We start from the raw sequence: 42,166 nt of genomic DNA on the forward strand, positions 1-42,166 counted from the left end.
GGCCCCCCCGGCACCCCCCCCCCCCCCCGCGGCTGGCCCCCCCCCGCCGGCCCCGGGGGGCCGCGCCCGCCGTGCGGGGGGCCGCCCTCTCCCCCCCCCCCCCCCCTTCCGTTTCCCGCTGTGGCGCGGAGCGGCGTCCGTTCCGCGCGCGGTCCCGACTACAGGGACGTGAGATGGCCCGGGCTCGGCCGCTGTGGCAGCAGGGACGGTTCGTAGGTGGCCGATCCGGGTTCCAGGGCCAGTACCGCCGCGACGGGATGGTCGTCGTCGGGTTCCGTCGCCATGACGGCTGGTTCCGTGGGGAAGGCCGGTTCGGCCGTGATGGTTGTTTGCGGGGTGGAGCGGGACAGGGTGACGACGCCCCAGCCGGCGACGGACGCCCCGGCGAGTGCGAGCAGGATGCCGGCGGCTCCGCCCTGGAGGCGTTCGCCGAGCAGGGAGAGGCCGATCGCGGCGGCGGCCAGGGGGTTGGCGAGGGTCACGACGGCGAGTGGTGCGCCGAGTCCGCCCTGGTAGGCGGTCTGTGACAGCAGGAGTCCGCCCGCCGCGAAGGCCGCGACGAGCAGGGCGATCACGATCACCTGGGGGCTGAGGAGCGAGTCCGTTCGGTCGGTCGCGGCCACGGTGACGGTCTGGGTGAGGGCGGAGGCGACTCCTGAGGCGAACCCGGAGGCGGTGGCGTGTCGCAGTCCGGGGCGTGCGCGGCGGGAGAGGGCGCCGATGAGCATGGCGGTGGTGGCGGCCACGGCCAGTGCCTGGGGCAGGCTGAGGACGTCGGCGGGGGCGGGGCCGGATGCCGTGACGAGCAGGGCGGCGAGGCCGGTCAGGGTGAGTGCGGTGCCGCGCCACTCGACCGGGCTGACCTTGCGGCCGGCGACCCGTGCGCCGAGGGGGACGGCCGCGACCAGGGTGAGTGCGCCGAGTGGCTGCACCAGGGTGAGGGTTCCGTATTTGAGGGCGGCGACGTGCAGCAGTGCGGCGGCGGCGTTCAGTACCACCGACCACCACCAGGCGCCGTCGCTCAGCAGGCGCAGTGTGCCCGAGCCGCCCGAGCGGGCGGCGAGCCGCTCCTGGGAGACGGCCGCGGCGGCGTAGGCGACGGCGGAGAACAGGGACAGGACGATGGCGGCCAGGGTCGGGTTCATCGTCCCGCTCCGACCAGTTCGGGCCGGTCCTGCGCCGGGATCCCGGCGCGTGCGTGCTCCTGGCCCCGCAGGGCGGTGGTCGCGGTGCGGTGCGGTGCGTGGATGACGGCGAGGGCCAGGCAGAGCAGTGCGGCCGCGACCACCGAGTCCAGCCAGTAGTGGTTGGCGGTGCCCACGATCACCAGCAGCGTCAGCAGCGGATGCAGCAACCACAGCCAGCGCCAGCGCGACCGGGTCGCCGCGATCAGTCCGATCGCGACCATGAGCGCCCAGCCGAAGTGCAGCGAGGGCATCGCGGCGAACTGGTTCGCCATCGCGTCGGTCGCCGGGTGCGCCCCGTAGACGGACGGCCCGAAAAGCTGCCCGGTGTCCAGGAGCCCGGACTCCGCCAGCAGCCGCGGCGGGGCGAGCGGGAAGGTGAGGTGACCGGCCAGGGCGGCGGCGGTCACCAGAGCCAGCACCCGGCGCGCCCACACGTAATGGGTGGGACGGCGCAGGTAGAGCCAGACCAGGAAGGCCGCGGTGGCCGGGAAGTGCACGGTCGCGTAATAGGTGTTCGCGACGTGCACGAGGGTGTCGCTGTGCAGCAGGGCGCTCTGAACGGCGCCCTCGCCCGGCAGGTGCAGGAAACGCTCCGCGTCCCACACCCGGTGCGCGTTGGCGAACGCCTGCCCGGTGTGCCCGGTGGCCAGCTGACGGCCCACCTTGTACACGGCGAACAGGCCGACGACGAGCAGCAGCTCCCGCACCAGCGGCGGCCGCGCCGCCCCCTCGCGCGCGTCCGGCCCGGGGTGTGCGCAGGCGTGCGCCCACGCCGGGGCGCGGCGCGGCGCCCTCGCGGGTACGGCCGTGTCGGGTGGCTCCGGTTCCGGTGCGGACTCGGATGCGGAAACTGCAGGCTCGGTTCGGGAATCCATCCCCCGGCCCCCTTGCTGACGATCGTGCGTGGGGTGGTGCGTGGTGAGCCCAGGACAGGATCCACTCGGCGTCCGGTCCGGAGGAGTGGATCCTGTCCAAGGCTCATCGATACGACAGTGTACCGATACGCCAGTGTACCGATACGGAGCAGTACCGGTACAGTGGCGTATCGATTAGAGTGTGTGCAGCACGACACCCGCACGAGTCGGATGCAGCGAGGAGAAGCGCCATGACGTCGCAGGCCGCGGACGGACCGGAGACGGTCGTCGCCTCGCGCCGCTCCAAGATCACGCCCGAGCGTGAGCAGGAGTTCTTCGACGCCGTGCTCGAACAGATCCGTGAATGCGGCTATGAGGCGCTCACCATGGAGGGCGTCGCCGCCAGCACCCGCTGCAGCAAGTCCACGCTCTACCGCCAGTGGCGGACGAAGCCCCAGTTCGTGGCCGCCGCGCTGCGCAACAACCGCTGTCCGCGCTTCACGGGGATCGACACCGGCACGCTCGCCGGTGACCTGCGGGAGGCGGCCCGGGCCGCGGGCGAGTGGGCGGGCCGGGACAGCACCCAGCTGCTCCAGGGACTCGGCAACGCGGTGATGCAGGACAAGGAGCTCCAGCAGGCGCTCCGCGACGCGCTCGTCGAACCCGAGGTCGTCCAGCTCCGGCAGATGATCGCCCGTGGCGTCGAGCGCGGTGAGATCGCCGCCGACCATCCGGCGCTGGAGTTCGTGCCGGCCCAGATGCTCGGCGTCCTGCGGGTACGCCCGCTCCTGGAGGGCCAGTACGCGGACGCGGCGTATCTCACACAGTTCGTGGAGGCGGTCGTGCTGCCGGCCCTTGGCCTGACCTGAGACTCAGGCCGCCGTCCGCGGGATGACCGGACGACGGCCTGTCACGCGCCGCACCGTGGGGACGGGGGCGGCGCGCACCCCCCGGCCGGGTGGGGTTCCCCTTGAGCGGAGGGGCGCTCCACCCGGCCGAACCATGTCCGGGGCTCCGCGCCGCACGCGGCCACGAGGATGCCGGGACGCGATCACCGGCGCGGGACGACGGTGGCGGGAACCCGCCCCCGCGGGTCCGGCGCTGGCGGGACGCCGCCCCCCTCGCGGGTACGGCGGTGGGACGCGCCGCGGGTCCGTGCCGTACGCCACGGACCCGCGCCGCTCCGAAGGGCTCGCTGACGCCCTAGACGTTCTGCCCGTCGCCGCCGGTCCCCGAGGCCACCTTGATGCCCTTGGTGATGGTGTCGATCGTCGACAGCTGGGGCGCCTTGGAACTGACGTCGACGCCGAAGCGGACGACGACGAGCGCGGAACGGTCGGCCGGGGAGGGGAAGACGAGCGACTCGACGTACCCGTCGTCGCCCTTGCTCGTCGCGACCTTCCAGCGGACCAGATAGCCCTTCTGCCCGGCCACGGTGACCGCCTTGGAGGCCAGCTCCTTGTGCGAGGTGATCGAGCCGTAGCCCTTGCCGTAGGACTCCGTGGCGTTCTTGGAGATGTCCTCCTTGGCCGCCGCCTCCGGGGTCTTCCCCTTCAGGCCCTGGAGCTTGGCGGGGGCCGAATAGGCGCCGCCGCGCTGGCACTTCTGCGAGGTGTCACCGGGGCACTTGTACGTGTCCTTTGTGGAGACCGTCGCGCTGCCCGTGCCGTCCTGGCCGGTCCAGCCGTCCGGCACCGGGATGCTGATGCCGTTGTAGGAGTCCGTGGCGAAACCGGCCTCGGTCTGCGGCTGTCCCGACTCGCCGGGCGCCGGGCTCTGTCCGCCGAAGCCGCCGGATCCCCCGGAGTCCCCGGGAGCACCGCCCGGGCCGCCGGACCCGCCTTGCCCGTTCGGGCCACCACTCGGGCCGCCCTGGCCGCGGGGGCTCCGGGAAGCGGAACTGCCGCCGTCGTCCTTGGTCAGGGCGTACACGCCACCGCCGATTCCCGCGAGGACGGCTATGGCCGCGAGGACCGCTATCCCCGTGCGCAGTCCGCGCCTGCGGGGACCCGGTGGTGCCGGATAGGGACCTGCCGGCGGATAGGCCGGGGGACCCCATGGAGCGGCCGACCCGACGGGGCGGACCTGGTCCGTCCATGTCTTACCGTCCCACCAGCGCTCGGCGGCGGGAGCGTCACTTGTCTGCCCGGGGTCGGGATACCAGCCGGGGGGAGTCACCTGCGTCATGGACCCACCGTATGAGCCCCGGGTGAAAGGCGGATGAGAGGGTTCCCCTCCCGGGCCGCCGGGGTCACTTCGGGACGAGCCGCCGAGCGCCGCGATGAACGACTGGCACGAGCCGTACGGGCCACGGCGGTCCGGCGGCGCGCCATCCGTCATCGCCGACACCACGGTCGCTGCCGGCCGCCGGCCACCGGCGAGACGGCGTCGGAAAGTTGGCGTCATTTCCCGGGTCCTCGACTGTCGGTAACTTTCACCACGGCCGTCGGAGGCCCTGGGGCGTCGCCTCCAATACATCGCCGTCACTCCTCTCGGCAACTGGTGACGGGTCCCGCCTCCACCAAGGCGTCCGGACGGCTAGGCTCGTTCCCTGTACGTCGTTTGGGCGACCTTTGGGGAGGGAGCGGGATGACGGAGGTGCGGCCCGGAGCGGTCGCCTCGGCCTCCCTGTGGGAGCGCGACGAGGAGGTCTCCACACTCGAAGCGGCGATCACCGCGCTGCGCGCGGACTCCGCGACCTCGGGCAGTCTGCTCGTGCTCAGCGGCGACGCGGGTCTCGGCAAGACGGCCCTCCTCGCCGAGGCGCGCCGTATCGCGGAGCGCAACGGCTGTTCGGTGTGGTCGGCGCGCGGCGGCGAGACCGTCACGTCCGTCCCCTTCAACGTCGTACGGCATCTGCTGCAGCCCGCCCTCGTTTCGCTGCTTCCGGAGGAGGCGCGCGAGTACCTCGGCGACTGGTACGACATCGCGGGCCCCGCCCTCGGCATAGCCGAACCGGGCGACCGGCAGCCCGACCCGCAGGGCGTCTGCGACGGACTGGTCGCCGCGGTGCGCCGGCTCGCCAAGCGCGACTGGCCGCTCGTCCTGCTCATCGACGACGCGCACTGGGCGGACCAGGAGACCCTGCGCTGGCTCGCCGCGTTCGCGGAGCGCCTCGACGACCTGTCCGTCCTCGTCGTGGTCGCCCGCAGGCCCGGCGGGGTCAGCGGTGAGAGCGCCCGGCTGCTCGACGCCGTCGCCGCCGCGGCCCTCCCGATCTCCACCCTGAGCGCGCTCACCCCGGTCGCGACCGAGGGCCTCACCCGCGCCACGCTCGGAGAGCACGCGGACGCGCCCTTCTGCCGCGAGGTCTGGGCGGTCACCGGCGGCAACCCCTACGAGACCGTCGAACTGCTGGCCAAGGTCCAGGACAGCGACCTCGAACCGGGCGAGGGCTCCGCCGCCGAACTGCGCGACCTGAACCGCTCGGCGCGCGGTCGCGGACTCGTCGCCCGCCTCGAGGGACTCGGCATCGACGCCACCCGGTTCGCCTGGGCGGCCGCCATCCTTGGCACCGGCATCTCCCTCGACCTCGCCGGCCAACTCGCCGGAATGCCCGAAGACGAGGCCCAGCGCTGCGCCGAACTCCTGGGCGCGGCACGCATCCTGACGACCACTCAGTCCGCGAACGGCCACGGTCCCGAGGGCGACCTGGAGTTCGTGCACCCGCTGATCGCGACCGCCGTCTACCGCTCGATCCCGGATGCCCTGCGCACCGCGATGCACGGGCAGGCGGCCTGGGCGGTCACCGAATCGGGCCGCGGCGCCGCGGCGGCCTCCCGCCACCTCCTCGAAGTGCACCCGGACGACGACCCCGAACTCGTCGAGCAGATGCGCGAGGCCGCCCGCGAACACCTCGCGGTCGGTGCTCCGGACGCCGCCCGGCGCTGTCTGGAGCGCGCCCTGCAGGAGCCGCCGCTGCCCGAGGTGCACGCGCTGCTGCTCTACGAACTGGGCTGCGCCACCCTCCTGACCGCGCCGTCCACGACCATCGCCCACCTGCGCGCCGCGCTCGAACGGCCCGGCCTGGAGGACACCGTCCGCGTGGACGCCGTCTTCCGTCTCTCCCAGGCACTGCTGCACAACAACCAGCTCGACGAGGCCGTCCGCACGGTCGACGCCGAAGTGGACCGGCTCACGCCGGGACCCGCCCGGATGCGGCTGCAGGCCGTGCACTACATGTGGGAGGGCATCCACGCCGGCGAGGAGCGCTCCGGACACTCCAGCGGCCTCGCCGAACTCGCCGCGACGTGTTCCGGCCGCGACAACTCCGAGCGCGCCGTGCTGATACTGCGCGGCTTCGACGCGATGACCCGCGGCGAGAACGCCGAGGAGGTCGTGGAACTCTGCGACCGTGCCCTCGTCAACGGCCGCCTCGCGCCCGGACTCGGCTGGACCGACACCGAGTGGGGTGTCGAACTCCTGCTGATGCTGGGCAGCGCGTACGCCTACGCCGACCGGCTCGACCGCGCCGAGAGCCTGTTCAGCGAAGCCCTGCGCGCCTATGTGAAGGCCGGCTGGAGCGGCGGCCACCTGTCCCTGGCCAACGCCTACCTCGGGCTCGCCCACCGCCGCAGGGGCCGGCTCGCCGACGCCGAGCACTACCAGCGCGAGTCCCTGCGGCTCGCGGAGCGCGTCGGACGCGGACTGCCGCTGTACTGGTCGGCGACCTGCGGTCTCATCGACACCCTGCTGGCCCGCGGTCACGTCCAGCAGGCCGCCGAGATCGCCGAACGCTACGGCTTCGCACCGCCGTACCCCTCCACGATCGTCCTCCCCGACACCCGTTCCGTCCGCGGCCGGCTGCTGATCGCCCTCGGCCGCACCAAGGAGGGCGTCAACGAACTGGAGGCGGCGGAGAAGGCGGCCACCGCGCGCGGTCACCACAACACCGTGCTCGCGCCCTGGGCCGTCGACCTCGCCAGAGCGCTCGCCGCGGAGGACCCGTCCCGTGCGGCGGCTCTCGCGTCCGAGGCCCGTCGCCAGGCCGAGCGGTTCGGCACCGACACGGCGATCGGCGAGGCACTGCGCTGCGCCGCCGCTCTGGAGACCGGCCAGCGAGCCGTCCGGCTCGCCGCGCAGGCGGTCACGTTCCTGGAGGCCTCGCCCTGCCAGTACGAGCACGCGGCGGCCCGCATCGAGTACGGCATCGCCTCCCGCTCGGTGACCGAACTGAACAAGGGCCTGACGCTCGCCCGCACCTGCGGCGCCGACGGCCTGGTGCGGCAGGCGGAGCGGGCCTTGACGGGCCTGTAGGCAGGGTCGGCTCCTCCGGCGTTCGAGGAGCGCGTCCGGAGCGTCGCGCCGGGAGCGAGAAGGGGCGGAGCGCACGACCACCGGCATGCCCGCCGCCTCCCTCCCCGTGGGTCACTCCGCGGGCGGGCCGTCGTCCTCCGCCAGCACCCGCTGGGCCACGGCGAACGCCGAGTTGGCCGCGGGGACACCGCAGTAGACGGCCGACTGCAACAGCACCGCGCCGATCTCCTCGGGCGTGAGCCCGTTGCGCCGGGCCGCGCGCACGTGCATCGCCAGCTCATCGAGATGGCCGTGCGCCACCAGCGCGGTCAGCGTGACCAGACTGCGCTCCCGGCGCGTCAGCGTCGGATCGGTCCAGATCTCGCCCCAGGCATAGCGCGAGATGAAGTCCTGGAACCGTGCCGTGAACGGTGTCTGGCGGGCCTGCGCGCGGTCCACGTGTTCGTCACCGAGGACCTGGCGGCGGACCTCCATGCCCCGTCGCGCGTCTCCCGACAGATGCGTCCGCAGCGCCGACAGGACGGCGTCCGGGCGCTCCGCGGGCGCCAGGTGCGAGGCGCCCGGGATCTCCACGAGCGTCGCGCTCGGCACCGCGTCCGCGATCTCCCGAAGATGAGCGGGCGGTGTGGCGGGATCCTCGCGCCCGGCGACAAGCAGCGTGGGCACGGTGATCGACGCGAGCCGGTCCCGGATGTCGAAGGCGGCGAGGGCGTCGCAACAGGCCGCGTACGCGGCGGGGTCGGCGGTGCGGTGGTCCTCGACCAGGGCCGGCACGGTGAAGCCGGGGGTGAACCAGCGGCTCTCGGCGCTCGCGGCCACCGGGGCGAGGCCCTCGCGGCGCACCAGGTCGGCCCGCTCCTCCCACGGCTTCGACCCGTTGAAGTGGGCGGAGGAACAGATCACGGCGAGGGAGGTGAGCCGCTCGGGGTGGTGGACCGCCAGGTGCAGGCCCACGGCGCCGCCCAGCGAGACACCCGCGTACGCGAACCGCTCGATGCCGAGCACGTCGGCGAGCTTCAGCACGAGCCCCGCCAGGTCGGAGACCGTCGCTCCGGGGCCGATCAGATGACCCGGCGAACCCCCGTGCCCGGGAAGATCCCAGCGCACGACGCCGTGGGTGACGGACAGTTCGGGTGCGAGGCCGTCCCACAGCGCGGTCGACGTCCCGAGTGAGGGCCCGAGGAGCAGCGGGGGAGCGGTGAGGGGGCCTTCGGTGAGGTGGTTGAGGATCTTCCCGGTCAACGTCGCTCCAGAGCACGGTCGGTGAGGGCCCCGGCGGAGCCCGTGTAGCGGGTGGGGTCGGTCAGGTCCGCGAGGTCGGACGCGGCGAGGTCCTCGAGGCCGGGCTCCTCGCCGAGCACGTCCGCCAGAGGCCGCCCCTCGGCGACGGCGCGCCCGGCGGCCCGGGTCAGGAGCTCCTTGGCGCGGGCCCGGCCGAGCAGCGGAGCGAGTTCGGCGGCCAGCCGTTCGGAGACGATCAACCCGTGCGTGAGATCCAGGTGTTCGCGCATGGCGGCGGCGTCCACCCGCAGCCCTTCGGCGAGTTCGGCCGCCTCCGCCGCCGCTCCGCCGGCCAGCCGGAGAAGGTCGCGCAGCGGTTCCCACTCGGCGTGCCAGGCCCCGGCCGGACGCTCGTCCTCGGCGGCCAGCGCGCCGTACAGCGTGGCCGCGAGCAGCGGTGCCCGGCGGGCCGCGGCGGCGATGAGCGTGGCGCGCACCGGGTTCGCCTTGTGCGGCATCGCGGACGAGCCGCCGCCCGAGCCCTCGGCCAGTTCGGCGATCTCCGTACGGGACAGGGTGAGGACGTCGGCGGCCGTCTTGCCCAGCGCTCCGGCCGTGAACGCCAGCGCTCCGGCCAGGTCGGCGACCGGGGTCCGCAGGGTATGCCACGGCAACACCGGCTCGGCGAGCCCGAGTTCGCGGGCGTACGCGGCTGTCAGGTCCCGTGGGTCGTCCGCCCCGAACGCGGTGAACGCGGCCAGGGTGCCCGCGGCACCGCCGAGTTGGGCGGGCAGCGACGTCCGTACGGTCCGTAGACGGTCCCTGGCGTCGAGCACCAGCGAACGCCAGCCCGCCGCCTTCAGCCCGAAGGTGGTGGGCACCGCGTGCTGAGTGAGGGTACGGCCCGGGAGGACGGTGCCCCGGTGTTCCGCCGCCAGCCGGGCCAGCGCCCGCGCCGTGCGGTCCAGGTCGCCGAGGAGCACGTCCAGGGTGCGGGCGGCGACCAGCATGGTGGCCGAGTCCAGGATGTCCTGGCTGGTCGCGCCCCGGTGCACGTAGGGGCCGTGCTCCTGGGCGACGGCGGCGGTCAGGTCCGCGACCAGCGGGATGACCGGGTTGCCGCCGGACCGGGCGCGCAGCGCGATCGACGCGACGTCGAAGCCCGCCCCGACGGCCGCCGCGGACACCGCCGCGGCGGCCTCGGCGGGGGCCAGCCCGAGCGACGCCTGGGCGCGGGTCAGCGCGGCCTCGGCGTCGAGCAGGGCCCGCAGATACGCGGAGTCGCTCGTCAGGGCCGACGCGGGGGAGCCGGCCCACCCGGGGGCGAGCAGCCCGGTGTCGGACGCGACGGGGTCGTCAGGTGTCACGGGAACTCCAGGAAGACCGTTTCGCCTTCGCCCTGAAGACGGATGTCGAAACGGTACGTCCGACGGGCGTCCTCGGCCGCGATCAGCGTGGCGCGCCGACCGGCGGGCAGGGCGTCGAGCAGCGGGTCCGTCCCGTCGGCCAGATAGGCGCGGGTGAACAGGTGGTGGGTCAGCCCGCGCGCGAACACACAGACACTGATGTACGGCAGCCCGGAGTTCCCCGGCGGCAGCGTGCGCACCGCGTAGTGGCCGTCGGCGTCGGTGCCGACGCGGCCGAAGCCCGTGAAGTCGACGCCGTTGCGGCCGAGGAAACCGCCCGTCGACGGATCGCGGCGCAGCGAGCCCGGGGCGCCGGCCAGGGAGCCGTCGGGCGCCGCCTGCCAGAAGTCCAGCAGGGCGTCGGGTACCGGCACCCCCGCGCCGTCGAGGACGTGTCCGTGCAGGGTGATGGTGTCGGGGTGGCCCTCGGGCGCCATGGCGCCGCCGCCCGGGAAGGGCAGCGCGTGGCCGTAGAAGGGGCCGATGGTGTGGGACGGGGTGGGGAGCAACCGCTCGGTCATGCTCAACGGCCTTCCTCGATCCAGGTGGCGGAGGGACCGTCGAGGACGATGTCCCAGCTGTAGCCCATGGAGAACTCGGGCCGGGAGAGACCGTGGTCGTAGGCGGCGATCAGCCGGCCGCGTGCCGCCTCGTCCGTCACCGACCGCAGGATCGGGTCGTAGCCGAACAGTGGGTCGCCCGGGAAGTACATCTGCGTGATCAGCCGCTGGGTGAACGCCGTGCCGAACACCGAGAAGTGGATGTGGGCGGGCCGCCAGGCGTTGGTGTGGTTGCCCCACGGGTACGGTCCCGGCTTGATGGTCGTGAAGACGTACCGCCCCTGATTATCCGTCAGCGTGCGCCCCACGCCGGTGAAGTTGGGGTCGAGCGGTGCCGGGTGCTGCTCCCGCAGATGGGCGTACCGGCCGGCCGCGTTGGCCTGCCAGATCTCGACGAGCTGGCCGCGTACGGGACGGCCCGTGCGGTCGAGGAGGCGGCCCGAGACGGTGATCCGCTCCCCGATCGGCTCGCCCCGGTGCTGAAGGGTGAGGTCGTTGTCGATCTCCGTTATGTCGGTGACGCCGAAGACGGGGCCCGACAGTTCGACGGTCTCCGGGTCGCCGTTCACGGCGACCAGCGGCTGATGGGGATGCCGGAGCCGGGAGCTTCGGTAGGGCGGGTAGTCGCGTGCGGGGTGGTGCCGTACGGGCGCGCCGCCGGCGACCGCCTTGTCGTAGGCGTCCTGGAGATCCGTGATCTCGGCGTCGATGTCCGACTGAGTGAGAGCCATCTCGACTTCCTAGCGTTCGAGGACGAGGGCGAGGCCCTGGCCCACGCCGATGCAGAGGGTGGCGACACCTACCCCACCGCCCGCGCGGGCGAGTTGGTGGGCGACGGTGCCGGCGAGGCGGGCGCCGGAGGCGCCGAGGGGGTGACCGAGGGCGATCGCGCCGCCCTGCGGGTTGAGGATCGCGGGGTCGAACTCGGGCCATTCCGCGAGGCATCCGAGCACCTGCGCGGCGAACGCCTCGTTCAGCTCCAGAGTCGACAGGTCGTCGAATCCCCTGCCGGCCTTGGCGAGCGCACGGCGCACGGCTTCGACGGGAGCGAGTCCGAAGTACTGCGGGTCGATCGCCGAGACACCCGTGGAACGGACCCGGGCGAGGGGTTCGCGGCCGGTGGCCGCGAGCCCTTCCTCATCGACCAGCAGCAGGATGGCGGCGCCGTCGTTGAGGGGCGAGGCGTTCGCCGCGGTGACCGTGCCGTGCTCCGTACGGAAGGACGGCCCGAGGCGGGCCATGGCGTCGAGCGAGGCGTCCGCGCGCACGCACTCGTCGGCGCTGAACACGACCGGGTCGCCCTTGCGCGCGGGGAGGGTCAGCGGGGCGATCTCCGCGTCGAACAGGCCCTCCCGCCGGGCCCGTTCCGCCTTCCGGTGGCTGGCGAGGGCGAACTCGTCCTGCCGCTCGCGCGTGATGTCGTGCTTGTCCGCGATGAGTTCGGCGGACTCCCCGAGAGGAACGGTCCACTGTGGGTCCATCCGCGGATTGACCATGCGCCAGCCGAGCGTGGTGGAGTACATCTCGGTGTGCCCGGCGGGGAACGCGCGGTCGCTCTTGGGTAGGACGTAGGGCGCACGGGTCATCGACTCGACGCCGCCGGCCAGGACGACCGAGGCGTCACCGACGGCGATGGCGCGGGCGGCCTGTACGACCGCTTCCAGGCCGGAGGCGCAGAGCCGGTTGACCGTCACCCCCGGTACGGAGGTGGGCAGTCCGGCGAGGAGGGCGGCCATCCGGCCGACGTTGCGGTTCTCCTCGCCCGCTCCGTTGGCGTTGCCGACGTACACGTCCTCGATCCGCGCGGGATCCAGGCCGGGTGTGCGGGCGAGGAGTTCGCGGATGGCGTGGGCCGCCAGGTCGTCCGGCCGCACACCGGCCAGCGAACCGCCGTACCGGCCGATCGGTGTCCGTACGGCGTCGACGATGTAGACGTCCTTCACGACGGGATCTCCTCTGCGACACGGATGTCCGCGGCGGTCTTCGCGGCGATCTCCTCGACCGTGACACCGGGGGCGGTCTCCACCAGCACCAGGCCCTCCCCGGTGACGTCGAGGACGCCGAGGTCGGTGATGATCCGGTCGACGCACGCTTTTCCGGTGAGCGGCAGCTCGCACTCCCGCAGGATCTTCGGTGAACCGTCCTTCGCGGTGTGGGTCATCACCACGATGACCGTGCGGGCGCCGTGGACCAGGTCCATCGCTCCGCCGATGCCGGTGATCAGCTTTCCGGGGACGGCCCAGTTGGCGAGGTCACCGCCGGCCGAGACCTGCATCGCGCCGAGCACGGCCACGTCGATGTGACCGCCGCGGATCATGCCGAAGGACAGCGCGGAGTCGAAGTACGCGGCGCCGGGCAGAACCGTGACGGTCTCCTTGCCGGCGTTGATCAGGTCGGGGTCGACCTGGTCCTCGGCGGGGTAGGGGCCGGTGCCCAGGATGCCGTTCTCCGACTCCAGGATCACCTCGACGCCCGGGGGGAGGTGGTTGGGGATCAGCGTCGGCAGGCCGATGCCGAGGTTCACGTACTGGCCGTCGGCGGGTTCGCGCGCGGCGCGGGCCGCCATCTCTTCCCTGCTCCAGGCCATCAGCCGCTCACCCTTCCGTCGGCGGCGGGCGCCGAGACCGTCCGCTTCTCGATCATCTTGGCGTTCGCCTGCGCGGGCGAGAGCGCCACGACCCGCTGCACGAAGATGCCGGGCAGATGTACCGCGTCCGGGTCGATGGCACCCGGCTCGACCAGCTCCTCGACCTCGGCGATCGTCACCCGGCCGGCCATCGCCGCGAGCGGGTTGAAGTTGCGCGCGGACTTGTTGAAGACGAGGTTGCCGTGCCGGTCACCCTTCGCGGCGCGGACCAGCGCGAAGTCGGTGCGGATGCCGCGCTCCAGTACGTACGGGGTGCCGTCGAAGTCGCGTACCTCCTTCGGCGGGGAGGCCAGCGTGACGCCCCCCGCGCCGTCGTACCGCCAGGGCAGGCCGCCCTCGGCGACCTGGGTGCCGACCCCGGCGGGCGTGTAGAAGGCGGGGATCCCGGCGCCGCCCGCGCGCAGCCGCTCGGCGAGCGTGCCCTGCGGGATCATCTCGACCTCCAGCTCGCCGGCCAGGTACTGCCGCGCGAACTCCTTGTTGGCCCCGATGTAGGAGCCCGTGACGCGGGCGATCCGTCCCGCGGCCAGCAGGACCGCGAGCCCGGACTCCATGGCTCCGCAGTTGTTGGAGACCACGCCGAGTTCCCGGACCCCGCGCTCGTGGAGCGCCTCGATCAGTACGTTCGGCACACCACTGAGGCCGAAGCCGCCGACCGCCAGTGTCGCGCCGTCCGGCACATCGGCCACCGCCTCCAGCGCCGTGGCGACCACTTTGTCCATCCGCGAAGCCCCATCTCTCCCGAGCGCCCGGTCTCTCAATTACTCAGGGCACTGACTATTTCTTCGAGGTTGCCCACACGCTGCCACCGTGGCTCCAGAACGTCAATACCCCGTGTGAAGCGGCGATTGTGGTGCGGCAGCGGGGTGGGACAGTCGACCGGCGGGCGGGTATTGTTCAGTACACAGACGATTTCCCCTACCTGGTGGCGCGTGGCCGCAAGCGCGTCAGGGAACCCGAGGAGCGCACATGGCCGCGGTGGACCTCTCCACCCACCCCGGGCACCTGGCCCGGCGACTCCAGCAGGCCCACTACCTGCTGTGGAACACGATGGTCTCCGAGGAGATCACCTCGCCCCAGTTCGCGGTCCTGAACGCGCTGGTCGCCGAGCCGGGCCTCGATCAGCGCACGGTGGGGGAGCGGGTCGGGCTCGACCGGTCCACCATCGCCGAGGTCATCAGCCGGCTGGGGCGCCGCGAACTGCTCGACAAGGTGCGCGACCCGCAGGACGGCCGGCGTTTCCTGCTCCGGCTCACCGACGAGGGGCTGCGCACCCACCGCAAGGTGGCCGTGCGCACCGCGCGGATGAACCAGGTCTTCCTCGGCCCGCTCTCGGCCGGGGAGCAGACCCTCTTCCTCGATCTCATCCAGCGGGTCTCGGACGCCGCCGAGGGGCTCCGCAACCCCGCGGAACCCCTGGGCGTCCAGCCGTAGCGGCCGGCCCGCCGTCCGCGCTCACGCCTTGGCGAGGACGACCCAGACCTGTCCGCGGGCGAAGTTCATCGGGGAGCCGTCCGGCGTCGTGAACTCCGTCCCGCCCGACGCGTCGGACCGCTTCCAGGCGGCGTCGTAGGAGCGGCCGTCGCGCAGCACGGTCGCGGTGCCCGAACCGACCGACTCGGTGTACGGCGTGTTGTTGCCGAGGACGTCGTGGTACTTGGACGTGCGCACCGTGACGTGCTGGATGACCACCGTGGCCGGCGCGACCGACGTGCCCTCCGTGGTGACGGTCGGCGTGCCGTCCATGGCCACCGTCCAGCGCTTGCGCTCGGCGGACCAGGTGAAAGTGAACTTGGCCGACGGGAACCGCACCGTACGGGAGGCCTCGGGGGTCCCTCCGTCGGGTGCCGGGCCGAAGCGGAAGCCCGTGCTCAGCGCGGCGTCGCCCGGCGCGTCCCCGACCAGCCGTTGCGGGCGCAGATAGAGGTTGTGCGGCGCGGCCTTGTCGTTGCCCCGGTACCAGGCGTCCGGCACCTTCCCCGGGAGCTGCGGGTGCAGCGGCGCCTTGTCGATCAGCGGCAGCAGTTTGTGCTGGGCCCCCGAGAACGCGAGCGTCGGCTCGTCGAACTGTCTCAGCAGCTCCAGATCCGACTCACGGGCGCTGCGTACCGGGCCGACGGCCTTGGGGAAGGTGCTCGCGAACACCGCCATCAGCCGGCTCAGACCGCCCTCGACCTGCTCCGCGTACACCACGTCCGCCGCGTCGAGACCGGCCTGCGGACGGGCCGCGGCCACGTTGTCGATCTTCACCGCGAGCACCGAGCCGGTGCTCGCGGAGGAGCTCGCGCTGTCGCTCGGGCTGGGGCTCGGCACCCGGGCCCTGCCGTCGTCGGTCGGGCCGCCACCCCTGCCGTCCCCCGCGGTGCAGCCCGTCATCAGGGAGCCCGTCACCGTGACCGCCAGTAGCGCCGCCGTCCACGCGCCGCGCCGCGTCCGCACCATCTTCCGCATGCCCACCGTGCCACCCGTCTCGTGCCATCGATTGTGCGTTCATCAGTTCATCGGTTGCCATACCCGATCGTTTCTGATTGCGCGCGTCGACTGGGCCGATCGGCTCAGCGAGATGATCGGAGGAGAGTGGAACGGCATCGCGGAGGCCGCCGTTCCACGCCCCCGCGGTCAGCCCCGCGGCCCGAAGATCTCCGCCAGGTCGTAGCCCACCGGCTCCTCCAGTTGTCCGTACGTGCAGCTCTCCGCGGTCCGGTCCGGGCGCCATCGGCGGAACCGTGCGGTGTGCCGGAACCGGGCGCCGTTCTCCATGTGGTCGTACGCCACCTCCGCCACGCGCTCGGGCCTGATCGGCACCCACGACAGGTCCTTCTTCGCCGACCACCTGCTCGGCGCGCCCGGCAGTCGCGCCGACTCGTGCGCCGACTCCTGTGCCCAGGCCGCCCACGGATGCTCCGAGGCGTCCTCCAGGCGCAGCGGCTCCAGCTCCTCCACCAGCTCCGCGCGCCGCTTCATCGTGAACGCGGCGCTCACCCCGACGTGCTGGAGCGTGCCCCGGTCGTCGTGGAGGCCCAGCAGCAGCGACCCGATGACCGGCCCGCTCTTGTGGAAGCGGTACCCGGCGACCACGACATCGGCCGTCCGCTCGTGCTTGATCTTGAACATGGCCCGCTCGTCGCGCAGGTACGGCAGCGTCAGCGGTTTGGCGACCACCCCGTCGAGACCCGCGCCCTCGTACTGCTCGAACCACCGCTGCGCCACCTCGCGGTCCGTGGTCGCCGGCGCCAGGTGCACCGGCGCCGTCACCCCGGCCAGGGCCGTCACCAGCAGCGCGCGCCGGTCGCCCAGCGGGACGTCCAGGAGCGACTCGTCGGCCAGCGCCAGCAGGTCGAACGCCACGAAGGAGGCGGGGGCCCGCTCGGCGAGAGTCCGGACCCGCGAGTCCGCCGGGTGGATCCGCTCCGTCAGCGCGTCGAAGTCGAGCCGGCCGTCCCGGGCGATCACGATCTCGCCGTCCATCACGCAGCGCTCCGGCAGCCGATCGAGCAGCGCCTCGACCAGTTCCGGGAAATACCTGGTCAGCGGCTTGCCGGTGCGGCTCCCGATCTCCAGCTCCGCACCGTCCCGGTACACGATGGCCCGGAACCCGTCCCACTTGGCCTCGTAGTGCATGTCCGGCGGGATCTTCGCCACGGACTTGGCGAGCATCGGCTTCACGGGCGGCATCACCGGCAGGTCCATGCTCCGATTCTCCGCGCAACCGCGGGCATCCGCCCGGTGTGCGGGGGTACCGCGCTGCGCCTACCGTGGCTCGCATGGGCGATGCGGTGGAACTCGAGGCAGCCGGCAGGACCGTACGTCTGTCCAGTCCCGGCAAGATCTTCTTCCCGGAGCGCGGCTTCACGAAGCTGGACCTCGCCCGGTACTACCTGGCCGTCGGCGACGGCATCCTGCGCGCCCTGCGCAACCGCCCCACCACCCTGGAGCGCTACCCCGACGGTGTGGCGGGCGAGTCCTTCTTCCAGAAGCGGGCGCCCAAGAACATGCCCGACTGGATCCCCACCGCCCACATCACCTTCCCCAGCGGGCGCAGCGCCGACGAGATGTGCCCCACCGAGCCGGCCGCCGTGCTGTGGGCCGCGCAGTTCGGCACGCTCACCTTCCACCCGTGGCCGGTGCGCCGCGACGACGTCGACCGGCCCGACGAACTCCGTATCGACCTCGACCCGCAGCCCGGCACCGACTACGCGGACGCGGTCCGCGCCGCCCACGAGCTGCGTCAGGTGCTCCACGACTACGGCGACCTGCGCGGCTGGCCCAAGACGTCCGGGGGCCGCGGCCTCCACGTCTTCGTACCGATCCAGCCGCGCTGGACCTTCACGCAGGTACGCCGGGCCGCCATCGCCGTCGGACGCGAACTCGAACGCCGGATGCCCGACCACGTCACCACCGCCTGGTGGAAGGAGGAGCGGGGCGAGAAGATCTTCGTGGACTACAACCAGACCGCGAGGGACCGCACCATCGCCTCCGCCTACTCCGTACGCCCGCGCCCGCACGCGCCCGTCTCCGCGCCGCTGCGCTGGGACGAGGTGGAGGACGCGCGGCCGAGGGACTTCGACCTGGCGACCATGCCGGCCCGCTTCGCCGAACTCGGCGACGTGCACGCCGACATGGACGACCACGCCTTCTCGCTGGAGGCACTGCTGGAGCTTGCCAGCCGAGACGAACACGACCACGGACTCGGCGATCTCCCGTATCCGCCCGAGTATCCGAAGATGCCGGGCGAGCCCAAGCGGGTCCAGCCGAGCCGGGCGCGACACGAGGACGCGGAACCGCCGGACGCCTGAGCGACCGCCCCCTCGACGCGATCGGCGCGACGGCCAGGGAGCCCGCCTCGGGGTGACCGGCCCCCGGCGCGGCGGGAGTCAGCCTTCGCGGACGCCTGGGCACGCCCACCCCCGCGGCCGCAGTGCCGTCCTCGGCGGCGGCGCGGAACGGCCGCCCCGAACACGGGGGTTCGCACTGATCCGCACGACACCCCCCTGCCAGGGCGCGGCTATCCTGATCCGCATCCGCCGAGGAGGTGCCCTGCATGACCGAGACCGTGTCGCGCCCCACGCTGGAGGCCGTGGCCGCGCGGGCCGGGGTCTCCCGTGCCACCGTGTCCCGGGTGGTGAACGGCGGCGACGGGGTGCGCGAGCCGCTCGCGGAGCGGGTGCGCCGAGCCGTCGAGGAACTCGGCTACGTGCCGAACCAGGCCGCGCGCAGCCTGGTCACCCGCCGCCACGACGCCGTCGCCGTCGTGATCGCCGAACCGGAGACCCGGGTCTTCGCCGACCCCTTCTTCGCCCACCAGCTCCGCGGCATCAGCAAGGAACTGACGGCGCACGACTCGCAACTCGTGCTGCTGCTCACGGAGGGCCGCGACGACCACGCGCGTGTCGCCCGCTATCTCGCCGGCGGCCACGTCGACGGAGCGCTCGTCTTCTCGCTGCACCTCGACGACCCGCTGCCCGGCCTGATCCACGGCGCGGGCGTGCCCACCGTGTTCGGCGGGCGGCCCGACTGGGGCGAGAGCGACCGCGAGTCGGTCTACGTCGACTGCGACAACCGGGGCGGTGCCCGCGAGGCCGTGCGCCACCTCATCGGCCTCGGACGCACCCGCATCGCCCACATCACCGGTGCCCTCGACCAGACCTCCGCGGTCGACCGCCTCGACGGCTTCCGGGACGTCGTGGGCGATGTGGACCCGGCGCTCGTGGCGCAGGGCGACTTCACGCCCTCCGGCGGCGAACGCGCGATGCGGGAGCTCCTGGAGCGCCGCCCGGACGTGGACGCCGTGTTCGTGGCGAACGACCTGTCGGCGCTCGGCGTGCTGCGCGTCCTGCGCGAGGCCGGGCGGCGGGTCCCCGAGGACGTCGCCGTGATCGGCTTCGACGACATGCTGCCGATCGCCGAGCAGACGGACCCGCCGCTCACGACGATCCGTCAGGACATAGAGGAGATGGGCCGGTTGATGGCCCGACTGCTGATCCGCGGCCTGGAAGGCGGGACGGGGGCGGACGCAGGACCCGAACGCTCCGGTGTGGTCCTGCCGACGACCGTGGTGGTCCGCGGCTCGGCGTAGCCGTCGGGCGCGGCCTTCGGGCGTCGGTAGCCGGGGTCCGGGGTCCGGACGGGAGCATCCAGCGCTGGAAGCGGGTGAGTTGGCTCCCGTCGCACGCTTCACGGGGACGCTGCCCGGGTCCGCGCGGTGGCGTCGCCCGTGGCCCTTCGCAAGGGTGAGCCCGACCGGACGGGCCCGACAGGATCCGACGGACCGGGCCCCGGATCCTGGAAGGGTCCGCACGCGGAAGGGCCGGTGCCCACCGGCGCGGCCCCTTCCGCGGCACCGCGACCGGGGGTGTCCGGCCCCTCCGGTTGGAGGGATCAGCTCTGCTGCGCGCTCTTGATCACCGCGAAGCGCGCCCCGTACGGATCGGTGAGCTTGGCGGCGCGGCCGACGCCCTCCATGTCCGTCGCGGGCATCCGTACCGTGCCGCCGAGTTCCTGGGCCTTCGCGACCACGGCGTCCGTGTCGGCTACCTCGATGTACGGCAGCCAATACGCCCCGGAAGCGGACTCGACCGGGTCGTCGGCGAGCGGGACCATGCCGCCGAACATGTCCTCCGCCTCCGTCCCGGCGGGATTGATGCAGGTGTAGACGCCGCCGGGGAACGGGACCGCCGAAGTCTCCCAGCCGAACACGGCGTTGTAGAACGCGGCGGCCGACGCGATGTCCGGGGTGTACAACTCGACCCAGCACAGCGATCCCGGGTCCGTGGCGAGACCCAGGCCCTTCGTCCGGCCCGGCTGCCAGATACCGAAGGGCACGCCCGCCTTGTCTGCCAGCACCGCCATGTGCCCCTCGCCCATCACGTCCATGGGCGGCATCAGCACGGCGCCCTTGGCCTGCTCCACCGCCTTGGCCGTGGACTCGGCGTCCGCGCTCTGGAAGTACACGTTCCAGGACGGGGGGCCCTGCTCGGGGGTGGTCTGCATGCCGCCGGCGACGGTCTTCCCGTCGAGCTGGAAGAAGCCGTAACCACCGGCGTCGGGCCCCGCCGACCGGAACTGCCAGCCGAACAGGGCTCCGTAGAAGGAGATGGCGCCGTCGATGTCGGATGTGCCTACATCCAGCCAGTTCGGCGAGCCGTTGACGAAACGGGTGGTGAGCATCATTGCCCTCCTTTGAGGGGTCCCGCTGCCTTTGATACCGAGTCTTCCACCGCCCACTGACAATCGCGGCCGGGACGCGCACTCCCGTCGCGAGTCCGGCGCGCGGCTACGCTGGGTGCCCGCATGGATTCACATGGTTCTCGTCGTCCCCCGCGCGCCGCCGTGCCCCGAGCCGTCCCACGGGGGCATCATCGGGGCCGCCGGAGGCGTCGGAACGCCGCGTTGATCCCGTGTTGATCGAACGTTTTTCGCGGCGGGGCACGATCCTGAACATGCCCATGGAAACGATCACTCCGTCCGACATCGCCTGGCAGCAGCAGGCGCTGTGCGCGCAGACGGGGGCGGACTTCTTCTTTCCCGAGCCCGGCAGTTCGGTGCGCGACGCGAAGCGCATCTGCGGGATGTGCGACATGCGGTCCGCATGCCTCGACTACGCGCTGAGCAACGACGAGCGCTTCGGCGTGTGGGGAGGGCTCTCCGAGAAGGAGCGCCTCGGTCTGCGCCGCGCCCGCGAATGACCCGGCGCCCCGAGACCTCGGGGATTTCCGGTGCCCCGGGGCAGCGGAAAACCCTGAGGTGACCGGCGGCTTCTGCGGCTAGGCTCCGGGGTGCGTCCGGGCGTAGCGCAGAGGCAGGCGCACCGCCTTGCCAAGGCGGACACACCGGTTCGAATCCGGTCGCCCGGACGTCGCGGTCCCGTAGAGCAGAGGCAGACTCGCCGCCCTCTCAAGGCGGTCACGCCGGTTCGAATCCGGTCGGGACCACACGGAGCGTGGACGTCCGGCGCCGCGGACGAGCGGCGTCCGCTGTCTTCTCGGACCGGCGCACGGAGGCCACGGGCGAGACACGGAGCGGAACATGGGTGACGGTGAGGGGTTCACCGAGCGGGATCCGGCAGGTACGGACGCGGATCTGATCGCCGTCGCCGTCGGAGTCGGACCGACGTGCTCCGAGCGGGAGTCGGCGGACATCTCCAGTGAACTCGTGCTCACCGAGACCGAGTTGGCCGCCTTTCACCGCACTGTCGGGAAGCTGCGGGCGCTGTCCGTCGACGATCCGGTGCGGCTGCGCGCCGAGCAGGTCGCCGCGTCCTTCGCCCGTGACGGCAGGGTGCGGCGCCGGAAGACGCGCGGCGCCGAGATCTCCGCGGCCGACGCCGCCGTCATGGCCGCGACCGCGACCGGCGCGCTCGACCGTCGCGAGGACGCGCCTCTCGCCCTCCCCGGAACCGAGGACGAGCCCGGCACGGCGGGCGCCTTCATCACGCCGCGCACCTGCTACGTCTGCAAGGCGCCCTATCGACAGGTCGACTCCTTCTACCACCGGCTCTGTCCCGGATGCGCCGCCGACAACGCGAGCCGGCGCGCCCTCTCCACCGACCTGAGCGGCCGCCGCGCGCTGCTCACCGGGGGCCGCGTCAAGATCGGCTTCCAGCTGGCCCTGATGCTGTTGCGCGACGGCGCCGAACTCCTCGTCACCAGCCGGTTCCCGCACGACACCGTGCGCCGCTTCCGCGCCGAACCCGGCAGCGAGAAGTGGCTGGACCGGCTGACGGTCCTCGCCGTCGACCTGCGCGACCCCCGGCAGGTCCTCGGGCTGTGCGAGCGGCTGCGGCAGGAGGGGGAGCCGCTGGACATCCTGGTCAACAACGCGGCCCAGACGGTACGGCGGCCCCCGGAGTCGTACGCGCTGCTGGCCGCGGGGGAGGGGCCCGGACTGCCCGAAGGGGCCCGGCAGGCACCCGGGTTCATGCCGATGCGCGCCCTGGAGGGCGGCGCGTCGGCGCTGCCCGTCCTGTTGCGCGAGGCCGACGAGGCCGGTCTGCTGCCGGACCCCTCCCCGGACAACTCCTGGTCGGCACGGCTCGGTGCGCTCGACCCGGCCGAGATCCTGGAGACCCAGCTGGTCAACGCGCTGGCCCCCGCGCTGCTCTGCGACCGTCTGCTCCCCCTGCTGCTCGCCTCCGCGCACCCGCGCCGCTACGTCGTCAACGTGACGGCGGTCGAGGGACGGTTCGCCGTCCGGAACAAGACGGCCGGGCACCCGCACACCAACATGGCCAAGGCCGCGCTGAACATGCTCACCCGCACCAGCGCCGCAGAACTCGCCGAGCAGGGCGTGCACATGTGCGCCGTCGACACCGGATGGATCACCGACGAGAACCCCGCGCCGAAGAAGGAGCGGATAGCGGGCGCGGGGTTCCGCACACCGCTCGACATCATCGACGGGGCCGCGCGGGTCTACGACCCGATCGTGCGGGGTGAGTCAGGCGGCCCCGTGTCCGGGGTGTTCCTCAAGGACTACCGGGAGGCGGCATGGTGAACGGCGGCGGCGACGGGGCACCGGAGACGGACCGCACAGCTCAGGACCGCGCTTCGGACGGCGCTTCGGAAGGCGTTCCGGACATCCCGCCTCCTGTACGGGAGTTCGCGGGCGTTCCCCCGGTCGTGCCGCGCCCCGTGACCGAACTGGCGCCCCTGCTGGCCTGGTTGCGTGACGGCCGTCCGGCCGGTGAGCGGCTGGACTTCACCGCCGGGACCGCGCTGCCCGACGGGCGGCTCGACCTGTGCAAGCAGAACCTCGGACCCCGGGGTGCCGCGCTCGTCGCCGAGGCCCTGTCGGAGCGGACCGAAGGCCCCGCGCCCGTGCGGCACTTGCTCCTAGGGACGGACGCGCTGGGGGACGAGGGTGCTGGCGCCGTCGCGCGGAGCGCGGACGTCGAGACGCTCTATCTCGGCTGCAACGGCATCACCGCGGGCGGCGCCTGCCGCATCGCCGACAACCTGCGCGCCTCACCGCACGTCGTCACCGGAGTCTGGCTCAAGCGCAACCCGCTGGGCAGCGGAGGAGGTCGGGCCGCGGCGGAACTCATCGACGTCGCCCAGCGGTTGCGCACGCTCGACCTCGTGCAGACAGGGCTCGACGCGACGGGCGTGACCGTCCTCGCCGACGCCCTTTCCGCCGCCGCTCGGGACGGCCGGCGTATCGAGCGCCTCTTCGTCGGGGGCAACCCGCTGGGCGCCGACGGCGCGGTGCCCCTGGCCGCCCTCGTCGCGGCAGGCGCGATCGGCGAACTCTACGTCTCCGCCGCCGGGCTGGGTGACCTGGGCGCGCTGCGCCTGGCGACCGCCCTCAGCAGAGCGCCGTACGGCAGCCTCTCCCGGCTCTCCGTCGCGAGCAACGGGATCGGACCCACGGCCGCCGCACGCCTCGTCACGGCCGCGACCGAGGTCGGCGTGACACTGCTCGACCTGGGCCGGGTCCGCGCGGCAGCCGTGCTCGGCGCGGCCGACAACCGCGTCGACGCCGGGGCCGCCGCGGCCATCGCCGACGCGCTCGCCGGCGCCGAACACCGCCTCACCCACCTCGTCCTCACGCACACCGGCATGCGCAGCCGCGAGGCACACCGCCTCCTCGACACGGCGTCGCGCGCCCGCACGGCCACCCGGTTCGTCCTCGGGCGGTCCATCGCCACCAGCGTCAAGCGCCGCCTCGACGCGTTCAGCGCGCACCTGCCCGTGCCGACGGTCCCGGCCGACGTCGCCGCCGTACGCAGCGTGCATCGCACGGCGTCGCGTGAGGACGAACAGGCCTGACCGCACGGGGGGTCGGTGAGCCGCGGCGACGAACACCCCGGTCCGGAGGGGCTGTTGGCCGCGCCGCCCGGACGGGCCGCGTCGCACCCCGCGGGTCGCGCGGTACGCTCGCTCGCAAGGGCGGGGTCGTAGCGCAGCGGCAGGCGCATCGGTCTCCAGAACCGGGACACGCTGGTTCGAATCCAGCCGCCCCGCCCCCTGACACGCGAGAACCCCCGCCTCACGCACCCCGTGCGAGCGGGGGCAGGAGACGGGGGTACGAGCGCGAAGCGCCAGGTGGCGCGGACCGCTCGGGGGACCTAGGCGGTCGCGCGGGCCGCCATACGCGCCTTGCGGGCCGCGAGCTTCTCGTCGAACTTGGACGCCTCGGCGTCGAGGCCGCCCATGAAGAAGCCGAGCTCCTCCTGGGCCTGGAGGCCCTCGGGGCCGAGGCCGTCGATGTCGAGCACCCGCAGGTGACGCAGCACCGGCTGCAGCACGTCGTCGTGGTGGATGCGCATGTTGTAGACCTCGCCGATGGCCATCTGCGCGGCCATGCGCTCGAAGCCGGGCATGCCGTGTCCGGGCATGCGGAAGTTGACCACGACGTCCCGCACGGCCTGCATGGTCATGTCGGGGGCGAGTTCGAACGCGGCCTTCAGGAGGTTGCGGTAGAAGACCATGTGCAGGTTCTCGTCGGTCGCGATGCGCGCCAGCATGCGGTCACAGACCGGGTCGCCCGACTGGTGGCCGGTGTTGCGGTGCGAGATGCGGGTCGCCAGCTCCTGGAACGCGACGTACGCGACGGAGTGGAGCATCGAGTGGCGGTTGTCCGACTCGAAGCCCTCGCTCATGTGCTGCATCCGGAACGCCTCGAGCTTGTCCGGGTCCACGGCGCGCGAGGCGAGCAGGTAGTCGCGCATCACGATGCCGTGCCGGCCCTCCTCCGCGGTCCAGCGGTGCACCCAGGTACCCCAGGCGCCGTCACGGCCGAAGAGCGACGCGATCTCGTGGTGGTAGCTCGGGAGGTTGTCCTCGGTGAGGAGGTTGACGACCAGCGCGATGCGGCCGATCTCGGTGACCTTGGACTGCTCCTTGTCCCAGGCCTCGCCGTCCTCGAAGAGACCGGGGAAGTTACGGGCGTCGCTGAACGGCACGTACTCGTGCGGCATCCAGTCCTTGGCCACCTTCATGTGGCGGTTGAGCTCCGTCTCGACCACTTCCTCCAACGCGTACAGCAGGCGTGCGTCGGTCCAGGCGGCTGACGGGCTGCCGAGGTGAGGAGAAGTGATCGTCACGGTTGCTCCAGAGGGGGGACGGGGACTACGACGAGCGGAGAAGCCAACCTACGGCATCGTAGGCTACGTATCCGTAGGTTACGTTGCCGTAGGTTAAGGACTCCGTAAAGAGCGCTGATCAGCAGGGTTTTCGGCAAGATCGCTCACTCCCTGGCACCCTCCGGCAGCGCTCCGGAAGCGCAGGTCCGCGGGTACGCACGAGCGTCTCGATCACTCGGTCAGGTGTACAGCTCCCGGAGCCGGACCGAGAGGCATGTCACACAGCCTTCGAGCTTCTCGAACTCGCTGATGTCGACCGGCACCGGTGTGTGTCCGAGGTCTGCGAGCAGGTCCGCGGTCTTCGGAGCACTCCCCGCCATCAGGAGCCTCCCGCCGCCCAGCAGCACCACGTGCGCCCCGGACTCCTCCGGTACCGGCAGGAAGCGCGGGAAGAGGCCGGGGGAGTCCACGAGGGGCTCGTACCCGATCACCGTTCCGTCGGGCAGTGCGGTGACCGCCGACTTCAGGTGGAGCACCGTGCTGACGGGGACGGCCACGACCCGCGCCCCGAGCGGCTCGAAGGCGCCGCGCAGCTGCGCCACGCCGGCCGCATTGGTCCGCCCGCCCCGGCCCACGTAGATCGTGTCGCCGACCTTCAGGACGTCGCCCCCGTCGAGGGTGCCCGGCTCCCGGATCCGGTTCACCGAGCAGCCGAGGCGCTCCACGGCCTGTTCGACCCCGGCGGTCTCGCCGCGCCGGGACCGCGCGCCGGAGCGGGCGATCAGGGCGACGTTGCGGAAGACGACGACGGCGTCCTCGACGAACACCGCGTCCGGGCAGTCGTCGGCCGGGTCGACCTCGACGGTCTCCCAGGCGTGCGCGCGCAGCGCCCCGACGTACGCCTCCCACTGCTCCACCGCCCGGTCCACGTCGACCGGGGCGCGCTCGATGTGCGTCACCAGCCCCTCGGCGAGGCGAGGGCTGGGACGGCGCACGAGCGCTTTCCGGCTGGGCACAGGCAGGTCTCCGATCCGGCAGGGGGTGTCGGCGCACGGCTCGCGGTGCGCTCGCGGTGCGCGTGGGCCCCCGGCATCACGTCGGGCACCGTCACGCCCGACGCTAGGCGGCCCCCGCCGTCCGCACTAGAAGGGATACCCGACAGTTTCCGGAGCGATTTCTTTCAGTTCTCCTCCTTCCAGCAGCAGTCGGCGCGTGATGCCGATCGACTCAAGGAACGGCATGTCGTGGCTGGCGACGACGAGTGCGCCCTCGTAGGACTCCAGGGCGGTGGTGAGCTGGCGGACGCTCGCCATGTCGAGGTTGTTCGTGGGCTCGTCGAGCATCAGCAGCTGCGGGGCGGGCTCGGCCAGCATCAGGGCGGCGAGCGCCGCCCGGAAGCGTTCGCCGCCGGAGAGCGTCGCCGCCCGCTGGTCGGCCTTGGCCCCCTTGAACAGGAAGCGGGCCAGGCGTGCCCGGACGCGGTTGTTGGTGGCCGTCGGCGCGAACCGGGCGACGTTCTCCGCGACGGTCAGTTCGTCGTCGAGGACGTCGAGGCGCTGCGGCAGGAACCGCAGGGGCACATGGGCCCGGGCCTCGCCCGACACGGCGTCCAGCTCGCCCGCGATCGTGCGCAGGAGTGTCGTCTTGCCCGCTCCGTTGCGCCCGATCAGCGCGATCCGCTCCGGGCCGCGCAGATCGAACATGCCGTCCACCCGCGCGCCGTACCGCAGCTCCAGCTGTTCGAGCGTGAGGACGGTCCGCCCGGGCGGTACGGCCGTGTGCGGCAGGTCGACGCGGATCTCGTCCTCGTCCCGTACGGCCTCCACCGCTTCGTCGAGACGCTCCTTCGCCTCGGTGAGCCGCTCCTCGTGCAGGATGCGGTGCTTGCCCGCGGACTCCTGTGCCGAGCGCTTGCGCGCCCCCATGACGATCTTCGGCTCGCGCTTCTGGTCGTTCATCTTCTGTCCGTACCGCTTGCGCCGGGCCAACTTGACCTGCGCGTCGACCAGTTCGCGTTTCTGCTTCTTCAGGTCGGACTCGGCGACGCGCACCATGCGCTCGGCCGCCTCCTGCTCGCCGGCGAGGGCCTCCTCGTACGCGGAGAAGTTCCCGCCGTACCAGGTGACCCCGCCGGAGTGCAGATCGGCGATCTGGTCGACCAGGTCGAGGAGTTCGCGGTCGTGGCTGACCACGACCATGACGCCGGACCAGGCTTCGACGGCCGCGTACAGCCGCTGTCGCGCGTACAGGTCGAGGTTGTTGGTGGGTTCGTCCAGGAGCAGGACGTCGGGGCGGCGCAGCAGCAGCGCCGCCAGCCGCAGCAGGACCGACTCGCCACCGGACACCTCGCCGATGGTGCGGTCCAGGTCGACCTGGCCGAGGCCGAGTTCACCGAGGGTGGCCAGGGCCCGCTCCTCCACGTCCCAGTCGTCGCCGACGACGTCGAAGTGTTCCTCGGCCGCGTCGCCCGACTCGATCGCGTGCAGGGCGGCCCGCTGTGCGGCGATACCGAGGGCCTCGTCGACCCGCAGGCCCGTGTCGAGCGTCACGCTCTGCGGCAGATGGCCGATCTCGCCCGCGACCCGGACGGTCCCGTCGGCCGGGGTGAGTTCTCCGGAGATCAGCTTCAACAGCGTTGACTTTCCTGACCCGTTGACCCCGACGAGACCGGTCCTGCCCGGTCCGAAGGCGATCTGGAGGTCGTCGAAGACATCGGTGCCGTCCGGCCACGCGAAGGACAGGGAGGTGCACGTGATGGAGGTGGGGAAGGTTGACATGAGGGCCTCGCGGTTGCTGGAAACGGTCGGGGGTACGCGTTCGGGACACCGCGAGGCGACGACGATCCAGTTCGGAGGAGAGCGAGAAGAAGGCCCTGTGCCGAAGGACGGCTCGAACGCCGAGGTCGCACGCTGCGCACAGGGAAGCCGGACAGAACCGACTGCGTGTGACGCGGTGTCTCAGACCTCAGACGAGCAACGTCCTTCTCCATTCGACGGCAACAGAACCGCTGTACACCGTAGGGACGGCCCCGGGGGCTGTCAAAGGATTAACGTGGCCCCCACGACACCTAAGGAGATCCCGTGCCGCACGGCCCGCTCTCGCTGCCCGCCCGGCTCTACCTCCTGGCCTGGGACACCACGAAACCCAAGGTCACCGGGTCGACCCACCTCCATCACCTGGTGCGCGCCGGTGCCCTCACCGAGCTGGCCCAGCGGGGCCTGCTCGTCGACGACGACGGCATCGTCACCCCGGTGGACCCCGACTCCCGCACCGGGGACCTGGTCCTCGACGGGCTCCTCGAACTCGTCGCGGAGTCCCGGCCCCGCAAGTGGAAGGCCTGGGTCACGCTCCGCGCCCGGGTCACCCTGGACGCCGTCCGCGCACAACTGGCCGCCGAGGGATACCTGAGGGCGGAGAAGAAGCGGGTCCTCGGGCTCTTCCCCTCCGTGGACTACACCCTGGACCGGCTCCCCGTCGTGGACGCGCTGCGCGCCGAGGCGCGCCGGGTACTGGAGGGACCGGTGCCGGTCGCCGAGATCGGTGACCGCGACGCGGCCCTGGTCGCCCTCGCCACCGCGGCGGAGCTGCGCACGCTCGCCTCGGCCAAGGAGCGCAAGCTCCACAGGGCCCGCATCGACGAACTCACCGAACGCGGGGGCGCGGCGGCCCCGGCCCTGAAGAAGGTCATCCAGGAGGTCAGGACCGCGGTCGTCGTGGCCGCGACGACCGCCTCGACCACGGCGGCGACCACCGGGGGCTGAGCCGCGCGGACGATGCCGGGCACTCTTCGGACCGGTGTTCTGGGCCGCCGGCGGTGTGCCCCACGTCCATGTCGGATTCCTGCCAGCCCCCGCGCCCCGGCCCGTGTTTGGCTCCTCCCATGACCACCACGGAACAGCTCCGCGCAACCGCCCTCGCCTTTCGCGCCCTGCACGTCCCCGGGCGGCCCCTCGTCCTGCCGAACGCCTGGGACACGGCGAGTGCCCGGATCGTCGAGGAGGCCGGTGCGGCGGCGGTGGCGACGACCAGCGCCGGGCTCGCCTGGGACCTGGGCGCCGCCGACGGGGACGCGCTCGACCGGGAGCACGCGCTGGCCGCCGTCGCGAGGATCGCGGCCGCGGTGGGCGTGCCGGTGAGCGCGGACATCGAGAGCGGGTACGCGCCGGACGCCGAGGGCGTGGGCGACACCGTCCGCGCGGTGCTCGCGGCGGGCGCCGTGGGCGTGAACATCGAGGACGCCCTCCATGAGGAGGGTGCCGGGCCGCTGCGCCCGGTCGCCGCCCAGGCCGACCGCATCGCGGCGGCCCGCGCGGCCGCGGACACGGCGGGCGTGCCGCTGTTCGTCAACGCCCGCATCGACACGTTCCTGCGCGGTGCGGGCGGCGTGGAGGAGACCCTGGAGCGCGCCGCGGCGTTCCTCGCCGCCGGAGCCGACGGCGTCTTCGTCCCCGGGGCCGTCGACCCGGTGACCGTCAAGGCGCTCGTCGGGGGCATCGACGGACCGTTGAACATCATGGTGGGCCCGGGCGCACCGGCTGTCGCCGAGCTGGCCGCTCTCGGGGTCGCCCGCGTCAGCGCGGGCTCGGGCATCGCGCAGGCCGCGCACGCGCTGGTCCGTCGTGCCGCGCGGGAGCTGCTGGACACCGGGACCTACGGTGCGATGGCCGGCGGGTTCGACTACGGGGAGCTCAACTCCCTGCTGGGAAGCGACCGCTGACGAGGCATCGGTTCCTCAGCAGGTGCCCCGCATCAGCTCCGCGAGATCGTGGTCCAGGTCGACCTGGAGGTGCTCCAGGCCGACGGGGACCAGCTCGGTCGTCAGCCGCAGGAAGTCCCGTACCTCTCCCGAGCGCACATGCACCACCGCGGTGCCCTCGGGGGCGTGGAACTCCAGCACGGTGCGGTCGTAGCCGTACGGGCGCACCCGTACGTCACCGCACCCCACCGCGTCGTCGAGACCCGCCACCAGCAGTTCGCGGGCGAAGGTCCAGCAGACCTCCACGCCTTCGAGGGTCGCGGGCGCGGGGAAGGTCATGCGGACGGCGAACGGGTCGGTCCGGTCGTAGTGGAGGGTCGCGGGAATGCTCGGCATCCGCGGCGCGGCGGCGACGAGGCGGGCCTCAACGGGCTGCTCGATGACGGTGGACAACGCCTTTGCTCCCTTGTGACGACTGGACGGACTCCGGGTGGATGACGTCGGTCATTGGAAGAGACGGAAAAATGACACGGCGCGTGCACCCGTGACCCGAGTGAGCTCTGTCACCGGGGTCATGCACCGGGGAGATCCACTTTCCCCGACCGCGGCCGTCCCCATCCGTCCCGTGCTCGCAGGACACCCCTGAGGACACCCGGACGGGCCCCGGAGGTTCCCGCCGGAGGCCATCTGGACGACATCCGGCGAGTGGACTAGCTTCGCCCGCCATGAGGGGCTTGGGAAAGAAGAGGCGCACGGGTCGGTCGGTCACGGTGGGGCTGAGCGTCGCCACGCTCGCCGCGGCGCTCGCGGTGGCCGTGCCCGCTCAGGCGCGCGAACCGTCGCACGAGCAGCCGCGTGGCCCGCACTGGGTGCTCAAGGACAGCGGGACGGACGCGCGGTTCCGCGGACTCTCCGCGGTCGGCCGGAACTCCGCCTGGGTGGCCGGTTCCCAGGGCACCGTGCTGCGCACCACCGACGGCGGAGCGCACTGGCGCGACGTGTCGCCCGCGGGCGCGGCGGACCTGGAGTTCCGGGACGTCGAGGCCTTCGACGCGCGGCGGGCCGTGGTCCTCGCGATCGGTGAGGGCGAGGCCTCCCGTGTGTTCAGGACCGAGGACGGCGGCGCGACCTGGACCGAGTCCTTCCGCAACACCGACGCCAAGGCCTTCTACGACTGCCTCACCTTTTTCGACCCGCGCCACGGGCTGGCGATGAGCGACCCCGTGGACGGCCGGTTCCGCATCCTGTCGACCAGTGACGGCGGCCACTCCTGGAAGGTGCTGCCCGACCGCGGCATGCCCGCCGCGCAGGAGGGCGAGGCCGGATTCGCCGCGAGCGGCCAGTGCCTCGTCACCTCGGGGCCGCGCGACGTCTGGCTCGCCACGGGAGGGGCGGCGAGCGCGCGGGTGCTGCACTCCGCGGACCGCGGGCTGACCTGGACCGCCACCGACACCGCCGTTCCCGCGGGCGACCCCGCGCGGGGTGTGTTCGCCCTGGCCTTCCGCGACCGGGTCCACGGGCTCGCGGTCGGCGGCGACTACCGCGCCGACCAGGCGTCTCCGCGGGCCGCCGCGGTCACCGCCGACGGCGGCCGCACCTGGACGACGGCCGGCCGGCCGCCGCCCGCCTACCGCTCCGGCGTCGCCTGGCTCCCGCACAGCCGCACCTCCGCGCTCGCCGTCGGCCCCACGGGCACCGACCTGACCAGCGACGGCGGCCGCAGCTGGCGCACCCTCGACACCGGCTCGTACGACACCGTGGACTGCACGCCCGACCTGGGGTGCTGGGCCTCCGGCGAGAAGGGACGGGTCGCCCGGCTGGAGCGCTGAGCCGGGCGGGTGCCGGTCGGCGGGGAGGGGTTCCGCTCAGTCGACCGGCTCGCGGTACCGCTCCAGGCCGGGCGCGGTCTTCGTCGCGACGAACTCGGTCACGCGGTACGCGCACACGCCCGCGGCGACGAACGGGTCGCCCGCGGCGATCTCCTCGATCCGCGCCCGGTCCTCCGCGACGGCCAGGATCACTCCGCCGTCACGCGGGTTCTTGCGCCCCGACGCGAGGAAGGAGCCGGCCGCGTACTGCTCGTCCAGCCAGGCGACATGGGCGTCCAGGACGGCGTCGACGGCTTCGAGCGGCGCGGTGTAGGTCAGCTCCAGTACGAACATGATCGCGAGCCTACCTCCGGGCCGGTCGGGCGCCCTGGGGGACAGGCCCTAGGCTCCCTCCCATCATGACGACCGTGAGGATTCCGGCGGGCTGGCCCGTCACCGAGGACCAAGCCCGTGCCGTGCAGGACGAGTTGAGGGAACGGGTCGTGCTCGACGAGCCGGGTCCGCCGCCCGGCGCCGGCCACGTCACGGGCGTCGACGTGGCCTACGACGACGAGCGGGACGTCGTGGCCGCGGCGGCCGTCGTCCTCGACGCGGCGACCCTCGACGTCGTGGCGGAGGCCACCGCGGTCGGCCAGGTCTCCTTCCCGTACGTCCCCGGGCTCCTCGCCTTCCGGGAGATCCCGACCGTCCTCGCCGCACTGGACGCCCTGCCCTGCACGCCGGGCCTGGTCGTCTGCGACGGCTACGGCCTCGCCCACCCGCGCCGCTTCGGTCTCGCCGCCCACCTCGGCGTCCTCACCGGGCTCCCCACCATCGGCGTCGCCAAGAACCCGTTCACCTTCACCTACGACGATCCGGGCACCGGGCGCGGCAGCGCCTCACCGCTCCTCGCCGACGGCGACGAGGTCGGCCGCGCACTGCGCACGCAGGACGGCGTGAAGCCGGTGTTCGTCTCCGTCGGCCACCGCGTGGGCCTCGACAACGCCTGCGCGCACACGCTCGCGCTCACCCCGAAGTACCGCCTGCCGGAGTCCACCCGGCGCGCCGACTCCCTGTGCAGGAGGGCACTTCAGGAGGCAACGTCCTGATGAAACCGCCCGGTTGGCTCCACGCGCCGTGAACACGGCTTCTGGGCACGCCATATGCGGAGGTCGTCCCCGGACGACATCCCGAACGTGCCGTCCGGGCGAGGCGACCGAGTACGTCTTCTGAGTACGTGTACGGATGCGGCGGCGCGGCCGTGACCGGCAAACTGGCCCGCATGACCTCGCACCGTGCCCCGAAGGCCGCAGCCGGCCCCGCCCGGCCCGTCGAGCGCGCCGTGACGGCGGCCCTGCTCCTCGCCGTCCCGGCCGGACTCGGCTGGATCGGCGGGATGATCTGGACGGTGACCGGCTGGGCCATGTGACGGAGGCCGGGCCGGTGCGCGCCCGCCCCGGTACGCCCCTGGCCCAGCCGGTGGCACCGCCGGGCCTTCCGTACCGGCCGGAGGCGCTAGCGAACCGCGGCCACCCGGAACGTGATGCCCGCCGCGCGGAGCCGCTCGATCAGCGCGTCACCCATCGCCACCGCCGGGGTGACCTGCCCGGACGTCTTCGGCAGATCGTCGAGTGCCAGGGCCATCGCCGACTCCGCGAGCATCTTGGCGGTCTCGTCGTAGCCGGGGTCGCCGCCCGCGACCTCGGTGAACACGCGTCGGCCGCCGCCCTCGCCCACGAAACGCACCGAGAACCAGCTCTTCGCCCGCCGCGCCGCGCTCGGCCCCTCGCCGGGCTTGAAGCGGTCGGACAACCAGCGCCGCGCGGGCGGCAGTTGGGCCGCCGCGAAGATCGCGCTCACCCCGGCCAGCCCGCCGAGAGCGATGGGCAGTCGCCGTACGGCCGCGTAGTGGCGGTAGCGGAAGTCCGGCCCGTACCGCTCCAGGGCCCGCGCGGAGCGCTGCACCACCTGGGCGTCGATCGTGGGCAGCGGCAGCGCCCAGGCGCCGACCTCCCCCGCGAACCGTGGCGCGCCCAGCGGCGCCACGGCCCGGCGGCCCATCAGCCGCGGCTCGTGGTGCCTGCGGTCCCGGGCGGCCGCGATCATCTGCGGGCCCCGGGCGAACTGGTTGAGGGCGGAGTTGAACGTGCCGCCCGAGAACATCGCCTGGGAGCGGACGAACCCGTCCACCCGCAGCGGCACCCCCTCGGGGAGCTGTCCCACGGTGAAGTACGCGCCGAGGTCGTGCGGAATCGAGTCGAAACCGCAGGCGTGCACGAGCCGCGCGCCCGTCTCCCGCGCGCGGGCGTCGTGGCGCACGTACATCAGGTCCACGAACTCCGGCTCGCCGGTGAGGTCGAGGTAGTCGGTCCCGGCATCCGCGCAGGCGGCGACCAGGTCCTCCCCGTACGTCACGTACGGCCCCACCGTGCTGGCCACCACGCGCGCGTGCCGGGCGAGTTCGCGGACCGAGTCCGGATCCGTGACGTCCGCCCGCAGCACGCCGGGCGCGCCGCCGAGCCGCTCCCGCAGCCGCTCCAGTTTCTCCTCGCTGCGTCCGGCGATCGCCCACCGCAGCTCCTCGGGCGCCTGCGCGGCGAGGTACTCCGCGGTGAGCTCTCCGACGAACCCCGTGGCTCCGAAGAGCACGACGTCGTACGCGCGGTCCGTCCCGTTCAGCCTGCTCATGACACCTTCCCCACTGTGGGCTGCGCTCGACCGGGCGGTGGCCCCACGTCGTGTGCGAAGCGCCGTTGTCGGTGGCTGAGGCTAGCGTGAGGTGCGAGCAGCCGGACGACGAGGTCGCACGAACAGGCCGGAGGTAGCGGTGGCCGTGCCGAAGAACGCGCTGAAAAAGTGGCAGAAGGTGCGCGAGTTCGCGCTCGGCCTGCCCGGTGCCACGGAGGAGTTCCCCTGGGGCGAGACCGTGGCCAAGGCCAACAAGAAGGTCTTCGTCTTCCTCGGTGTCGACGACGGCAGTCACCCGTTGGCCGTCACGGTGAAGCTCACGGACGAGGCGGCGCACGCGCACGCTCTCACCTCGCCCGGCGCGCAGCCCGCCGGTTACGGCCTGGGCCGGGCCGGCTGGGTGCGCATACCCCTGGAGGAGCCGGAGGCTCCCCGGGCGGAGCTGCTGTGCGACTGGGTCGAGGAGAGCTATCGGGCCGTCGCGCCCAAGCGGCTCATCGCGGAGCTGGACCAGGCCTGAGCGCGGCGCCGGACCTGCTGTCCACGCGGAGGCGGACCTGTGCCGGCCGCCCGGCGCCGACCGGGACCTGGCCCCGCTCCCACCGCCGGACACGCACCGGCGCGGCCTCTGGTGAACCTCCCGGCCGGGGCGACGCGTGCCCGGACGGGGTCGGCCCCACCTCCGGCCCACCGCGTCCGTTTCGGGCCCTCCGGTCCGTTCCGGACCCCTTCGGTCACCTTCACCCACCGGGAATTTAACTAAGCGCTTGCTCGTTGGGGGCTTGCCCGGAGTGGAACACGTTCTTAACATCGCTGATGTCACATCAGTGGTGTCACAGTGCTGGGAGCTTGATGGCAGTGACAGGAACGCCGGGGCACGGCCCCCTCGCCGGAGTGCGTGTCGTCGAGCTGGCGGGCATCGGACCCGGCCCGTTCGCCGCCATGCTCCTGGCCGACCTGGGAGCGGACGTCGTGCGGGTGGACCGCCCCGACGGCCCCGGCCTCGCCATCGATCCGGCCCACGACGTCACCAACCGCAACAAGCGGTCCGTGATCATCGACCTCAAGGCCGGGAACGGCCCGTCCCGGGTCCTCGACCTGGCCGAACGGGCCGACATCCTGATCGAGGGCTACCGCCCCGGCGTCGCGGAGCGCCTGGGCGTCGGCCCCGAGGCCTGCCACGCCCGCAACCCCGCGCTCGTCTACGGCCGGATGACCGGCTGGGGCCAGGACGGACCGCTCGCCCACCGCGCCGGACACGACGTCGCCTACATCGCGCTCACCGGCACCCTCGGCATGATCGGCAGGCCCGGCGAGGCCCCCGCCGTCCCGGCGAACCTCCTCGGCGACTACGCGGGTGGTTCGCTCTACCTCGTCGTCGGAGTCCTCGCCGCCCTCCACCACGCGCGCGCGAGCGGCGAGGGCCAGGTGGTGGACGCGGCCATCGTCGACGGCACCGCACACCTCTCGGCGATGATCCACGGCATGATGGCCGCCGGCGGCTGGCAGGACCGGCGCGGCGCCAACCTCCTCGACGGCGGCTGCCCGTACTACGGAACCTACGAGACGGCCGACGGCGGCCACATGGCGGTGGGCCCCCTGGAGGGGCGGTTCTACGACACGTTCGTCGACCTGCTCGGCATCCCGGAACTGCGCCCCGCCCACAAGGACCTCGCCCGCTGGCCGGAACTGCGCGAGACGGTCGCCGCCCGCTTCAAGACCCGTACCCGGGACGAGTGGACCGCGGTGTTCGACGGATCCGACGCGTGCGTGGCGCCGGTTCTCTCGCTGCGCGAGGCACCCGCCCATCCGCACCTGGTGGCCCGCGGCACCTTCGTGGACCACGGCGGCATCACCCAGCCGGCCCCCGCGCCGCGCTTCTCCACCACCCCCACCTCCGTGCGCGGCGGTCCCGCCCTGCCGGGGGCCGACACCGCGGACGTGGCCCGAGACTGGGACGCACCCCGGCTGACCGAGGACGACGACTGATGGAACTCTCCCTCCCGCTCGACTACGCGGGCGACGCGCGACAGGCCGCCGACGAGGTCGCCGCCCTGGAGGCCGCCGGTCTGGACGCCGTCTGGGTCGCCGAGGCCTACGGCTTCGACTCGCCCACGGTCATGGGCTACCTGGCCGCCCGCACCGAGCGCATGAAGATCGGCGCCGCGATCCTCAACGTCTACTCGCGCACCCCCGCCCTGATCGCCCAGACGGCGGCAGGGCTCGACGCGGTCTCCGGGGGACGCGCCGTCATCGGTCTCGGCGCCTCGGGCCCGCAGGTCGTCGAGGGCTGGCACGGGAAGGCGTACGACAGGCCGCTCGGCCGGACCCGCGAGACCATCGAGCTGACCCGCCGCATACTGCGCCGGGAGGTCATCGACCACCACGGCATCACCGACATGCCCCGCCCCGGCGGCCTGGGCAAGCCGCTGAAGATCCTCACCAGGCCCGTGCGCCCCGAAGTCCCGCTGTATGTCGCCTCGTTGGGACCGGCCAACGTCCGGATGACCGCGGAGATCGCGGACGGCTGGCTCCCCACGCTGTTCATCCCCGAGAAGGCCCACCAGGTGTGGGGCACCGCCCTGGCCGAGGGCACGGCGCTGCGCGACGCGGCGCTCGGCCCCCTCCAGGTCGTCGCCGGCGGCCCGCTCGCCATCGGCGAGGACGCGGCGGCCCTGCGCGACCTCGTACGCCCACGCATCGCGCTCTACGTGGGCGGCATGGGCGCCCCGGGCAAGAACTTCTACAACGACCTCGCCGTGGCGTACGGCTACGAGAAGGAGGCCCGGCTCATCCAGGAGCTGCACCTCTCCGGCCGCAAGGCAGAGGCGGAGGCGGCCGTGCCGGAGGAGTTCTGCGAACTGATGTCGCTGTGCGGCCCCGAGGCCTACGTCCGCGAGCGCGTCGCCGCCTTCCGGGAGGCCGGGGTGACGATGCTCAACGTGACGCCCGTCGGGCCCGACCCGGCCCGCCTCATCGAGACCGTGAAGGGCTGGCTCTGAGCGGCCGACCGCACGGCACGCGCCTGAACGACACGCCCCCGACCGTGTTCCCCGCCCCGTACACCAGGAAGGCCGTTCCCGCATGAAGCGGCAGATCTTCACCGCCGAGCACGACGCGTTCCGCGAGACCGTCCGCACCTTCCTCGCCAAGGAGGTGCTGCCCCACTACGAGCAGTGGGAGAAGGACGGCATCGTCTCGCGCGAGGCCTGGCGGGCCGCCGGCAGGCAGGGACTCCTCGGGCTCGCCGTGCCCGAGGAGTACGGGGGCGGCGGCAACGCGGACTTCCGCTACAGCGCCGTACTCGCCGAGGAGTTCACCCGCGCCGGAGCCGCGGGTCTCGCCGTCGGCCTGCACAACGACATCATCGGCCCCTATCTGACCGGCCTCGCCACCGAGGAGCAGAAGCGACGCTGGCTGCCCGGCTTCTGCGACGGCTCGCTCATCACCGCGATCGCCATGACCGAACCCGGCGCGGGCTCCGACCTCCAGGGCATCACGACCCACGCCGAGGACAAGGGCGACCACTTCCTGCTCAACGGCTCCAAGACGTTCATCTCCAACGGCATCCTCGCCGACCTCGTGATCGTCGTCGCCCGGACCACCCCCGAGGGCGGCGCGCACGGACTGTCGCTGCTCGTCGTGGAACGCGGCACCGAGGGCTTCGAGCGCGGCCGCAACCTCGACAAGATCGGCCAGAAGTCCCAGGACACCGCCGAGTTGTTCTTCAACGACGTGCGCGTGCCCAAGGAGAACCTCCTCGGCGAGCCGAACGGCGCGTTCGTCCACCTGATGACGAACCTCGCGCAGGAACGCATGGGCATCGCCGTCGCCGCCATCGCGGGCGCCGAACACCTGCTGGAGATCACCACCCAGTACGTGAAGGAGCGCGAGGCGTTCGGCAGGCCGCTCGCCAGACTCCAGCACATCCGCTTCGAGATAGCCGAGATGGCCACCGAGTGCGCCGTCACCCGCACCTTCCTCGACCGCTGCATCGTCGACCACTCCGACGGCGAACTCGACGCGGTGCACGCCTCGATGGCCAAGTGGTGGGCCACCGAACTCCAGAAGCGGGTCGCCGACCGCTGCCTGCAACTGCACGGCGGCTACGGCTACATGACGGAATACCGGGTCGCCCGGGCCTTCACCGACGGACGCATCCAGACCATCTACGGCGGGACCACCGAGATCATGAAGGAGATCATCGGCCGTTCCCTGCTCGGCTAACCCTCCCCGAAAGGCTTACCAGTGAGCACCGAAGCGTACGTGTACGACGCGATCCGCACCCCGCGCGGCCGCGGCAAGCAGAACGGCGCCCTGCACGGCACCAAGCCCATCGACCTGGTCGTCGGGCTCATCCACGAGGTGCGGCGCCGCTTCCCGGACCTCGACCCGGCCGCCATCGACGACATCGTCCTCGGCGTCGTCGGCCCGGTCGGCGACCAGGGCTCCGACATCGCCCGCATCTCCGCGATCGCCGCGGGACTGCCCGACACCGTGGCCGGCGTCCAGGAGAACCGCTTCTGTGCCTCGGGCCTGGAAGCCGTCAACCTCGCCGCGATGAAGATCCGTTCGGGCTGGGAGGACCTGGTCCTCGCGGGCGGCGTCGAGTCGATGTCCCGCGTGCCGATGGCCTCGGACGGCGGCGCCTGGTTCGCCGACCCGATGACCAACCTGTCCACCAACTTCGTGCCGCAGGGCATCGGCGCCGACCTCATCGCCACCATCGAGGGCTTCTCCCGCCGTGACGTCGACGAGTACGCGGCCCTCTCCCAGGAGCGCGCCGCCGCCGCCGTGAAGGACGGCCGGTTCGAGAGGTCCGTCGTCCCGGTCAAGGACCGCGCCGGTCTCACGGTCCTCGACCACGACGAGTTCCTGCGCCCCGGCACCACCGCCGACTCCCTCGCCCGGCTGAAGCCGTCGTTCGCCGACATCGGCGACCTGGGCGGATTCGACGCCGTGGCGCTGCAGAAGTACCACTGGGTCGAGGCCATCGACCACGTCCACCACGCGGGCAACTCCTCGGGCATCGTCGACGGCGCCTCCCTCGTCGCCATCGGCTCCCGCGAGGTCGGCGAGCGCTACGGCCTCACCCCCCGCGCGCGGATCGTCTCGGCCGCCGTCTCCGGATCCGAGCCCACCATCATGCTCACCGGACCCGCGCCGGCCACGCGCAAGGCGCTCGCCAAGGCCGGCCTCACCATCGACGACATCGACCTGGTCGAGATCAACGAGGCCTTCGCGGCCGTCGTCCTGCGCTTCGTCCGGGACATGGGCCTGTCGCTGGACAAGGTCAACGTCAACGGCGGTGCCATCGCGCTGGGCCACCCCCTCGGTGCCACCGGCGCGATGATCCTCGGCACCCTCGTCGACGAACTGGAGCGCCAGGACAAGCGGTACGGCCTCGCCACCCTGTGCGTGGGCGGCGGCATGGGCATCGCCACGATCGTCGAGCGCGTCTGACCGTCCCAACGGATCACGGATCTACGGAGCATCCCCTGATGAGCACTGAGCCCACCACCATCCGCTGGGAACAGGACGAGACCGGCGTCGTCACCCTCGTCCTCGACGACCCCAACCAGTCCGCCAACACCATGAACCAGGCCTTCAAGGACTCGATCGCGGCCGTCGCCGAACGCGCCGAGGCCGAGAAGGACTCCATCCGCGGCATCATCTACACCTCCGCCAAGAAGACCTTCTTCGCGGGCGGCGACCTCAAGGACATGATCCACGCGGGTCCCGAGGACGCCCAGCAGGTATTCGAGGCCGGCACCGCCATCAAGTCCGCGCTGCGCCGCATCGAGACCCTCGGCAAGCCGGTCGTCGCCGCCCTCAACGGCGCTGCCCTCGGCGGCGGTTACGAGATCGCCCTCGCCTCCCACCACCGGATCGCCCTCGACGCGCCCGGCTCCAAGATCGGCCTGCCCGAGGTCACCCTCGGCCTGCTGCCGGGCGGCGGTGGCGTCACCCGCACCGTCCGCCTCATGGGCATCGCCGACGCGCTCCTCAAGGTCCTGCTCCAGGGCACGCAGTACGCGCCGCAGCGGGCCCTGGAGAACGGCCTGGTCCACGAAGTGGCCGCCACGCCCGAGGAGATGCTCGCCAAGGCGCGCGCCTTCATCGACGCCAACCCCGAGTCCCAGCAGCCCTGGGACAAGCCGGGCCACCGCATCCCCGGCGGCACCCCGGCCAACCCGAAGTTCGCGGCGAACCTGCCGGCCTTCCCCGCCAACCTGCGCAAGCAGCTCGGCGGCGCCCCCTACCCGGCCCCGCGCAACATCCTCGCGGCGGCCGTCGAGGGCTCCCAGGTCGACTTCGAGACCGCGCTCGTCATCGAGGGCCGCTACTTCACCGAACTGGTCACCGGCCAGACCTCGAAGAACATGATCCAGGCGTTCTTCTTCGACCTCCAGGCCGTCAACTCCGGCGCCAACCGGCCCCAGGGCATCGAGCCGCGCCCCGTTCGCCGGGTCGCCGTACTCGGCGCGGGCATGATGGGCGCGGGCATCGCCTACTCCTGCGCCCGCGCGGGCATCGACGTCGTCCTGAAGGACGTGACGGCGGAGGCCGCCGCCAAGGGCAGGGCGTACTCCGAGAAGCTGTGCGCCAAGGCCGTCTCCCGGGGACGTACGACCCAGGAGAAGGCCGACGCCCTGCTCGCCCGCATCACGGCCACCGCCGACCCGAACGACCTCGCGGGCTGCGACGCCGTCATCGAGGCCGTCTTCGAGGACACCTCCCTCAAGCACAAGGTGTTCCAGGAGATCCAGAGCGTCGTCGAACCCGACGCCCTCCTCTGCTCCAACACCTCCACCCTGCCGATCACCGCGCTCGCCGAAGGAGTCGAGCGGCAGGAGGACTTCATCGGGCTGCACTTCTTCTCGCCCGTCGACAAGATGCCGCTCGTCGAGATCATCAAGGGCGAACGCACCGGTGACGAGGCGCTCGCCCGCGCCTTCGACCTCGTACGGCAGATCAAGAAGACCCCGATCGTCGTCAACGACTCGCGCGGCTTCTTCACCTCCCGCGTCATCGGGCAGTTCATCAACGAGGGCGTCGCGATGGTCGGCGAGGGCATCGAGCCCGCCTCCGTCGAGCAGGCCGCCGCCCAGGCCGGCTACCCCGCCAAGGTCCTCTCCCTGATGGACGAGCTGACGCTTACCCTGCCGCGCAAGATCCGCAAGGAGTCGCAGCAGGCCGTCGAGGAGGCGGGCGGCACCTGGGAGACGCACCCGGCGGAGGCCGTCATCGACCGCATGGTCGACGAGTTCGGCCGCCCCGGCCGCAGCGGTGGCGGCGGCTTCTATGAGTACGGCGAGGACGGCAGGCGCGGCAGGCTGTGGCCGGGACTGCGCGAGCACTTCACCGAGGCGGGCCACGAGATCCCGTTCGAGGACATGAAGGAGCGCATGCTCTTCTCCGAGGCGCTGGACACCGTCCGGCTCCTGGAGGAAGGCGTCCTCACCTCCGTCGCCGACGCCAACATCGGATCCATCTTCGGCATCGGGTTCCCCGGCTGGACCGGAGGCGTCCTGCAGTACGTCAACGGCTACGAGGGCGCCGCCGGCACCGGACCGGCCGCGTTCGTGGCGCGCGCCCGGCAGCTCGCCGAGCGCTACGGCGACCGGTTCCTCCCGCCCGCGCTGCTGGTCGAGAAGGCGGAGAAGGGCGAGCGGTTCACCGACGCGGGCTGACCGGGGCCCGTGCCACGGGGTGGGCTGTCACCCCGTGTAGGACCAGCAGGGCCATGTCGTCCTCCGGCGGGCGGCTCCCGAACTCGTGGACGAGTGCGCGGATGCGTTCCGCGATCAGCTCGGCGTTCAG

At 72.6% G+C, this 42,166-nt stretch carries 38 protein-coding genes and 3 tRNA genes; 22 read left to right on the forward strand and 19 right to left on the reverse strand.

All coding sequences use genetic code 11. The annotated features are described in order from the left end of the window. Window positions 1–158: 158 nt before the first annotated feature. Window positions 159–1,145 carry a DMT family transporter gene (locus ABZT74_RS25810; RefSeq protein ID WP_356438561.1) on the reverse strand — a complete coding sequence of 329 codons (987 nt, stop codon included), beginning with the start codon at window positions 1,143–1,145 and terminating at the stop codon, window positions 159–161. Beyond that, window positions 1,142–2,062 carry a phosphatase PAP2 family protein gene (locus ABZT74_RS25815; RefSeq protein ID WP_356438564.1) on the reverse strand — a complete coding sequence of 307 codons (921 nt, stop codon included), beginning with the start codon at window positions 2,060–2,062 and terminating at the stop codon, window positions 1,142–1,144. The genes ABZT74_RS25810 and ABZT74_RS25815 overlap by 4 nt, the downstream gene beginning before the upstream one ends. 230 nt (window positions 2,063–2,292) lie before the next feature. On the opposite strand from ABZT74_RS25815, the gene ABZT74_RS25820 reads away from it, so the two are divergent. Next, window positions 2,293–2,910, forward strand: coding sequence for a TetR/AcrR family transcriptional regulator (locus ABZT74_RS25820; RefSeq protein ID WP_355870745.1), 618 nt, complete (start codon window positions 2,293–2,295; stop codon window positions 2,908–2,910). Window positions 2,911–3,244: 334 nt separating this feature from the next. Here the strand turns inward: ABZT74_RS25820 and ABZT74_RS25825 are convergent, their stop codons facing one another. Beyond that, window positions 3,245–4,228 (reverse strand): DUF2510 domain-containing protein, encoded by a 984-nt coding sequence (locus ABZT74_RS25825; RefSeq protein WP_356438567.1) that lies wholly within the window; start codon window positions 4,226–4,228, stop codon window positions 3,245–3,247. Window positions 4,229–4,630: 402 nt separating this feature from the next. On the opposite strand from ABZT74_RS25825, the gene ABZT74_RS25830 reads away from it, so the two are divergent. Further along, complete coding sequence (locus ABZT74_RS25830; RefSeq protein WP_356438570.1) at window positions 4,631–7,297, forward strand: AAA family ATPase; 2,667 nt, start codon at window positions 4,631–4,633, stop codon at window positions 7,295–7,297. Window positions 7,298–7,408: 111 nt separating this feature from the next. Here the strand turns inward: ABZT74_RS25830 and pcaD are convergent, their stop codons facing one another. Genes pcaD through ABZT74_RS25865 form a run of 7 tightly spaced genes read right to left on the reverse strand, consistent with a single transcriptional unit; the run spans window position 7,409 to window position 13,853 of the window. After that, the gene (gene pcaD / locus ABZT74_RS25835; RefSeq protein ID WP_356438573.1) at window positions 7,409–8,539 is read right to left on the reverse strand and encodes a 3-oxoadipate enol-lactonase; all 1,131 of its coding nucleotides are present in this window, start codon (window positions 8,537–8,539) and stop codon (window positions 7,409–7,411) included. Further along, on the reverse strand, window positions 8,536–9,885 hold the full coding sequence (gene pcaB, locus ABZT74_RS25840; RefSeq protein ID WP_356177518.1) for a 3-carboxy-cis,cis-muconate cycloisomerase: 1,350 nt from the start codon (window positions 9,883–9,885) through the stop codon (window positions 8,536–8,538). The genes pcaD and pcaB overlap by 4 nt, the downstream gene beginning before the upstream one ends. After that, complete coding sequence (gene pcaG / locus ABZT74_RS25845; RefSeq protein ID WP_356177517.1) at window positions 9,882–10,445, reverse strand: protocatechuate 3,4-dioxygenase subunit alpha; 564 nt, start codon at window positions 10,443–10,445, stop codon at window positions 9,882–9,884. The genes pcaB and pcaG overlap by 4 nt, the downstream gene beginning before the upstream one ends. A 2-nt stretch (window positions 10,446–10,447) precedes the next feature. Then, complete coding sequence (gene pcaH, locus ABZT74_RS25850; RefSeq protein WP_356438576.1) at window positions 10,448–11,215, reverse strand: protocatechuate 3,4-dioxygenase subunit beta; 768 nt, start codon at window positions 11,213–11,215, stop codon at window positions 10,448–10,450. Between the two features lie 9 nt (window positions 11,216–11,224). Then, on the reverse strand, window positions 11,225–12,427 hold the full coding sequence (locus ABZT74_RS25855) for a thiolase family protein (RefSeq protein WP_356177515.1): 1,203 nt from the start codon (window positions 12,425–12,427) through the stop codon (window positions 11,225–11,227). Further along, window positions 12,424–13,071, reverse strand: a complete 648-nt coding sequence (locus ABZT74_RS25860; RefSeq protein WP_356177514.1) for a CoA transferase subunit B — start codon at window positions 13,069–13,071, stop codon at window positions 12,424–12,426. Before ABZT74_RS25860 ends, ABZT74_RS25855 begins: the two co-directional genes overlap by 4 nt. Beyond that, window positions 13,071–13,853 (reverse strand): CoA transferase subunit A, encoded by a 783-nt coding sequence (locus ABZT74_RS25865; RefSeq protein WP_355870772.1) that lies wholly within the window; start codon window positions 13,851–13,853, stop codon window positions 13,071–13,073. The genes ABZT74_RS25860 and ABZT74_RS25865 overlap by 1 nt, the downstream gene beginning before the upstream one ends. 247 nt (window positions 13,854–14,100) lie before the next feature. On the opposite strand from ABZT74_RS25865, the gene ABZT74_RS25870 reads away from it, so the two are divergent. Beyond that, the gene (locus ABZT74_RS25870) at window positions 14,101–14,565 is read left to right on the forward strand and encodes a MarR family transcriptional regulator (RefSeq protein WP_356438581.1); all 465 of its coding nucleotides are present in this window, start codon (window positions 14,101–14,103) and stop codon (window positions 14,563–14,565) included. 21 nt (window positions 14,566–14,586) lie between these two features. On the opposite strand, the gene ABZT74_RS25875 is transcribed toward ABZT74_RS25870, so the two are convergent. After that, window positions 14,587–15,582, reverse strand: a complete 996-nt coding sequence (locus tag ABZT74_RS25875; RefSeq protein ID WP_355870778.1) for a DUF3048 domain-containing protein — start codon at window positions 15,580–15,582, stop codon at window positions 14,587–14,589. 168 nt (window positions 15,583–15,750) lie between these two features. Next, window positions 15,751–16,821 (reverse strand): ATP-dependent DNA ligase, encoded by a 1,071-nt coding sequence (locus ABZT74_RS25880; RefSeq protein WP_356177513.1) that lies wholly within the window; start codon window positions 16,819–16,821, stop codon window positions 15,751–15,753. A 74-nt stretch (window positions 16,822–16,895) separates the two neighbouring features. On the opposite strand from ABZT74_RS25880, the gene ligD reads away from it, so the two are divergent. Beyond that, window positions 16,896–17,927, forward strand: a complete 1,032-nt coding sequence (ligD, locus tag ABZT74_RS25885; RefSeq protein ID WP_356177512.1) for a non-homologous end-joining DNA ligase — start codon at window positions 16,896–16,898, stop codon at window positions 17,925–17,927. 245 nt (window positions 17,928–18,172) lie between these two features. Then, entirely contained in the window at window positions 18,173–19,207 is a 1,035-nt protein-coding gene (locus ABZT74_RS25890) for a LacI family DNA-binding transcriptional regulator (protein ID WP_356177511.1), read from the forward strand. A gap of 302 nt (window positions 19,208–19,509) precedes the next feature. Here the strand turns inward: ABZT74_RS25890 and ABZT74_RS25895 are convergent, their stop codons facing one another. Continuing rightward, on the reverse strand, window positions 19,510–20,298 hold the full coding sequence (locus ABZT74_RS25895; protein ID WP_356177525.1) for a VOC family protein: 789 nt from the start codon (window positions 20,296–20,298) through the stop codon (window positions 19,510–19,512). Window positions 20,299–20,570: 272 nt separating this feature from the next. Here ABZT74_RS25895 and ABZT74_RS25900 point away from each other — a divergent pair, with 272 nt between their 5' ends. The 6 genes from ABZT74_RS25900 to ABZT74_RS25925 all read left to right on the forward strand — a co-directional run bounded on the left by ABZT74_RS25900 (window position 20,571) and on the right by ABZT74_RS25925 (window position 24,090). Continuing rightward, window positions 20,571–20,816 (forward strand): WhiB family transcriptional regulator, encoded by a 246-nt coding sequence (locus ABZT74_RS25900; RefSeq protein ID WP_355870790.1) that lies wholly within the window; start codon window positions 20,571–20,573, stop codon window positions 20,814–20,816. 96 nt (window positions 20,817–20,912) lie between these two features. Continuing rightward, window positions 20,913–20,984: transfer RNA gene (locus ABZT74_RS25905), tRNA-Gly, on the forward strand. A 6-nt stretch (window positions 20,985–20,990) separates the two neighbouring features. After that, a tRNA-Glu gene (locus tag ABZT74_RS25910) sits at window positions 20,991–21,062 on the forward strand. 205 nt (window positions 21,063–21,267) lie between these two features. Continuing rightward, on the forward strand, window positions 21,268–22,620 hold the full coding sequence (locus ABZT74_RS25915) for an SDR family oxidoreductase (protein ID WP_356177524.1): 1,353 nt from the start codon (window positions 21,268–21,270) through the stop codon (window positions 22,618–22,620). After that, a complete protein-coding gene (locus tag ABZT74_RS25920; protein ID WP_356177510.1) occupies window positions 22,614–23,894 on the forward strand; it encodes a ribonuclease inhibitor in 1,281 nt (426 codons plus the stop codon). The genes ABZT74_RS25915 and ABZT74_RS25920 overlap by 7 nt, the downstream gene beginning before the upstream one ends. 120 nt (window positions 23,895–24,014) lie before the next feature. After that, window positions 24,015–24,090: transfer RNA gene (locus ABZT74_RS25925), tRNA-Trp, on the forward strand. A 103-nt stretch (window positions 24,091–24,193) separates the two neighbouring features. On the opposite strand, the gene ABZT74_RS25930 is transcribed toward ABZT74_RS25925, so the two are convergent. From ABZT74_RS25930 to ABZT74_RS25940, 3 genes are all read right to left on the reverse strand, one after another. Further along, window positions 24,194–25,171 carry an acyl-ACP desaturase gene (locus ABZT74_RS25930; protein WP_355870796.1) on the reverse strand — a complete coding sequence of 326 codons (978 nt, stop codon included), beginning with the start codon at window positions 25,169–25,171 and terminating at the stop codon, window positions 24,194–24,196. A 218-nt stretch (window positions 25,172–25,389) separates the two neighbouring features. Further along, window positions 25,390–26,166, reverse strand: coding sequence for a dimethylargininase (ddaH, locus tag ABZT74_RS25935; RefSeq protein WP_356177509.1), 777 nt, complete (start codon window positions 26,164–26,166; stop codon window positions 25,390–25,392). Between the two features lie 126 nt (window positions 26,167–26,292). After that, window positions 26,293–27,927 carry an ABC-F family ATP-binding cassette domain-containing protein gene (locus tag ABZT74_RS25940; protein WP_356177508.1) on the reverse strand — a complete coding sequence of 545 codons (1,635 nt, stop codon included), beginning with the start codon at window positions 27,925–27,927 and terminating at the stop codon, window positions 26,293–26,295. A 303-nt stretch (window positions 27,928–28,230) separates the two neighbouring features. Between ABZT74_RS25940 and ABZT74_RS25945 the strand changes: the two genes are divergently transcribed. Beyond that, window positions 28,231–28,911, forward strand: coding sequence for a GPP34 family phosphoprotein (locus ABZT74_RS25945; protein WP_356177507.1), 681 nt, complete (start codon window positions 28,231–28,233; stop codon window positions 28,909–28,911). Window positions 28,912–29,030: 119 nt separating this feature from the next. Further along, window positions 29,031–29,867: an isocitrate lyase/phosphoenolpyruvate mutase family protein gene (locus ABZT74_RS25950; RefSeq protein ID WP_356177506.1), complete on the forward strand. Its 837-nt coding sequence runs from the start codon at window positions 29,031–29,033 to the stop codon at window positions 29,865–29,867. Between the two features lie 15 nt (window positions 29,868–29,882). Here ABZT74_RS25950 and ABZT74_RS25955 read toward each other — a convergent pair whose 3' ends face one another. After that, window positions 29,883–30,299 carry an SsgA family sporulation/cell division regulator gene (locus tag ABZT74_RS25955; protein WP_356177505.1) on the reverse strand — a complete coding sequence of 139 codons (417 nt, stop codon included), beginning with the start codon at window positions 30,297–30,299 and terminating at the stop codon, window positions 29,883–29,885. Between the two features lie 272 nt (window positions 30,300–30,571). On the opposite strand from ABZT74_RS25955, the gene ABZT74_RS25960 reads away from it, so the two are divergent. Then, window positions 30,572–31,675 carry an oxidoreductase gene (locus ABZT74_RS25960; RefSeq protein ID WP_356177504.1) on the forward strand — a complete coding sequence of 368 codons (1,104 nt, stop codon included), beginning with the start codon at window positions 30,572–30,574 and terminating at the stop codon, window positions 31,673–31,675. 36 nt (window positions 31,676–31,711) lie between these two features. Here ABZT74_RS25960 and ABZT74_RS25965 read toward each other — a convergent pair whose 3' ends face one another. Further along, window positions 31,712–32,008, reverse strand: a complete 297-nt coding sequence (locus tag ABZT74_RS25965; protein ID WP_356177503.1) for a YciI family protein — start codon at window positions 32,006–32,008, stop codon at window positions 31,712–31,714. A 65-nt stretch (window positions 32,009–32,073) separates the two neighbouring features. Here ABZT74_RS25965 and ABZT74_RS25970 point away from each other — a divergent pair, with 65 nt between their 5' ends. Both ABZT74_RS25970 and ABZT74_RS25975 read left to right on the forward strand, forming a co-directional pair. Continuing rightward, window positions 32,074–32,763 (forward strand): endonuclease V, encoded by a 690-nt coding sequence (locus ABZT74_RS25970; RefSeq protein WP_356177502.1) that lies wholly within the window; start codon window positions 32,074–32,076, stop codon window positions 32,761–32,763. 173 nt (window positions 32,764–32,936) lie between these two features. Further along, window positions 32,937–33,083: a hypothetical protein gene (locus tag ABZT74_RS25975; RefSeq protein ID WP_356177501.1), complete on the forward strand. Its 147-nt coding sequence runs from the start codon at window positions 32,937–32,939 to the stop codon at window positions 33,081–33,083. Window positions 33,084–33,169: 86 nt separating this feature from the next. Here the strand turns inward: ABZT74_RS25975 and ABZT74_RS25980 are convergent, their stop codons facing one another. Next, window positions 33,170–34,342 carry a saccharopine dehydrogenase NADP-binding domain-containing protein gene (locus ABZT74_RS25980; RefSeq protein ID WP_356177500.1) on the reverse strand — a complete coding sequence of 391 codons (1,173 nt, stop codon included), beginning with the start codon at window positions 34,340–34,342 and terminating at the stop codon, window positions 33,170–33,172. A gap of 139 nt (window positions 34,343–34,481) precedes the next feature. Here ABZT74_RS25980 and ABZT74_RS25985 point away from each other — a divergent pair, with 139 nt between their 5' ends. The 6 genes from ABZT74_RS25985 (at window position 34,482) to ABZT74_RS26010 (ending at window position 42,036) form a co-directional block, all read left to right on the forward strand. Further along, the gene (locus ABZT74_RS25985; RefSeq protein ID WP_355870826.1) at window positions 34,482–34,862 is read left to right on the forward strand and encodes an MmcQ/YjbR family DNA-binding protein; all 381 of its coding nucleotides are present in this window, start codon (window positions 34,482–34,484) and stop codon (window positions 34,860–34,862) included. A 332-nt stretch (window positions 34,863–35,194) separates the two neighbouring features. Beyond that, window positions 35,195–36,331 (forward strand): CaiB/BaiF CoA-transferase family protein, encoded by a 1,137-nt coding sequence (locus tag ABZT74_RS25990; protein ID WP_355870828.1) that lies wholly within the window; start codon window positions 35,195–35,197, stop codon window positions 36,329–36,331. Next, the gene (locus tag ABZT74_RS25995) at window positions 36,331–37,344 is read left to right on the forward strand and encodes an LLM class F420-dependent oxidoreductase (protein WP_356438586.1); all 1,014 of its coding nucleotides are present in this window, start codon (window positions 36,331–36,333) and stop codon (window positions 37,342–37,344) included. Before ABZT74_RS25990 ends, ABZT74_RS25995 begins: the two co-directional genes overlap by 1 nt. An 82-nt stretch (window positions 37,345–37,426) precedes the next feature. Beyond that, window positions 37,427–38,569: an acyl-CoA dehydrogenase family protein gene (locus ABZT74_RS26000; protein ID WP_356177499.1), complete on the forward strand. Its 1,143-nt coding sequence runs from the start codon at window positions 37,427–37,429 to the stop codon at window positions 38,567–38,569. Window positions 38,570–38,590: 21 nt separating this feature from the next. Further along, window positions 38,591–39,805, forward strand: a complete 1,215-nt coding sequence (locus ABZT74_RS26005; protein ID WP_355870835.1) for an acetyl-CoA C-acetyltransferase — start codon at window positions 38,591–38,593, stop codon at window positions 39,803–39,805. A 38-nt stretch (window positions 39,806–39,843) separates the two neighbouring features. After that, complete coding sequence (locus ABZT74_RS26010) at window positions 39,844–42,036, forward strand: 3-hydroxyacyl-CoA dehydrogenase NAD-binding domain-containing protein (protein ID WP_356177498.1); 2,193 nt, start codon at window positions 39,844–39,846, stop codon at window positions 42,034–42,036. Window positions 42,037–42,166: the final 130 nt, after the last annotated feature.

This window comes from Streptomyces sp. NPDC005302, assembly GCF_040607345.1.
Taxonomy (GTDB): Bacteria; Actinomycetota; Actinomycetes; order Streptomycetales; family Streptomycetaceae; genus Streptomyces.

Coding starts and splice junctions, on each gene's coding strand:
- ABZT74_RS25810 (WP_356438561.1), bottom strand. CDS start 1,145: ATGAACCCGACCCTGGCCGCCATCGTCCTGTCCCTGTTCTCCGCCGTC.
- ABZT74_RS25815 (WP_356438564.1), bottom strand. CDS start 2,062: ATGGATTCCCGAACCGAGCCTGCAGTTTCCGCATCCGAGTCCGCACCG.
- ABZT74_RS25820 (WP_355870745.1), top strand. CDS start 2,293: ATGACGTCGCAGGCCGCGGACGGACCGGAGACGGTCGTCGCCTCGCGC.
- ABZT74_RS25825 (WP_356438567.1), bottom strand. CDS start 4,228: ATGACGCAGGTGACTCCCCCCGGCTGGTATCCCGACCCCGGGCAGACA.
- ABZT74_RS25830 (WP_356438570.1), top strand. CDS start 4,631: ATGACGGAGGTGCGGCCCGGAGCGGTCGCCTCGGCCTCCCTGTGGGAG.
- pcaG (WP_356177517.1), bottom strand. CDS start 10,445: ATGACCGAGCGGTTGCTCCCCACCCCGTCCCACACCATCGGCCCCTTC.
- pcaH (WP_356438576.1), bottom strand. CDS start 11,215: ATGGCTCTCACTCAGTCGGACATCGACGCCGAGATCACGGATCTCCAG.
- ABZT74_RS25860 (WP_356177514.1), bottom strand. CDS start 13,071: ATGGCCTGGAGCAGGGAAGAGATGGCGGCCCGCGCCGCGCGCGAACCC.
- ABZT74_RS25865 (WP_355870772.1), bottom strand. CDS start 13,853: ATGGACAAAGTGGTCGCCACGGCGCTGGAGGCGGTGGCCGATGTGCCG.
- ABZT74_RS25870 (WP_356438581.1), top strand. CDS start 14,101: ATGGCCGCGGTGGACCTCTCCACCCACCCCGGGCACCTGGCCCGGCGA.
- ABZT74_RS25875 (WP_355870778.1), bottom strand. CDS start 15,582: ATGCGGAAGATGGTGCGGACGCGGCGCGGCGCGTGGACGGCGGCGCTA.
- ABZT74_RS25880 (WP_356177513.1), bottom strand. CDS start 16,821: ATGGACCTGCCGGTGATGCCGCCCGTGAAGCCGATGCTCGCCAAGTCC.
- ligD (WP_356177512.1), top strand. CDS start 16,896: ATGGGCGATGCGGTGGAACTCGAGGCAGCCGGCAGGACCGTACGTCTG.
- ABZT74_RS25890 (WP_356177511.1), top strand. CDS start 18,173: ATGACCGAGACCGTGTCGCGCCCCACGCTGGAGGCCGTGGCCGCGCGG.
- ABZT74_RS25895 (WP_356177525.1), bottom strand. CDS start 20,298: ATGCTCACCACCCGTTTCGTCAACGGCTCGCCGAACTGGCTGGATGTA.
- ABZT74_RS25900 (WP_355870790.1), top strand. CDS start 20,571: ATGCCCATGGAAACGATCACTCCGTCCGACATCGCCTGGCAGCAGCAG.
- ABZT74_RS25920 (WP_356177510.1), top strand. CDS start 22,614: ATGGTGAACGGCGGCGGCGACGGGGCACCGGAGACGGACCGCACAGCT.
- ABZT74_RS25940 (WP_356177508.1), bottom strand. CDS start 27,927: ATGTCAACCTTCCCCACCTCCATCACGTGCACCTCCCTGTCCTTCGCG.
- ABZT74_RS25950 (WP_356177506.1), top strand. CDS start 29,031: ATGACCACCACGGAACAGCTCCGCGCAACCGCCCTCGCCTTTCGCGCC.
- ABZT74_RS25960 (WP_356177504.1), top strand. CDS start 30,572: ATGAGGGGCTTGGGAAAGAAGAGGCGCACGGGTCGGTCGGTCACGGTG.
- ABZT74_RS25965 (WP_356177503.1), bottom strand. CDS start 32,008: ATGTTCGTACTGGAGCTGACCTACACCGCGCCGCTCGAAGCCGTCGAC.
- ABZT74_RS25970 (WP_356177502.1), top strand. CDS start 32,074: ATGACGACCGTGAGGATTCCGGCGGGCTGGCCCGTCACCGAGGACCAA.
- ABZT74_RS25975 (WP_356177501.1), top strand. CDS start 32,937: ATGACCTCGCACCGTGCCCCGAAGGCCGCAGCCGGCCCCGCCCGGCCC.
- ABZT74_RS25980 (WP_356177500.1), bottom strand. CDS start 34,342: ATGAGCAGGCTGAACGGGACGGACCGCGCGTACGACGTCGTGCTCTTC.
- ABZT74_RS25990 (WP_355870828.1), top strand. CDS start 35,195: ATGGCAGTGACAGGAACGCCGGGGCACGGCCCCCTCGCCGGAGTGCGT.
- ABZT74_RS25995 (WP_356438586.1), top strand. CDS start 36,331: ATGGAACTCTCCCTCCCGCTCGACTACGCGGGCGACGCGCGACAGGCC.
- ABZT74_RS26000 (WP_356177499.1), top strand. CDS start 37,427: ATGAAGCGGCAGATCTTCACCGCCGAGCACGACGCGTTCCGCGAGACC.
- ABZT74_RS26010 (WP_356177498.1), top strand. CDS start 39,844: ATGAGCACTGAGCCCACCACCATCCGCTGGGAACAGGACGAGACCGGC.